The organism is Pseudonocardia alaniniphila, assembly GCF_022524485.1.
Lineage (GTDB): Bacteria > Actinomycetota > Actinomycetes > Mycobacteriales > Pseudonocardiaceae > Pseudonocardia > Pseudonocardia alaniniphila.
This window is the reverse complement of record NZ_JAKXMK010000020.1, coordinates 1-57510: the sequence shown is the minus strand read 5'-3', so window position 1 is coordinate 57510 and position 57510 is coordinate 1. Positions and strand designations below refer to the sequence as shown.

The 57510-nt window shown below is 71.5% G+C and carries 54 protein-coding genes (1 of these 54 only partly in view); 21 read left to right on the top strand and 33 right to left on the bottom strand.

What is annotated here, in order from left to right:
• The 5 genes from MMF94_RS22885 to MMF94_RS22865 all read left to right on the top strand — a co-directional run.
• Positions 1–759: the 3' portion of a CaiB/BaiF CoA transferase family protein gene (locus MMF94_RS22885; RefSeq protein WP_241039372.1), read on the top strand. 450 nt of this gene lie to the left of the window's left edge; only the last 759 of its 1209 coding nucleotides appear in the window; its start codon lies beyond the left edge, outside the window; it ends in the stop codon at positions 757–759.
• Positions 756–1637 (top strand): HpcH/HpaI aldolase/citrate lyase family protein, encoded by an 882-nt coding sequence (locus tag MMF94_RS22880; RefSeq protein WP_241039198.1) that lies wholly within the window; start codon positions 756–758, stop codon positions 1635–1637. The genes MMF94_RS22885 and MMF94_RS22880 overlap by 4 nt, the downstream gene beginning before the upstream one ends.
• The gene (locus tag MMF94_RS22875) at positions 1634–2482 is read left to right on the top strand and encodes a cyclase family protein (RefSeq protein WP_241039197.1); all 849 of its coding nucleotides are present in this window, start codon (positions 1634–1636) and stop codon (positions 2480–2482) included. Before MMF94_RS22880 ends, MMF94_RS22875 begins: the two co-directional genes overlap by 4 nt.
• Positions 2479–3891 (top strand): MmgE/PrpD family protein, encoded by a 1413-nt coding sequence (locus MMF94_RS22870; protein WP_241039196.1) that lies wholly within the window; start codon positions 2479–2481, stop codon positions 3889–3891. The genes MMF94_RS22875 and MMF94_RS22870 overlap by 4 nt, the downstream gene beginning before the upstream one ends.
• A gap of 183 nt (positions 3892–4074) precedes the next feature.
• The gene (locus MMF94_RS22865) at positions 4075–5352 is read left to right on the top strand and encodes an MFS transporter (protein WP_241039195.1); all 1278 of its coding nucleotides are present in this window, start codon (positions 4075–4077) and stop codon (positions 5350–5352) included.
• Positions 5353–5368: 16 nt separating this feature from the next.
• On the opposite strand, the gene MMF94_RS22860 is transcribed toward MMF94_RS22865, so the two are convergent.
• The 4 genes from MMF94_RS22860 to MMF94_RS22845 form a co-directional block, all read right to left on the bottom strand.
• Positions 5369–6163 (bottom strand): hypothetical protein, encoded by a 795-nt coding sequence (locus MMF94_RS22860; protein WP_241039194.1) that lies wholly within the window; start codon positions 6161–6163, stop codon positions 5369–5371.
• 128 nt (positions 6164–6291) lie between these two features.
• Positions 6292–7626, bottom strand: coding sequence for an MFS transporter (locus tag MMF94_RS22855; RefSeq protein WP_241039193.1), 1335 nt, complete (start codon positions 7624–7626; stop codon positions 6292–6294).
• A gap of 189 nt (positions 7627–7815) precedes the next feature.
• On the bottom strand, positions 7816–8733 hold the full coding sequence (locus MMF94_RS22850) for a DMT family transporter (RefSeq protein ID WP_241039192.1): 918 nt from the start codon (positions 8731–8733) through the stop codon (positions 7816–7818).
• 271 nt (positions 8734–9004) lie between these two features.
• Entirely contained in the window at positions 9005–9853 is an 849-nt protein-coding gene (locus MMF94_RS22845; protein WP_241039191.1) for an alpha/beta fold hydrolase, read from the bottom strand.
• A gap of 304 nt (positions 9854–10157) precedes the next feature.
• On the opposite strand from MMF94_RS22845, the gene MMF94_RS22840 reads away from it, so the two are divergent.
• Both MMF94_RS22840 and MMF94_RS22835 read left to right on the top strand, forming a co-directional pair.
• Entirely contained in the window at positions 10158–10565 is a 408-nt protein-coding gene (locus MMF94_RS22840) for a YciI family protein (protein ID WP_241039190.1), read from the top strand.
• Between the two features lie 38 nt (positions 10566–10603).
• Complete coding sequence (locus tag MMF94_RS22835) at positions 10604–11749, top strand: RNA polymerase sigma factor (protein ID WP_241039189.1); 1146 nt, start codon at positions 10604–10606, stop codon at positions 11747–11749.
• 18 nt (positions 11750–11767) lie between these two features.
• On the opposite strand, the gene MMF94_RS22830 is transcribed toward MMF94_RS22835, so the two are convergent.
• Together MMF94_RS22830 and ligD are read right to left on the bottom strand one after the other, a co-directional pair.
• Entirely contained in the window at positions 11768–12061 is a 294-nt protein-coding gene (locus tag MMF94_RS22830; RefSeq protein WP_241039188.1) for a hypothetical protein, read from the bottom strand.
• Between the two features lie 26 nt (positions 12062–12087).
• Positions 12088–13131 (bottom strand): non-homologous end-joining DNA ligase, encoded by a 1044-nt coding sequence (ligD, locus tag MMF94_RS22825; RefSeq protein ID WP_241039187.1) that lies wholly within the window; start codon positions 13129–13131, stop codon positions 12088–12090.
• A gap of 31 nt (positions 13132–13162) precedes the next feature.
• Here ligD and MMF94_RS22820 point away from each other — a divergent pair, with 31 nt between their 5' ends.
• The 3 genes from MMF94_RS22820 to MMF94_RS22810 all read left to right on the top strand — a co-directional run bounded on the left by MMF94_RS22820 (position 13163) and on the right by MMF94_RS22810 (position 15573).
• Complete coding sequence (locus MMF94_RS22820; RefSeq protein ID WP_241039186.1) at positions 13163–13468, top strand: hypothetical protein; 306 nt, start codon at positions 13163–13165, stop codon at positions 13466–13468.
• A 55-nt stretch (positions 13469–13523) separates the two neighbouring features.
• Positions 13524–13973 carry a peptide-methionine (R)-S-oxide reductase MsrB gene (gene msrB, locus MMF94_RS22815; RefSeq protein WP_241039185.1) on the top strand — a complete coding sequence of 150 codons (450 nt, stop codon included), beginning with the start codon at positions 13524–13526 and terminating at the stop codon, positions 13971–13973.
• Between the two features lie 223 nt (positions 13974–14196).
• Complete coding sequence (locus MMF94_RS22810) at positions 14197–15573, top strand: hypothetical protein (protein WP_241039184.1); 1377 nt, start codon at positions 14197–14199, stop codon at positions 15571–15573.
• 25 nt (positions 15574–15598) lie between these two features.
• Here MMF94_RS22810 and hemQ read toward each other — a convergent pair whose 3' ends face one another.
• The 3 genes from hemQ to hemE form a co-directional block, all read right to left on the bottom strand.
• Positions 15599–16294 carry a hydrogen peroxide-dependent heme synthase gene (hemQ, locus tag MMF94_RS22805; protein WP_241039183.1) on the bottom strand — a complete coding sequence of 232 codons (696 nt, stop codon included), beginning with the start codon at positions 16292–16294 and terminating at the stop codon, positions 15599–15601.
• A gap of 88 nt (positions 16295–16382) precedes the next feature.
• A complete protein-coding gene (gene hemG / locus MMF94_RS22800; protein ID WP_241039182.1) occupies positions 16383–17810 on the bottom strand; it encodes a protoporphyrinogen oxidase in 1428 nt (475 codons plus the stop codon).
• Positions 17807–18868, bottom strand: coding sequence for a uroporphyrinogen decarboxylase (hemE, locus tag MMF94_RS22795; RefSeq protein WP_241039371.1), 1062 nt, complete (start codon positions 18866–18868; stop codon positions 17807–17809). The genes hemG and hemE overlap by 4 nt, the downstream gene beginning before the upstream one ends.
• A 117-nt stretch (positions 18869–18985) precedes the next feature.
• On the opposite strand from hemE, the gene MMF94_RS22790 reads away from it, so the two are divergent.
• The 3 genes from MMF94_RS22790 to MMF94_RS22780 all read left to right on the top strand — a co-directional run bounded on the left by MMF94_RS22790 (position 18986) and on the right by MMF94_RS22780 (position 21770).
• A complete protein-coding gene (locus MMF94_RS22790) occupies positions 18986–19567 on the top strand; it encodes a DUF3000 domain-containing protein (protein ID WP_241039181.1) in 582 nt (193 codons plus the stop codon).
• Positions 19568–19872: 305 nt separating this feature from the next.
• Positions 19873–20526 (top strand): LuxR C-terminal-related transcriptional regulator, encoded by a 654-nt coding sequence (locus MMF94_RS22785; RefSeq protein WP_075949948.1) that lies wholly within the window; start codon positions 19873–19875, stop codon positions 20524–20526.
• Between the two features lie 65 nt (positions 20527–20591).
• Positions 20592–21770, top strand: coding sequence for an HRDC domain-containing protein (locus tag MMF94_RS22780; RefSeq protein WP_379660502.1), 1179 nt, complete (start codon positions 20592–20594; stop codon positions 21768–21770).
• Here MMF94_RS22780 and MMF94_RS22775 read toward each other — a convergent pair whose 3' ends face one another.
• The 9 genes from MMF94_RS22775 to MMF94_RS22735 form a co-directional block, all read right to left on the bottom strand.
• Positions 21771–23000: a sensor histidine kinase gene (locus MMF94_RS22775; RefSeq protein WP_241039180.1), complete on the bottom strand. Its 1230-nt coding sequence runs from the start codon at positions 22998–23000 to the stop codon at positions 21771–21773.
• Positions 23001–23011: 11 nt separating this feature from the next.
• Positions 23012–23677: a response regulator transcription factor gene (locus MMF94_RS22770; RefSeq protein WP_241039179.1), complete on the bottom strand. Its 666-nt coding sequence runs from the start codon at positions 23675–23677 to the stop codon at positions 23012–23014.
• Positions 23677–25716, bottom strand: coding sequence for a 1-deoxy-D-xylulose-5-phosphate synthase (locus tag MMF94_RS22765; RefSeq protein WP_241039178.1), 2040 nt, complete (start codon positions 25714–25716; stop codon positions 23677–23679). The genes MMF94_RS22770 and MMF94_RS22765 overlap by 1 nt, the downstream gene beginning before the upstream one ends.
• 46 nt (positions 25717–25762) lie before the next feature.
• The gene (locus MMF94_RS22760) at positions 25763–27058 is read right to left on the bottom strand and encodes a GGDEF domain-containing protein (protein WP_241039177.1); all 1296 of its coding nucleotides are present in this window, start codon (positions 27056–27058) and stop codon (positions 25763–25765) included.
• 158 nt (positions 27059–27216) lie between these two features.
• On the bottom strand, positions 27217–28584 hold the full coding sequence (locus tag MMF94_RS22755; RefSeq protein ID WP_241039176.1) for a sensor domain-containing diguanylate cyclase: 1368 nt from the start codon (positions 28582–28584) through the stop codon (positions 27217–27219).
• Positions 28585–29723: 1139 nt separating this feature from the next.
• Entirely contained in the window at positions 29724–30992 is a 1269-nt protein-coding gene (locus tag MMF94_RS22750) for an MFS transporter (RefSeq protein ID WP_241039175.1), read from the bottom strand.
• Positions 30993–31251: 259 nt separating this feature from the next.
• On the bottom strand, positions 31252–32376 hold the full coding sequence (ald, locus tag MMF94_RS22745; protein ID WP_241039174.1) for an alanine dehydrogenase: 1125 nt from the start codon (positions 32374–32376) through the stop codon (positions 31252–31254).
• A gap of 15 nt (positions 32377–32391) precedes the next feature.
• Positions 32392–33021 (bottom strand): histidine phosphatase family protein, encoded by a 630-nt coding sequence (locus MMF94_RS22740; protein WP_241039173.1) that lies wholly within the window; start codon positions 33019–33021, stop codon positions 32392–32394.
• A 14-nt stretch (positions 33022–33035) separates the two neighbouring features.
• Entirely contained in the window at positions 33036–33461 is a 426-nt protein-coding gene (locus MMF94_RS22735) for an HIT family protein (RefSeq protein WP_241039172.1), read from the bottom strand.
• 46 nt (positions 33462–33507) lie between these two features.
• On the opposite strand from MMF94_RS22735, the gene MMF94_RS22730 reads away from it, so the two are divergent.
• The 4 genes from MMF94_RS22730 to treZ all read left to right on the top strand — a co-directional run bounded on the left by MMF94_RS22730 (position 33508) and on the right by treZ (position 40477).
• Positions 33508–33969 (top strand): PPOX class F420-dependent oxidoreductase, encoded by a 462-nt coding sequence (locus tag MMF94_RS22730; RefSeq protein WP_241039171.1) that lies wholly within the window; start codon positions 33508–33510, stop codon positions 33967–33969.
• Between the two features lie 155 nt (positions 33970–34124).
• Positions 34125–36293, top strand: a complete 2169-nt coding sequence (glgX, locus tag MMF94_RS22725; protein WP_241039170.1) for a glycogen debranching protein GlgX — start codon at positions 34125–34127, stop codon at positions 36291–36293.
• The gene (treY, locus tag MMF94_RS22720; RefSeq protein ID WP_241039169.1) at positions 36290–38659 is read left to right on the top strand and encodes a malto-oligosyltrehalose synthase; all 2370 of its coding nucleotides are present in this window, start codon (positions 36290–36292) and stop codon (positions 38657–38659) included. Before glgX ends, treY begins: the two co-directional genes overlap by 4 nt.
• Before the next feature lie 78 nt (positions 38660–38737).
• The gene (gene treZ / locus MMF94_RS22715; protein WP_241039168.1) at positions 38738–40477 is read left to right on the top strand and encodes a malto-oligosyltrehalose trehalohydrolase; all 1740 of its coding nucleotides are present in this window, start codon (positions 38738–38740) and stop codon (positions 40475–40477) included.
• A 41-nt stretch (positions 40478–40518) separates the two neighbouring features.
• On the opposite strand, the gene MMF94_RS22710 is transcribed toward treZ, so the two are convergent.
• Positions 40519–41115, bottom strand: coding sequence for a TetR/AcrR family transcriptional regulator (locus MMF94_RS22710; RefSeq protein ID WP_241039167.1), 597 nt, complete (start codon positions 41113–41115; stop codon positions 40519–40521).
• 97 nt (positions 41116–41212) lie between these two features.
• On the opposite strand from MMF94_RS22710, the gene MMF94_RS22705 reads away from it, so the two are divergent.
• On the top strand, positions 41213–41671 hold the full coding sequence (locus tag MMF94_RS22705) for a nuclear transport factor 2 family protein (protein ID WP_241039166.1): 459 nt from the start codon (positions 41213–41215) through the stop codon (positions 41669–41671).
• A gap of 55 nt (positions 41672–41726) precedes the next feature.
• Here the strand turns inward: MMF94_RS22705 and MMF94_RS22700 are convergent, their stop codons facing one another.
• Positions 41727–42722, bottom strand: a complete 996-nt coding sequence (locus tag MMF94_RS22700) for a malate dehydrogenase (protein ID WP_241039165.1) — start codon at positions 42720–42722, stop codon at positions 41727–41729.
• A gap of 163 nt (positions 42723–42885) precedes the next feature.
• Here MMF94_RS22700 and MMF94_RS22695 point away from each other — a divergent pair, with 163 nt between their 5' ends.
• The gene (locus MMF94_RS22695) at positions 42886–44100 is read left to right on the top strand and encodes a DUF418 domain-containing protein (protein WP_241039164.1); all 1215 of its coding nucleotides are present in this window, start codon (positions 42886–42888) and stop codon (positions 44098–44100) included.
• Positions 44101–44141: 41 nt separating this feature from the next.
• Positions 44142–44594, top strand: a complete 453-nt coding sequence (locus tag MMF94_RS22690) for a hypothetical protein (RefSeq protein ID WP_241039163.1) — start codon at positions 44142–44144, stop codon at positions 44592–44594.
• Between the two features lie 7 nt (positions 44595–44601).
• On the opposite strand, the gene MMF94_RS22685 is transcribed toward MMF94_RS22690, so the two are convergent.
• On the bottom strand, positions 44602–45249 hold the full coding sequence (locus tag MMF94_RS22685; RefSeq protein WP_241039162.1) for a TetR/AcrR family transcriptional regulator: 648 nt from the start codon (positions 45247–45249) through the stop codon (positions 44602–44604).
• A 54-nt stretch (positions 45250–45303) separates the two neighbouring features.
• Here MMF94_RS22685 and MMF94_RS22680 point away from each other — a divergent pair, with 54 nt between their 5' ends.
• A complete protein-coding gene (locus MMF94_RS22680) occupies positions 45304–46887 on the top strand; it encodes an FAD-dependent oxidoreductase (protein ID WP_241039161.1) in 1584 nt (527 codons plus the stop codon).
• On the opposite strand, the gene MMF94_RS22675 is transcribed toward MMF94_RS22680, so the two are convergent.
• The 12 genes from MMF94_RS22675 to trpA form a co-directional block, all read right to left on the bottom strand.
• Complete coding sequence (locus MMF94_RS22675; RefSeq protein ID WP_241039160.1) at positions 46862–47341, bottom strand: CoA-binding protein; 480 nt, start codon at positions 47339–47341, stop codon at positions 46862–46864. The two genes, MMF94_RS22680 and MMF94_RS22675, sit on opposite strands and share 26 nt — an antisense overlap.
• The gene (locus MMF94_RS22670; RefSeq protein WP_241039159.1) at positions 47338–48672 is read right to left on the bottom strand and encodes an O-acetylhomoserine aminocarboxypropyltransferase/cysteine synthase family protein; all 1335 of its coding nucleotides are present in this window, start codon (positions 48670–48672) and stop codon (positions 47338–47340) included. Before MMF94_RS22670 ends, MMF94_RS22675 begins: the two co-directional genes overlap by 4 nt.
• 29 nt (positions 48673–48701) lie before the next feature.
• Positions 48702–49406 carry a dienelactone hydrolase family protein gene (locus tag MMF94_RS22665; protein ID WP_241039158.1) on the bottom strand — a complete coding sequence of 235 codons (705 nt, stop codon included), beginning with the start codon at positions 49404–49406 and terminating at the stop codon, positions 48702–48704.
• 17 nt (positions 49407–49423) lie between these two features.
• Entirely contained in the window at positions 49424–50761 is a 1338-nt protein-coding gene (locus tag MMF94_RS22660) for a PPE domain-containing protein (protein ID WP_241039157.1), read from the bottom strand.
• Entirely contained in the window at positions 50758–51093 is a 336-nt protein-coding gene (locus MMF94_RS22655) for a transcriptional regulator (RefSeq protein ID WP_241039156.1), read from the bottom strand. Before MMF94_RS22655 ends, MMF94_RS22660 begins: the two co-directional genes overlap by 4 nt.
• 132 nt (positions 51094–51225) lie before the next feature.
• Complete coding sequence (locus MMF94_RS22650; protein WP_277398805.1) at positions 51226–51759, bottom strand: DUF3558 domain-containing protein; 534 nt, start codon at positions 51757–51759, stop codon at positions 51226–51228.
• Positions 51760–51934: 175 nt separating this feature from the next.
• On the bottom strand, positions 51935–52840 hold the full coding sequence (locus MMF94_RS22645; protein ID WP_241039155.1) for an acyl-CoA thioesterase: 906 nt from the start codon (positions 52838–52840) through the stop codon (positions 51935–51937).
• 12 nt (positions 52841–52852) lie between these two features.
• The gene (locus MMF94_RS22640; protein WP_241039154.1) at positions 52853–53341 is read right to left on the bottom strand and encodes a GNAT family N-acetyltransferase; all 489 of its coding nucleotides are present in this window, start codon (positions 53339–53341) and stop codon (positions 52853–52855) included.
• Positions 53342–53379: 38 nt separating this feature from the next.
• The gene (gene pyk, locus MMF94_RS22635; RefSeq protein ID WP_241039153.1) at positions 53380–54801 is read right to left on the bottom strand and encodes a pyruvate kinase; all 1422 of its coding nucleotides are present in this window, start codon (positions 54799–54801) and stop codon (positions 53380–53382) included.
• Positions 54802–54863: 62 nt separating this feature from the next.
• Complete coding sequence (locus MMF94_RS22630) at positions 54864–55502, bottom strand: DUF2461 domain-containing protein (RefSeq protein WP_241039152.1); 639 nt, start codon at positions 55500–55502, stop codon at positions 54864–54866.
• Positions 55499–56440, bottom strand: coding sequence for a prolipoprotein diacylglyceryl transferase (gene lgt / locus MMF94_RS22625; protein ID WP_379660503.1), 942 nt, complete (start codon positions 56438–56440; stop codon positions 55499–55501). Before lgt ends, MMF94_RS22630 begins: the two co-directional genes overlap by 4 nt.
• A gap of 404 nt (positions 56441–56844) precedes the next feature.
• Positions 56845–57510 (bottom strand): tryptophan synthase subunit alpha (gene trpA / locus MMF94_RS22620; RefSeq protein WP_241039150.1); only part of this gene is annotated, 666 nt, incomplete at its 5' end.

The window sequence follows — 57510 nt, the reverse complement described above, 5'->3', positions numbered from 1 at the left end:
GCGATGAGCGGCTTCGCCGCGATCACCGGTCAGCCGGACGGGCCGCCGACACTCCCGCCGTTCGGTCTCGCCGACGGTGTCGCCGCGCTGACCACCGCGTTCGGCATCATGACCGCGCTGCGCGCCCGCGACTCCACCGGCCGCGGCCAGGTGCTCGACATGGCGATCATCGAGCCGCTGCTCACGCTGCTCGGCCCGCAGATCATCGGGTACGACCAGCTCGGCGTGCTGCAGCAGCGCACCGGCAACCGCTCGGGGAACAACGCGCCACGCAACACCTACCGCTGCGCCGACGGCCAGTGGGTCGCGGTCTCCACCAGCGCGCAGTCGATCGCCGAGCGGGTGCTGCACCTGGTCGGGCGTCCCGACCTGGCCGCGCAGCCGTGGTTCGCCTCCGGCCGCCAGCGCGCCGAGCACGCCGACGAGCTCGACGACGCGGTGGGCGAGTGGATCGGCCGCCGCAACCGCGACGAGGTGATCGAGGAGTTCGAGAAGGCCCAGGCCGCCGTCGCCCCGATCTACACCGCGGCCGACGTGCTGGAGGACCCGCAGTTCCGGGCGCTCGGCAGCATCGTCCGGATCGAGGACGACGAGCTGGGCCCGATCCGGTTCCAGAACGTGCCGTTCCGCCTGTCGGAGACCCCCGGCCGGGTCCGGACGCCGGGCCCGCCGCTGGGCCGGCACACCGCGGAGGTGCTCGCCCGCTACGGCGTCGACGAGGCACGGCTGGATCAGTTGCGCGCGGCGGGTGCGGTGTGACCGCCCCGGCCACCGCACTCGGCCGGGCCCGCAGCTGGCTCTACGTCCCCGCCCACCGCACCGACCTCGTGGGCAAGGCCCTGGCCGGCGCCGCCGACGCGGTGGTGCTCGACCTCGAGGACGCGGTACCGCCGCAGGCCAAGGACGCCGCGCGTGCCGCGGCCGTCGCGACCCTGGAGGCGCCCCGGACCGGGCCGGTGTGGGTGCGGATGAACACCCTCGACAGCCCGTGGGCACGTGCCGACATCGATGCGCTGGCGAGCGCCCGCCCCGACGGGGTGCGCGTGCCCAAGGCGACCGACGCCGTCGCGGTCGCGGAGCTCGCCGAGCGGCTCGCCGTGCCGGTGCACCTGCTGCTGGAGTCTGCTCTGGGTGTCGAGAGCGCGTTCCTGCTGGCCCGCTCCCATCCGCTGGTCGCCGGAGTGTCACTCGGCGAGGCCGACCTGGCTGCCGACCTGCATGTCCGCACCCCCTCGGCGCTGCGGTGGGCCCGCCAGCGCGTGGTCGTGGCCAACCGGGCGGCCGGACTCCCGAGTCCCGTGGCCGCGGTCTGGACCGACCTCGCCGACCTCGACGGCCTCGCCACCGACAGCATCGCCGCGCGCGACGACGGCTTCTTCGGCCGCTCGGTGATCCACCCGACCCAGCTCGAACCCGTGCACCGGGCCTTCACCCCGGCGCCGGCCGAGATCGACTCGGCACGCGCGCTGCTCGACTCGCTGCAGGCCGCCACGGAGAACGGGCAGAGCGCATTCGTGGACGACCGCGGCCGGTTCGTCGACCCCGCGGTGGTCGCGGGCGCGCGCTGGCTGCTCGACCTCGCCCCCGCACTCGACGATCCGGCCGCCCCGACGGCGGCCGGGAGGGAACGCCCATGACGACCGCCCGAACCACAGGCGCCACCGACCCCACCACGGCCGCCCTGCTCGCCGCGATCGCCCGCGGCGTGCGGACCGTCGAGCTCAGCCATCCGCTCGTCACCGGAATGTCGACGTCGCCGAACCATCCCGGGTTCCGGATGACGTTGATCCGCCGCCACGGCGACACCGTGCGTCCCGACGGCGGGTCCGCCTCCAACGAGCTCATCATCACCGGAGGTCACGTCGGCACCCACGTCGACGCGCTCTCGCACGTCAGCCAGGACGGGTGCCTGCACGGCGGCGTGGACGCCGAGGCGGGGCAGCGCGGCGGCAGGCACGCCGAGCACGGCGCCGAGCGCATCCCGGCGATGATCACGCGTGGTGTGCTGCTCGACGTCGCGGCCACGCGTGGTGCCGAGGTGCTCGAGGGCGGCCACGGCATCACGGCCGAGGACCTCGCCGCGGCCGCGGAGCGGGCCGGCGCCGAACCCGGCCGGGGTGACGTCGCTCTGGTACGCACCGGCTGGTCCCGGCACTTCGCCGACCCCGTGGCCTACATCGGTCACGACAGCGGCGTCCCGGGAGTCACCGAGGACGGTGCGCGCTGGCTGGTCGAGCGCGGCGTGATCGCGACCGGCGCCGACACCACGGCCTACGAGCGCATCCCGCCGGGAACGGGCCACCGTGTCCTACCCGTGCACCGGATCCTGCTGGTGGAGAACGGCATCCACATCATCGAGCACCTGGACATGGAGGAGGCCTCCCGGCAGGGGCTCACCGAGTTCCTGTTCGTGCTGGCCCCGCTGCGGATCGTCGGGGGCACCGGATCGCCGGTGCGTCCGGTTGCGGTGGTCGGCGCATGACTACCCCGACCCCCGCACAGCAGGTGGGGATTCTCGCCGAGCGGGTTGTCCGTGACGGCCTGCCCGCCTCCCTGCGTGACGATCTCGCCGCCCGCACGGTCGACGTGCTCGGCAACTGCCTCGCCGCACGGGGCGAGGAGCCCGCCCGGATCGTCGACGCCGTCGTGCGTGAGTGGGGCGGCACGGGTGTCGCGACCGCCGTCGGGTCGCGCGACCGGCTGCCCGCTCCGTCGGCCGCTCTCGTCAACGGCACGCTCGCGCACAGCCTGGACTTCGACGACACCCACCTGCCCTCGGTGCTGCACCCGTCCTCCGCGGTGCTGCCCGCCGCGCTGGCCGTGGCCGAGCAGGTGGGGGCGTCCGGCACGGCGATGCTCGACGCCGCGGCCGTCGGCATCGAAGTGACCTGCCGGCTCGGGATGGCGGGCTACGACGAGGAACTGGGCAACTCGGTGTTCTTCGAGCACGGCCAGCACGCCACCGCGATCTGTGGGGCGATCGGGGCCGCCGTGGCAGCCGGGATGCTGCGCCGGCTCGACGCCGACACGATCACCTCGGTGATCGGCATCGCGGCGAGCATGGGCGCGGGCATCATCGAGGCCAACCGCACCGGCGGCACGATCAAGCGCGTGCACTGCGGGTGGGCGGCCCACGCCGGTGTGGCCGCTGCCGACCTCGCACGCCACGGGCTCACCGGACCACCGACCGTGCTGGAGGGCCGTTTCGGGTTCCTGCAGGCGTTCTGCGGCGACCGGGCGCACGTCGAGCGGGTCACCGACGGACTCGGCGAGCAGTGGGAGACCCCCGGCATCTTCTTCAAGCCCTATCCGTGCAACCACTTCACCCATGCCGGGATCGACGCGGCGCTGGCGCTGCGGGCGTCGGGGGTGACGCCGGAGTCCGTGCGGGGCCTGACGCTCGGCGTCCCCGCTCCCGTGCTGCGGACGATCGCCGAGCCGCCGGAGGAGAAGGCGCGGCCCCGCTCGGGCTACCACGCCGCCTTCAGCGGTCCGTACACCGTCGCGGCGGCCCTGCTGGGCGGCGGCGGCCTCGGGCTCTTCCACGAGGACTTCACCGACGCAGCCGCTGCCGACCCCGCCCGGCTGGCGCTCGCGGCGCTGGTGCGGTGCGAGGCCGACGCGGAGTCCACCGCGATCTTCCCGCGCCAGTTCCCCGCGGTGCTCACCGCCGAGCTGGCCGACGGCCGCACCGTCACCGAGCGGGTGCGGGCCAACCGAGGAGGCCCGCAGCGACCGCTGTCGGACGCCGAGCTGTCGGTGAAGTTCACCGGCAACGCCGAGCGGTCGGTGAGCCCTGAGACTGCCCGGCAGCTCGCACAGGCCGTGTGGGACCTCCGGGACGGACGCGACGTCGCAGGTGTCACGGAGCTTCTTCGCCAGGCGTCCTGATTTCGTTCCTCTTAGCGGAACGGTTGTAACGACCTGGTAGACACGTGCAATTGCGGGCTCAGTGCATTGACCCGGAATAGCACCGGATGCCAGGCTCGACCGAACAAACGAATAGCGTTCCGACCAGCGGAACGAATTCGATGTGAGTCCGCTCCAGCCGCAGCACAGCGAGGTACGCCGCCAATGAGGACCCGTTTTCGCTGGGCGACGATCGTTCTGGTCGTCGCGCTGATCATCATCAACTACATCGACCGCAGCGCGATCTCCTTCGCCGTCGCTCCGCTGGAGCGGGAGTTCGGAATCACCACGGCCCAGTACGGCGTCATCAGCAGCGCCTTCTCCGTCGGCTACATGGTGTTCGCCTTCCTGTCCGGCCCGCTGGTCGACCGTTTCGGCCCACGCCGCGTGCTCATGGTGGCGATCACCATCTTCTCGATCTCCGTGGCACTCATCCCGGTTGCGGGAGGGTTCGCCGGACTGTTGCTCCTGCGGATCCTCCTGGGCGCAGGCGAGGCACCCGCCTTTCCCGCCGCGACCCGGATCGTCAGTCGCTGGCTGCCGTCGGTGGAGCGCGGGTTCGCCCTGGCACTCATCGGTGGGGTCGCGGTCTCCGGAAGCCTGCTGATCGCCGGGCCCCTGCTCACCCAGCTGATCGCACTGATCGACTGGCGGGGCACGTTCTGGCTGATGGCCGTGCTCGGGATCGCCTGGGCGATCGCCGCGATCGGCCTGCTCACCAACACCCCCGAGGAGTCCCGCCGCGTCAACGGGCGCGAGTTGGCCCACATCGCGGCAGGGCGGGTGGCGGAGGAGTCGGCGAGCCGTGGCCGCGTCGACTGGAGGGCGCTGCTCACCAACCGCAACCTGTGGATCGTCGCCGCCGGCTACTTCGCCTGGGGCTTCATGTTCTGGGGCTTCCTCTACTGGCTGCCGCAGTACCTCTCGTCCTACGGGCTCAGCATCAAGGAGGTCGGCGCCTTCTCGGTGGCCCCGTGGGCCGCCGGCGTGGTCGGCGCGCTGGTCGGCGGGTTCGTCGTCGACCGGTTCTACGCCCGCACGCAGAGCATCCGCAGCCGCTTCACGATCATGGGCGTCGCGCTGCTGCTGTCCGCCTGCTCGCTCATCCCCGTCTTCCTCCACCCCACCCTCACCGTCGCGCTGGTGTTCATCTCGCTCGGCGTCGGGTTCGGGTTCATCACCGGCGGGATCTGGTGGGTCGCCTCGATCGACGCCGAGCCTGCCCAGCCGGCCAGCGCGGCCGGGTTCACCGACGCCTCGTTCGCCCTGTCCGGGATCGTGGCACCGATCATCATGGGGTTGATCGTCTCCGGCACCGGGACGTTCACCAGCGGCTTCGTTCTCATGAGCGTGCTGGCTGCCGTCGGCGCGCTGCTCATGCTGTTCGGCCCCCGGGAACGCCGCGCCGCGCCGTCCGACATCGTGCGGGCCACCTCGGCGTGACCCGGCGGCCGGCCGGTCAGAAGGGCGCGATCGACCAGTCGCCGGACGACGTCACGATCGCGACGGCCGGGGCGCGCAACGGCACCGTGCCCTCGTAGGAGCCGATCTCGTTCACGGCGAGCTCGGCCGTGTCCCCGCCCACGATCCACACGGCGAAGTTCGACTCTCCGCGGTTCTTGATCAGCGCCCGGGTCGTGGTGCCGTTGATGGCCACCACGTCATCGCCCGTCCCGGTGATCCTGGCCCCGTCGGTGATCCGCACAGCCGACAGGCCGGGCGTCACCGTCACCTTCCACGATCCGTTCGCGGTGACCGTCAGCACGGACGTCCGCGCGGTGTCGGAGACGTCGATGAGGTGGCGCCCCGAATAACCGCCGATCTCGTTGACCAGAAGCGCTTCTCTGCCGTCCGTCTTCAGCACCGTGCTGCCGGTGCACTGGAGGCATTCGAAATCGAGCACGGCCACGCCGACCGGCTTCTCGAGGTTCAGCACCTCGTCGCCCTGTCCGTGATAGGAGATCGGCGCGGCCGGCGGGCCCGGGGCCAGATCGACCGTGTCGGCAGGCGCAGCTTTCACCGATGCCGGGACGTGTTCGCCGATGACCGTGGCCGGCGCGCCGGGGCCCGCACTCGTGTTGATCACGATGACGAGCAGTACGGCGACGGCAGCGACGCTCCACGGCCACTTCTTGCGCTTCACCTTCGGCGGAACCCGCATCGGCCGGACCGGATAGGGCGGCGCCCAGTGCACGGGCTGCGTCGCCTCGGACGGCTGCGGGGTATGGCTGGGCGGCGCGGGGCGGTGAGACATCCGAGCTCCAACTCTCGATGGTCCCCCGACCCATGGAGCTATCGGCGGCAGCGGTCGGCGCCGTTACAACTGTGCGTGTCCGGCGTGTCACGCACGGTCAGAACGGCGCCGATCGCTCGCCCGTCGGACTACGTCGTGGTGGAGTCGCCTGCAGTGGCCGGGACCGACGCCGGTGCCACCGCATCCGGCGCGGTGCGCCGCCACGGCCCCCCGAAGAAGCAGATGGCCACCCCGAAAACGACCATGCAGCCGGCCGTCACCCCCATCCACACCTGCCAGTTCGTGGCCGCGACCACCTGAGGCGCGACGAGGAGCACCACCACTGCCATGCCCTTCACGAGGAAGGAGAACAGGCCCCATGCCGTGCCCTGCAAGCGCGGATCGATGTTCTCGGCGTCCTCGGAGAAGTTCGCCATCCACGGCGAGTAGGCGGCGCCGAGCAGCCCGCCGAGGAAGAGCCCGGTGACCATGAGTGCGGGAATGGAAACGGTGTCGCGCCCGATCAGCCACACCAGCACCAGCAGGACAGCCAGCCCGGCGATGGTGCCACCGAGCTCGAAGGGGCGGCGCAGTTGCCACCGGTCCGACAGGCGCCCGGCGGCGACGACGATCACCAGGTCCAGGATCCAGAACACCGTCATCACCGAGGACGCCTGAGCGGTGCTCATGTCGAAGGTCTGCACGAGCATCGTCTGCCCGTAGAGCGTGAGCGTCAGGTACAGCACCAGCCAGAACGCGATGCCGATGACGTGGGCCCAGATCGTGCGGTGCACGAGCAGATCTCGAATCTGCGGGGGCCGCGTCTCGTCCACGGCGGTGCGGACCGACCGCTCGGTCTGCACGATCTTGGCCCGCAACGCCGGAGAGAGCTCGGCGATGTTCAACGCGATCACCACCGAGACCACCAGCGAGATCGCACCCATGATCACGAACTGGGACTCCCACGCGCCGTTGAACAGTGTCAGAGTGGCCCCGGCGATCGCCGCTGCGAGGAAGTTCGCCCCCACCGGCCCCCACGTCCAGAACCCGAAGGCCTGCGCACGGCCCATCCGAGGGGAGAAGTCGCGAACGAGCGGAGCGGTGCTGGCCACCGCCACACCGTCGATGAACGCCAGCACCACCCGGGCGACGAGCAGTTCGGTCGGCGTCTGGACCAGCACCATTCCGAAACAGCACAGGGAGGTGAGCATCATGAGCGGGACCAGCAGCCGTACGCGTCCGACCTTGTCGGTGAGTCTGCCGCCGATCATCCCGGCCACCGCACCCGCCACGGCCGCAGCTGCCGAGATCGCCCCGTACGTCCCCAAGCTCATGTGCAGGTCCTCGAGCAGGAGCGGCACGACCGGGGCGATCACCCCTTCGTAGGAGCAGATGAGGCTGGCCAGCACGGCCATCGCCAGGATGCGCAGCCTGCGACTGCCTGTGGGGTACTCGTCGAGTTGGCGTACGTACGAAGGGCTCACGGCGACCTCCTTGTCGCAAAGACCCGAATGTCACGCCAAGCCACACTTGGAATGCGGCTCTAGAAGACGCTTCTCAGATTCGTCCCCTGCGGGAGGAGATGTCAAGGTCGAGAACGGAGGTGCCGCGGCGCCGCGCCCTGCCCTCCGCCGGGTGCCGGTCGCCGCCGGCGAGCGCGGGCAGGCCCTCCGTCACTCGGCGGGTGCCGGTGCCGATCTGGTGACCAGGGCGACACCGATCGCGGCCAGCACCGTTCCGATCATCGCCCCCACCTCGAGCGGTTGGCCCAGCAACGGGATGGCGGCCAACGCCGTCACGGGAGGAACCAGGAAGAGGTAGCTCGTGGCCGCCCCGCCACCCCGGCGCCGCAGCAGGACGAAGAGCAGGACGAGCCCGCCGATGGAGCTCACGAGGCTCGCCCACACGATGGGCCAGATCGCGGAGAACGTGACCGGTATCGACAGGCCGCCACGGCCGAGCGCGAGCGGTGTGATCGCGACCGTGGCCACGACCAGTTGCACCGTCAGACCGCTGCGGAGATCCATCACCGCGCCGAATCGCTTCTGGTACAACGTGCCGCCGGCGAATGCCACCAGCGATACCAGCAACGCGAACAGTCCGGCCACGGAAACACCGCCGCCGAGTTCGGAACCGACCGCGGCCGCAACTCCGAGCAGCCCGAGCAGCAATCCCACCCATTGCCGCTTTCGCAGCAACTCACCGAACGCGGGGACGGCGATCGCCGCGATCACCAGCGGGCCCGCACTGGCGATCAGCGACGCGAGACCCGCGGACACCCCCAGGCCCAAGCCGATGTAGATGCCGCCGAACTGAACGGCATGCAACACGAATCCCGTGACGATCAGATGGATCCACGCCATCGGCCTGCGCGGCCACGGGGCCCGGGTCACGATGGCGACGACGCCCATCACCACCGCGGCCACCAGGAATCGCCACCACAGCAGCGTGAGAGCCGACATCTCACGCATGCCGATCTTCCCGACCAGATAGCCGCTCGACCAGATCACAATGAACAGAGCGCCGGGAAACGCGGCGAGCAGAAGAGCCGTCACCTTCGCGCTCAGCCGGGCCGCTGCACTGTCACGCACATCGGAGGAACACCCTCGATGCCCGGTGGAGACGTCGGCAGAGCCTGCGCGAGCACCGGTGAGAGCAGGCAGTATTCGCATGTCCTGAATCCGATCGTGAACGAATGGCGGGGAGTTGCGCCGAATGCTCTGCAACGAAGCAGGCGTCACCCACGGACGCGGGCAGGAACCAGCCGCGGCAGGGCCGGTTTCCCGGTGCCGCACCGAGAATTCGTAGGACTCGTACTTGCGGAGTCGGGACGTCGATACGCCGGGATCGTGGGACGGGAGGTCAGCCCTCGTTCTGCTTACTCGCGGCGCGCCTCGCGAAGAAGTCGGCCAGCGGGGCGCCCACCGCCCTGGGATCGTTCTCCGTCGGGATGTGGCCGGCGTCGGCCACACGCACCAGCGTCGAGTTCGGCACCTCGGCGGCGAACCGCTCGGCGTGGTGGACCTGCTGGAAGGGATCGTCCTCACCCCAGACCAGCAGCTTCGGAATGGTGGATGCGCGCAGCGACGGCATCAGATCGAGGGTGTAGCGATTGTCCGCCGCAGCGGCGAAGGCCATCCAGGACCGCGCAACACGCTCCACGGCGAGCGGTTCGAGGTACTCCTCCACCAGAGCGTCGGTCGCCGCGCCGGCCAGCGCGTCGACGACCGCCCCACGCCGGATCTCCACCAGATCGCGTGCCGACGTTGCGGCGACCAGGGCCGGATCGGCGAACCGGGCGATCCTCGGCTGCGGCCACGAGTCGTAGGTCACGCCGTTGAGCAGCGCGAAGGCGTCCACGGCTCCCGCGGCGAGCAGGTGCTGCGCGATCGCGCCACCGATGTCGTGCCCGACGATCGACACAGGTCCGTCGACACCGAGCGCGCGGGCGAAGCGCACCACCCAGGCCGAGAGGTCGGGAATGGTCGCGGTCCTCACCGTGAGCTCTCCCCCGGAGCGACCGAATCCGGGCAGGTCCACGGCCACAGGGCGCAGACCCGCAGCGGCGAGATCGTCCAGGATCGGGAGGAAGACCCGGCTCCAGTACGTGCCGTGCACCATCAGGACGACCGGGCCGTCGCCGGCGGTCAAGTAGCTTGCCGGCGCGCCGTCGACGTCCACGGTCGCGCGCCTCTCATCGTTCGGTGACATCCGATCTCCTCCACTTCTCGGTTCGCCGTCGACGAACTTACTCGTATAAGCGCCTGAGGGCCGGTGCTTATGCCGGTCCCCGGGGACCGGGACGTGTGTGCCGAGTCACGGGCCTTCGAGGACGTCCGCGATGCTCTCGTCGTGCCAGCCCCGGCCCGTGTATGCGGACCGGTGTGTGGCCCGGACCGGGCCGCGTCAGAAAATTCTCGAAGAAGATGTGACGGGGATGTCGAGGCCGGCCTCCCGGCTCCGTCCCAGGGCCGGATGCAGCCACCGTGGCCGCAGCGCACCAAGGAGACCCACCATGGCGAAGTACCTGCTTCTCAAGCACTACCGCGGCGCCCCCGAGGCCGTGAACCCCGTCCCGATGGACCGGTGGACCCCGCAGGAGGTCCAGGACCACCTGCAGTACATGGCCGACTTCGCCGCCCGGCTCGAGAGCTCCGGCGAGTTCGTCGACAGCCAGGCACTCTCGTCCGAGGGCACGTTCGTCCGGTACGACGGGGAGGGCAGGCCGCCGGTCACCGACGGACCCTTCGCGGAGACCAAGGACGTCATCGCCGGCTGGATGGTGATCGACGTCGACACCTACGAGCGCGCGCTCGAGCTCGCCGGTGAGCTGTCGGCAGCCCCCGGAGCAGGCGGCAAGCCGATCCACGAATGGCTCGAGTTGCGCCCGTTCATGGGCACCGCGCACACGGTCACCGAGTGACCGGGCCGGCTCGGCCAGGTCAGGGGCCACATCAGGTGATGGACGAGCTGCTGCTGAGGGAGCTGACTCCCGCGGTGATCGGCGTCCTCGTACGTCGCGGGGTCGATTTCGCGACGGCCGAGGACGCCGTGCAGGAAGCACTCATCCAGGCCGCGCTGACCTGGCCGGACCGGCAACCTGCCGACCCGAAGGGCTGGCTGGTCACGGTTGCCTGGCGCAAGTTCGTCGACGCCCACCGCTCCGAGGTCTCACGTCGCGACAGGGAGCAGCGGGTCGACGCCGAGCCGCCACCCGGACCGGCCGAGACCGCAGACGACACGTTGCAGCTCTTCTTCCTCTGCGCGCATCCGTCGCTGACCCCGGCGTCCGCGGTGGCCCTCACGCTGCGGGCCGTCGGTGGCTTGACCACCCGCCAGATCGCCCAGGCCTATCTCGTGCCGGAGGCGACGATGGCGCAGCGGATCAGCCGGGCCAAACGCACGGTCGGCGGCGTGCGGTTCGAGGAGCCAGGCGACCTGGCGACGGTGCTACGGGTGCTCTACCTCGTCTTCAACGAGGGCTACACCGGCGACGTCGACCTGGCGGCCGAGGCGATCCGGCTCACCCGGCAGCTGGCGTCGATGACCGACGACGAGGAGACCGCGGGACTGCTGGCGTTGATGCTGCTGCACCATGCTCGGAGACCGGCGCGAACCAGGCCCGACGGCAGCCTGGTCCCGCTGGCCGAGCAGGACCGCTGCCGCTGGAACACCTCGCTCATCGCCGAGGGCGTTGCCATCCTGCAGAAAGCGCTGGGTCGCGACCGACTCGGTGAGTTCCAGGCCCAGGCCGCCATCGCCGCCCTGCATGCCGACGCTCCGCGCGTCGAGGAGACCGACTGGGTGCAGATCGTCGGCTGGTACGACGAGCTGCTCCGGCTCACCGGGAGCCCGGTGGTGGAGCTCAACCGGGCGGTCGCGGTCGGCGAGGCCGACGGCCCCGCGGCCGGCCTCGCGGCCTTGGCCAGGGTGGACCCCGGCCTGCCTCGCCACACCGCCGCCTCGGCATACCTTCATGAGAAGGCGGGCGACCTCGAGACCGCGGCACGGCTGTATGCCGACGCCGCACGGTCGGCCCCCAACCTGGCCGAACGTCACCACCTCACCCTGCAGGCGGCGCGGATCAGCCAAGCGCTGCGTGGGTGAGTCCGGCGCGCGAGCGCGCTACCCGGAGCCGGGACGGAAGTGGGTGATGATCCGGTCCGCGTAGAACACGTCCCACGGCACGTTCGGATGCTGCGCGGTGTGCTCCTTGTCGGAGCCGACGAGCACGTAGACCAGTTCACTGGCGACCGGCGTGACGCCGAGGACCTCCGGCAGCCTCGACAGTCTGATCAACCAGTCGGCGTACCAGGAGGCCCAGTCGGCGTCCTCGCCGTCGACGAGGCGGTACACCTGGTGGTGAGTCTCGCCGGCCCCGCGCAGAATCGCGGCCAACGCGGTGACCTGGTCGTCCATCGTGGTCCTCCCGTCGATCGGGCCGTTCAGCCACTGTCCTCGCTGGTCACGCGGCGGGCGCGGCTCGGCTGCACCCGCATCGGCTCGCCGGGCATCTTGGGGTACTCGGGCGGGTAGGGCAGATCGCCGAGCCCGCGGTCGCGCTCGTCGGCGGCGTACCAGCCGAGCACGGTCTCGAGGCCGCCGATCGCATCGTCCATACCCTTGTGCGGGTCGCCGCGCTCCACGAACAGACCCGGCACCGTCCTGACGTCGAAGTCCTCCGGCTCGACATCGGGAAGTGTGTCCCAGGTGACCGGCATCGACACAGTGGCCCGCGGACGCCCGCGAACCGACCATGCGGAGGCGACCGTGCGGTCGCGCGCGGCCTGGTTGTAGTCGAGGAACACGCGCTCGCCGCGCTCCTCCTTCCACCAGTCGACGGTGGCCTTCGCCGGCAGCCGCTCGGCAACCCGGCGCGCGATCGCGATCACCGCGTGCCGGACCGCGATGAAGTCCCACTCGGCCCGGATCCGGGAGAAGACGTGGATGCCCCGGCCGCCGGAGGTCTTGGGCCAGCCCACCAGACCGGCCTCGTCGAGCACCTCGCGCAACACGCCCGCCACCTCCTTCGCGTCGGCGAAGTCGGTGCCCGGCTGGGGGTCGAGGTCAATGCGCAGCTCGTCCGGACGGTCGGTGTCGGCGCGGCGCACGGGCCACGGGTGGAAGTCGAACGTGCCCATGTTCGCCGCCCACACCAGCACGGCCTGCTCCGTGGGGCAGAGCGACTCGGCGGTGCGCCCGCTCGGGAACGTCACCCGCGCGGTCTCGACGTAGTCGGGGGCTCCCTTCGGCAGCCGTTTCGAGTAGAACGGCTCGCCGTCGACGCCGTCGGGGTAGCGCTTGAGGTTGGTCGGCCGATCACGCAGCACCCCGAGCAGCGGCTCCGCCACGGCGCGGTAGTACTCGACCACCTCGCCCTTGGTGATCCCGCGCTCCGGGAAGTACACCCGGTCGGCGCTGGTCAGCCGCACTTCACGGGGGCCGTGCGGCCCGGGGACGGTGAGCACCACCGCGCTCTTGCTCGCCACGGTGGCGCACGCTACCGGCTACCCTCGACCGATGCGCGAACTCCACGACCCGAAACGCACAACCAGGTCACGGCAGTTCGACGACGAGCTGATCGGCCTGGACCCCGACGACCCGGAAGCCCAGGCCTTCGCCGCGCACCTGGACCGCATGCAACAGCACGGCCCGGCGTACACGGTGGAGGGCTACATCGCCGGCGTGAGCAACTTCGCCGACTCCGCCAACCGGGCGGAGGGCGGCCGACGCTGGGCGGCCGTGCTGGTGGTCATGCTGCTTCTCGCCGTGGCGGCCTACATCGTCTGGGAAGCCCTGGTGTTCGTCCTGGTCACCTGGCTCTAGCGGCACGACCCCGCTCGGCGGCACGAAGGGCGCATCCGGACATAGTCTGGAGACCATGGATCCCCAGACCGATCAGCCGCCGAAGGTCGCCAAGACCGACGCCGAGTGGCGCGAGCAGCTCACCCCCGCCGAGTACCAGGTCCTGCGCAAGGCGGGCACGGAGCGGGCGTTCACCGGTGAGTACACCGACACCAAGACCTCCGGCGTCTACTCCTGCCGGGCGTGCGGTGCCGAGCTGTTCCGCTCCGACACCAAGTTCGAGTCACACTGCGGCTGGCCGTCGTTCTTCACCCCGCTCGCGGGCGACGCCGTGATCGAACGCGTCGACACGAGCCTGGGGATGAAGCGCGTCGAGGTGCTGTGCGCCACCTGCCACAGCCACCTCGGGCACGTCTTCGAGGGCGAGGGCTACGGCACACCCACCGACCTGCGCTACTGCATCAACTCCATCTCGCTGCGTCTGGAGCCTGACGCCCAGGAGGGTGCTGAACAACTCCGCCCGTAGCGAGCGGTGATCCAGGTGGTGGCATCGCAAGGCGGAGGAGGGGCCGATACCGCTGTTGTATCGGGCCCGACGACAACGCCGCGAGGGCGCCGCCTGGGCGCCGCGCAGTAGGGCCGAGTTGTTCAGCACCCTCCTAGCGATCTCGTCCGCTCGGCCCTTTAATCCGGCTCGCCGGACCGGTAGGAGTGTGATCCACACCCAGTCGCCGCGCCGGAGGTTCTCCATGCCGCGTTCCCGTCCGCTGCACATCCTGCTGGCCGGCGTGATCGGACTGACGGCGTGGACACCGGGAGTCGCGGCCGCGGACCCGCCGGGCGACGGCCTGGACGGGAGCAGGCCGTGGCCGGGCTACATGATCGTGTTGCCCGAGCTCGACCCGCTTCCCGTCGGCGGCGGGGAGACCACGCTCTTCGTCGGGATCAACGAGCACGCGGGCTACGCGGCCGAGGTCCCGCCACAGTGGAACGGCGACCTCGTCCTGTGGGCCCACGGCTTCCGTGGCAACGGCGCGGACCTCACGGTCGACGCCCCGCCGTACGGGCTACGGGAGCGGTTCATCGCGCAGGGATACGCGTGGGCGGCGTCGTCCTACGACCGCAACGGCTACGACGTCGCCGCCGGCGTGCAGTCCACCGCGGCGCTGGCGACGGAGTTCACCGAGCTCGTCAGGGCGCCGGAACGGACGTACCTCGCGGGCGTCTCGATGGGCGGGCACGTGGTGGCCCGGGCGCTGGAGGAGCACCCGGACACCTACGCGGGCGCGCTGCCGATGTGCGGCGTGCTCGGCGACCACGAGCTCTTCGACTACTTCCTCGACTACCAGCTGACCGCCGGCGCTCTGGCCGGCGTGCCCGCCTACCCGGCGGGTCCCGACTTCGCCACGGCGGTGCTCCCGCGGATCTACGACGGCCTCGGGCTCGCCGAGGGCAACCCGGCCGTCGACACCCCGGCTGCGCAGCAGCTACGGGCGGCCACCGTGCTCGACTCCGGCGGCCCGCGACCCGGCACCGACGCCTCGTTCGCCTACTGGAAGGACTACCTGTTCGGCCTCGGCGTGCCGGACGCGTCGCCGACACCCGTCGAGGGTGTGGCCGCCGATCCCGGGGTCGTGGCAGGCAACGTCGGCACCGACTACGCCCCGGACGAGCCGGTCGACCTCGACGCGGGCGTGCAGCGCGTGGAAGTGGCCGACGAGCGCACGCGAGAGTCGCGCGGGCTCACCCCCGTCGCGCAGGTGTTCGGCAAGCCGGACGCGCCCGTGCTGTCGCTGCACGACCTCGGCGACATGTTCGTGCCGTTCTCCATGGAGCAGATCTACGCGCAGGAGGTGCAGGCGGCCGGCCGCGACGAGCTCCTCGTGCAGCGGGCGATCCGCGCCGCCGGCCACTGCGAGTTCTCCCCCGCCGAGGCCGGCCAGGCGTGGGACGACCTCGTGGCATGGGTGGAGGACGGCACCCGGCCTGAGGGCGACGACGTGACGGACCCCGAGACCGTGGCCCACCCGGACTTCGGCTGCCGCTTCACCGATGCGGCCGCCTACTCCGCGAGCGGCAGCCCCGGCGAGGACAACACGCGCCCGTTGTTCGCACCCTGCCCCTGAGCCGCGGTCAGCCGAACCGCGACGATCAGGGGAAGGAGACGACGAGCTCGCTCGGCTGCACCCGCGGCCCCGTGAAGAACGGCACCTCCTGCCGGACGTGCCTGCGGGCCTCCGTGGCCCGCAGGTGCCGCATGAGGTCGACGATCCGGTCGAGCTGGTCGGCCTCGAAGGCGAGGATCCACTCGTAGTCGCCCAGCGCGAAGGCCGGCACGGTGTTGGCGCGAACGTCGGGGTAGCCGCGCGCCTGCATGCCGTGGTCGGCGAGCATCTGGCGGCGCTCGTCGTCGGGCAGGAGGTACCAGTCCAGCGACCGCACGAAGGGGTAGACGCAGACGTAGTGCTTGGGGTCCTCCCCCGCGATGAACGCGGGCAGGTGGCTCTTGTTGAACTCAGCGGGGCGGTGCAGCGCCACCTGGCTCCAGACCGGTGCGAGGACGCGGCCGAGCGCGGTGGTGCGGCGGAGGTCGGCGTACGCGGCCTGCAACGCCTCGACGTTCTCGGCGTGCCACCAGATCATGAAGTCCGCGTCGGCGCGCATCCCCGCGAGGTCGTACACGCCGCGGACGGCCACACCCTTGTCGGCCAGCGCGTCGAGGAACTCCGTGAACTGCGTGGCCGTCGCGGAGCGGTCCTCGCCGAGCCTCCCCGGCTCCACTCGGAACACCGACCACATGGTGTAGCGGATGGTGGCGTTCAGGTCGGCATAGTCGAGACGAGCCATGCCTCCATCCTGCCACTGCGCAGGCACCGCACGAACGACACTCTCGATCACCGGAACCGGGCGAACGGGCCGTTCACGTGGAATGCGGTCACACTGGCGCGGGATGCGCCGTCAGGTGCTCGACGAGCCGGTCGGCGGCCGCTCGGCCCGTGCCGATGCACGCCGGGACCCCCACGCCGTGCAGCGCCGACCCCGCCACGGCGAGCCCGGCGGGGAGCCCGTGCTCGATCGCCTGCACGCGGTCGAGGTGGCCTACCCCGTACTGCGGCAGGCCCCCGCCCCAGCGCTGGACGTGGACGGCGACGGGTTCGGCCGTGATCCCGGTGAGCGTCGCGAGATCGGCCCGGACCCGGCGGACGAGCTCGGCGTCGTCGACCTGCAGGGTGGCGGCCTCGCCGAACCGGCCGAGGGACGCGCGCAGCCGGACCAGGCCGTCGGGCGACAGGTGGGACCACTTGTTCGTCGAGTGCGTGAAGGCCTTCGCCGACAGCGGCTCCCCGGTGGCGATCAGCGCGCCCGAGGTGGGCGGCAGGCCTGCCGCGTCCTCACCGCGGTAGGCCAGCGCGACGACGACCGAGGAGGCCAGTTCGATCTCCCCCGCAGCACGGGCGGCGGACGGCGCCGCCTCGGACAGCAACCGGGCTGCCGCGGGCGCCGGGATCGCCAGCACCACGGCGTCCACGTCGAGCACCTCCGCGGCCGTGGTGGGCCCCAGGGTGAGACGCCAGCCGGTCTCGTGGGGACGCAGTTCCCGGACCGTGGTGCCGAGCCGCAGCCGGGCGTCCGCCTCGGCGGCGAGGGCGTCGAGGAGCACCCGGTAGCCACCGGAGAGGGCACCGAAGACGGGGGCAGGGGCCGCATCGGGCGGCGGAGCCGGGGTGGCCGCGTCCGCCGCCGCCGTGAGCGACGGGGCGCCGTCGTCGAGGGCAGCGGCGAGAGCGGGGATGGTGGCGCGCAGGCCGAGCGAGTCGACCCGGCCCGAGTAGACCCCACCCAGCAACGGGTCGGCGAGGCGGTCGGCGAGCTCGTCGCCGAACCGCTCGCGCAGCAACCCGCCCAGCGCGACGTCGCCCCCACGCTCCCAGCCCAGCGGCAGGGTGGGCTCCGCGGCGACGGTGACCAGCCCGGCCGCCGAGAGCAGGCCGTCGAGCCGGGCGGCGCTCGTGGGCACCCCGAGCAGGGTGGCGGCGGGCAGCGCCGCGCTGTGCCCGCCGGCCCGCAACGACGCCTTCGCCGAGGTGGGGTGCACCTGCTCGCCGCTGAGCCCCAGCTCGGCGAGCAGAACCGCCATCTCCGGGCGCCTGGCCAGGAACGCCTCCGCGCCGACGTCGTAGGGCACGCCGGCGAGGTCGACGGTGCGCAGCACACCTCCGGTGCGGTCGCGCTGCTCGAGCACCGTGATCGTCGCGCCGGGGCCGAGCCGCGTGCGCAGCCGGTGCGCCGCGGCGAGCCCGGAGACGCCCGCCCCCACCACGGCGATCCGCGGGGCGCCGGACGAGGTCGTGCCGTTCGTCACGGCTGCAGGCCGTGCACCAGGTCGACGAGCCGGGTGAGGACGTCCGGATCCGTGCTGGGCAGGACCCCGTGGCCGAGGTTGAAGATGTGGCCCGGCGCCCGGTGTCCCTCCTCGACGATCCGACGGGTCTCGGCCTCGATGGACGCCCAGTCGGCGAAGAGCACGGCGGGGTCGAGGTTGCCCTGCACCGCATGGGCGTTGCCGAGTCGGCGCGCGGCCTCGTCGAGCGGGATGCGCCAGTCGACGCCCACGACGTCGGCGCCTGCCTCCGCCATGGCGCCGAGCATCTCGCCCGTGCCCACACCGAAGTGGATCCGCGGCACACCGGCGTCGGCGAGCCCGGTGAGCACCTTGGCCGAGTGCGGCTGGGCGTAGGCCCGGTAGTCGCGCTCCGAGAGCGCCCCGGCCCACGAGTCGAACAGCTGGACAGCGTCGACGCCTGCGTCGATCTGGGCCCGCAGGAACACCTCGGTGATCTCGGCGAGCCGGCCCAACAGCGCGTGCCAGACCTCGGGGGCGGACCGCATGAGCGCCTTCGTCCGTTCGTGGTTGCGGCTGGGGCCGCCCTCCACGAGGTACGACGCGAGGGTGAACGGGGCGCCGGCGAAACCGACGAGCGGGGTGTTCCCCAACTCACGCAGCAGCAGGCCGATCGCGTCGGCCACCGGGGCGACCTGCTCGGCGTGCAGCCGCGGGATGCGATCGACGTCGGCCATCGTGCGTACCGGCTCGGCGACCACCGGCCCCGTGCCCGGCACGATGTCGACGCCGACGCCCGCGATGTAGAGCGGCACGACGATGTCGCTGTAGAGGACCGCCGCGTCGACGCCATGGCGGCGCACCGGCTGGAGCGTGATCTCGCACGCCAGATCCGGCGTGAGGCAGGCCTGCAGCATGCCGATGCCTGCGCCGGCGCGTAGCGCGCGGTACTCGGGCAGCGAACGCCCCGCCTGCCGCATGAACCAGACCGGGAGGTGCGAGGGGACCTCGCCACGCGCCGCGGCGAGCAGCGGCGCAGAACGCAGGTCACGCCGGGCCACACGCGCGGAGTCGAGCATCATGACCTCATGGTCGCACGGACGCGAAGTTGATCACCCGTCCGTGCACCTTCGAGCGTGCGATCGCGCGGCGCGCCTCGGCACCCGAACACGGAGAGCGACCTAGAGTGATCGCTCGTGCCCGACGCGACCGCGCAACCACCGGAGTTCCTGCAGGCGGTCGCCTCCCTGCGCGCCGTCCGGCCGAGGCCCGAACTGCTCGTCTCGGCCCTGGAGGCGCCACCCCGGCTCGCCCCGTACACGTGGGCGTTCAGCGTGGAGGCGGACGCCGGCCGCAGCCCAGGCGAGGACCTCGACGAGCCCGACACCTCCGGCCGCCTGATCCTTCTGCACGATCCCGCCGGTCAGGAGGCGTGGGAGGGAACGTTCAGGCTCGTGTGTTTCGTACAGGCCCGCCTCGATCCGGAACAGCTCGGCGACGAAATGCTGCCCGTCGTCGGTTGGTCATGGCTCACAGAGGCCCTGGACCATTGCGGTGCGGAGTACGTTGCCCTCGGCGGCACAGTCACCCAGACGTCCTCGGTACGCTTCGGCGACATCGCAGGTCCGCGCCGCGACGACGACGTGGAGCTGCGCGCCTCGTGGACACCTACCGCACCGGATCTGTCCCGTCACGCAGAGGCATTCTGCGGTCTCGTGGCCTCGGCGGCCGGTCTGCCCCCGGTCGGGGTGCTTCCGCTCGGTCACCGAACACCCTGAATGCGCTGCGACCTGCGCATTCCACCCCGGACGTGATCAGTCCCATCACCCGTGTGGGTGGATGGATATCGACAACGCTGTAACTTTCACCCGGAGAACTTCGAACCACCACACGACGTTAGACCGCTTGGGGGGCTACGCTTCCTCCACGACACCTCCTCGGGCGGTCGGGCGACAGCTCCATCCGACCGGGGTTCTGGTGCCGGTCGGGGGGCAACGACCGACTCCAGGGAGGTAGTGACGTGGCCGTTGTGGGCCAGGGCGCACCAGCTCGCGGCACTCCGGGTGCTGTGCTGTCGCCCGCGATGGTCCCGCATCCGCGGGAAGAGCTGTTCTCGGTGCTGGTGGTCGATGACCACCCGCTCCTACGCGAGGCGATCGCCGCGCGGCTGCGTTCCATGGGAGCAGGCACGGTGTACGAGGCCGCATCGGTGGCCGAGGCGCGGGCGAGAGCCCACGCCAACGGGCCGTGCGACCTCGCGATACTCGATCTCGGCCTGCCCGACGGCAGCGGGCTCGACCTCGTCACCGAACTGCGCTCGCTGGGCTGGAACAGGCTCGTCGTGCTGGCGTCCTCGGACGACCCGTACGCGGTCCGCTCGGCGTTCCAGGCCGGGGCGCAGGCCTACCTGCTGAAATCGGCGTCGGCGGCGATCGTCACCGACGGCGTCAAGCGGGTGCTCGACGGCGGTGTCTACGCCGACCCGACGGTGGCTCCTCTGCTCGCCACAGGCACGCGGGTGCCGGGCACCGACAACACGCCGCGCGAGCTCTCCGCCCGCGAGGTCGAGGTGCTCCAGCTCGTGGCCGACGGGCAGTCCAACAAGGAGATCGGGGAGGCGCTGAGCCTCTCGGCTCTCACGGTCAAGAGCCACCTCTCCCGGATCGGGCGCAAGCTCGGCACGGGTGACCGCGCCCAGATGGTTGCTCTTGCGATGCGTGCCGGGGTCATCCGCTGACCGCAGAACCTCAGCACCAAGCACACGAGCCGGACGCTCCGTCACCCGTTCCTCCACCCGTTCCGCTGCTGGCGCCCCGCGATGGGCTCACCGGGGTCGTCAGCCACCGCGATGCGCTGCTGCGCACCGCGGAGGCTTTCGCTGCGGGCAGCGGACCCATCGCGGTGGACGCCGAGCGGGCGTCGGGCTTCCGGTATTCGCAGCGCGCTTATCTCGTACAACTGCGCAGAGCCGGTGCGGGTACGGCCCTCATCGATCCGATTCCGTTGCGGAGCGATCTTTCTGAGCTCTCAACGGCTCTCGACGGCGCGGAGTGGGTGCTGCACGCCGCGAACCAGGATCTGGCGTGCCTCGCCGAGACGGGCCTCACCCCGTCCGAGCTGTTCGACACCGAGCTGGCCGGACGGCTGGCCGGGCTCCCGCGCGTCGGTCTCGGGCCATTGGTGGAGCAGATGCTCGGCCTCAGCCTGGAGAAGGGTCACGGCGCTGCCGACTGGTCGCGCCGCCCCCTTCCCGAGGACTGGCTCGTCTACGCGGCCCTCGACGTCGAGGTGCTGGTCGAGCTGCGCGACGTGCTGGCAGGCCTGCTCGCCGAACAGGGCAAGCTGGAGTGGGCGAAGCAGGAGTTCGAGGCCGTGCGCACGGCCGGCCCACCGCCGCCCCGTGCCGAACCGTGGCGGCGCACCTCGGGCCTGCACAAGCTGCGCAAGCCGCGTGCCCTCGCCATCGTCCGGGCCCTGTGGGAGGCGCGCGACCGGCTGGCGGCGGAACGCGACATCGCACCCGGTCGTGTCCTTCCCGACTCGGCGATCATCGAGGCTGCTGCGTCCGCACCCGCGTCGCCGAACGAGCTCTCCGAGCTACCGGTCTTCCGCGGGCGCTCCCAGCGGCGCCTCACGGGCTACTGGTTCGGCGCGCTCCGGCAGGCCGCGGCGCTCGACCCCGCCGAGCTACCCAAGGTCGCTCCGCCCGCGGACGGGCCGCCTCCGGTAGGTCGCTGGCCAGATCGCGATCCGGATGCGGCAGCCCGCCTCGCCGCCGCCCGTGCAGCGGTCGCGGGCGTCAGCCAGGAGCGGTCCGTGCCGGTGGAGAACCTGCTGCAGCCCGATCTCCTCCGCCGTCTGTGCTGGTCGCCACCGGCCGACGGTGACGTGGCCGCGACCCTGCGGGCGGGCGGCGCCCGGCCGTGGCAGGTCGACCTGCTCACGCCGCTGCTGGAGCCCGCGCTCCAGGCCCGTAGCTGATCACCCCGCCGGCAGTCGCACCGTCACCGTGAGGCCGCCACCGGACACCGGTTCGCCGCGCACGATCCCACCGTGTGCCTGCACCACCGCCCGCACGATCGAGAGCCCCAGCCCCGAGCCCGGTGTGTCGGCGGTGCGCTCCACCGGTCCACGCCGGAAGGGCTCGAACAACTCGGGCACCCGCTCGGCCGGGATCATCGGTCCGCTCGATGTCACCCGCAGCTCGGCGAAGCCGTCGCGCACCCCGGTGCAGACATCCACCCAGCCGCCGGTCACGTTGTGCCGCACCGCGTTCTCCAGCAGGTTCCCGGCCACGCGCTCGAGCAGCACGGGATCACCCCTGGTCGGGGCGGGCGCGGTGCGGACCTGCACCCGCAGCCCCCGCGCGGCCACGTCGGCGCGCACAGCGGTCAGTGCGGGCCCCGCGAGCGCGGCGAGGTCGACGGGCCGCACGTCGGCCAGCTCGGCACCCTCGGTACGGGCCAGGAGCAGCAACCCTGCGATGAGCTCGTCGGCGCGGCGGGTGGCCTGCCGGACCACCTCGGCCATCCGGCGCAGCTCCGTGACGTCGGCCGCAGGGTCGGCGAGCGTGACGTCCACCTCCGTGCGCAACACCGACAGCGGCGTCCGCAGCTCGTGGCTGGCGTTGGCGACGAAGCGTCGCTGAGCGTCGAACGCCGCCTGCAGCCGGTCCAGCATCGCGTCGAAGCCCGCCGCCAGCTCCGCGACCTCACCGCGTGCGTCGCGCACCCCCGTGCGGGTGTCCAACGACTCGACGGTGAGCCTGCGCGCCGTGGCCGTGACGGCGTGCAGCGGGCCGAGCACCCGGCCGACCAGCACCCACGACACCACCGCGGCCGCAACGACGAGGAGCGGGAAGGCGATCAGCCCCGCCCGGAGCACGTCGGCCCGCGCGGCGGCGCCGACGGCGTCCTGGAGTTGCTCGGCGGGCACGGCCACGTCGCCGACGCGAACGGTGGTGCCGGGTGGCAGCGACGGAACAGCCCGGGCCACTCCCCCGACCAACAACCAGCCCAACCACAGCAGCAGCGCGCTCACCAGCGCAACGACGACCGTGCTGACCAGCGTCAGTCGCGGACGCAGTCCGACACTCCGGCCACCGAACCGCCACCAGGCGCTCCGGGGAGGCGCCTGCTCGCCCACGTCGGGCCGCACGACGCCCTGCGCGGGCTCCTGCACCCTCGCCACCGGCCTCGCTGGTTCGGCCATGGCAGCCCTCGTCAGCCTGCGGCCGGCACCCGGTAGCCCGCGCCGACCACGGTCTCGATCACACCGGGCTCACCGAGCTTCTTGCGCAGGGTCATCACCGTGACCCGGACGGTGGTGGTAAACGGGTCGGCGTTCTCGTCCCAGACGCGCTCCAGCAGCTCCTCGCTGCTCACCACCGCGCCGCCCGCACCGAGCAGCACCTCCAGCACGCCGAACTCCTTGCGCGTCAGCTCAACGGGCCGGTTGGCCCGGAGCACGGTGCGCCGGGCCGGGTCCAGCGCGAGGTCGCCTGCGGTGAGCAACGGCGGCACGGCCGGGGTGGCCCGGCGGCCGAGCGCACGGCAGCGGGCCACGAGTTCGGGGAAGTCGAACGGCTTGGCGAGGTAGTCGTCGGCGCCGCGGGACAGGCCGTCGATCTTGTCGGCGAGTGTGCCGCTGGCGGTGAGCATCAGCACCCGCGTGGTGGCGCCGGAGGCGACGATCTCGGCGCACAGCCGGTCGCCCGACATCCCGGGCAGGTCCCGATCGAGCACCACCACGTCGTAGCGCGTGACGACCGACTTCTCGTGGCCCGTGTCGCCGTCGTAGGCCACGTCGACGGCCATGCCCTCCCGGCGTAGTCCACGTGCCACGGCGTCGGCCAGCGCCCGTTCGTCCTCGACGATGAGAACGCGCATCAGCGCGCCTGCTCTCCCCGGGCCGACGGCGCGGGCTCGTCGACGACCTGGAAGCCGGGGAGGGCAGCAGCCCACTCGGTGACCCGCCGCGACACGTCCTGCGCGGTCAGTCCGGCGGCGGCGAGCACGTCGGCCCGGCTGCCGTGGTCGAGGAAGCGCTGCGGGATCGCGAGGTCGCGCAGCGGGACGTCGCACTCTGCGGCGCGCAGCGCGTCGGCGATGGCGGAACCGAACCCGCCGTGGCGTCCGCAGTCGGAGACCGTGACGACGAGCCGGTGGTCGCGCGCCAGGCGCACGAGCACCTCCGGCACCGGCAGCACCCAGCGCGGGTCGACGACGGTGACCGCGATGCCCTGCTGCTCCAGCCGCTGCGCGGCCGCCACGCCCAGCTCACCGAACGCCCCGGCGCACACCATGAGCACGGTGGAGCTCCGATCGGCTGCCGGGCCGGGCTCACGCAGGACATCGACGCCGTCGATACGGCGCACCGCGGGCACCGACTCGATCACGGCGCCCTTCGGGAACCGGATGGCCGTCGGCCCGTCGTCGACGGCCACCGCTTCCGCCAGTTCCTCCCGCAGCGTATGTGCGTCGCGTGGCGCCGCCACCCGCATGCCGGGCACGATCCCGAGTACCGACAGGTCCCACATCCCGTTGTGCGACGGCCCGTCGTTGCCGGTGACGCCGGCACGGTCCAGCACGAGGGTGACCGCCTTGCCGTGCAGCGCCACGTCCATCAGCAGCTGGTCGAAGGCCCGGTTGAGGAACGTCGAGTACAGGGCGACGACGGGATGCAGGCCGCCCGCCGCGAGCCCGGCGGCGGAGGTGAGCGCGTGCTGCTCGGCGATGCCCACGTCGATGCAGCGCTCGGGGAACGCCGCGGCGAACGGGGCAAGGCCGGTTGGGCCGAGCATCGCCGCCGTGATCGCGACCACATCGGGCCGCCGCGTGCCGAGCGCCACCATCTCCTCGGAGAAGACGCTCGTCCAGCCGACGGACGGAGGCCCGGTGGGGAGCCCCGTCTCCGGGTCGAACGCGGACGGGCTGTGCATCTGCTCGGCGGTGTCGTTCTCCGCGGGCGGGTAGCCCGCGCCCTTGCGCGTGACGGCGTGGACGATCACCGGGCCGCCGAAGTGGCGGGCGCGGCGCAGTGCCGACTCCATCGCGGCGATGTCGTGCCCGTCGACGGGGCCGAAGTACTTGAGGCCGAGATCGGAGAAGAGCTCCTGCGGGCTCAGCGCGTCCTTCATGCCGGCCTTGAGCGCGTGCAGCCCGGAGTAGAGGGCGTTGCCGACCACCGGGGTGCGCGCGAGCGCCTGCTTGCCGGCGTCGAGCACACGCTCGTACCCCGGCTGCAGGCGCAGCGTGGCCAGCCGGTCGGCCAGCCCGCCGATCGTCGGGGAGTACGAGCGGCCGTTGTCGTTGACCACGATGACGATGTTGCGGTCCCCGGCACCGGGCGTACGGGCCGCGGGATCGTCCACACCGGACGCGCCCCCGATGGCGCCCGGGCCGCGCCCGACGGCGGCGTCGGCGCTGGGCCTGCGTCCACCGGTGGCGATGTTGTTCAACGCCTCCCAGGCCATCCCGCCGGTGAGTGCACCGTCGCCGATCACGGCGACGACGTGGCGCTGCTGACCGGTGAGCGCGTAGGCGCGCGCGATCCCGTCGGCCCACGACAGCGAGGTGGACGCGTGGCTGTTCTCGACGTGGTCGTGCTCGCTCTCCGCCCGGGACGGATAGCCGGAGAGACCGCCGGTCTTCTTGAGCTGCTCCCAGCCGTTCTGACGGCCGGTGAGCATCTTGTGCACGTACGCCTGGTGTCCGGTGTCCCAGATCAGCGTGTCGCGCGGGGAGTCGAACACGCGGTGCAACGCAATGGTCAGTTCGACGACGCCGAGGTTGGGGCCCAGGTGCCCGCCGGTGCGGGAGACCGAGGCCACGAGCTCTCTGCGGATCTCCGCGGCGAGAGGGGCGAGCTGGTCGGCCCCCAGTCGCTTGAGATCGGCCGGTCCGCGGATCGATCGCAACACGGTCACCGACCCAGCTTACGAGAGGCAGCCCGCACCGGCTTCATGGTGGCGTTCAGTTGCCGCTGCGCGGGCCGGGGATCTCCACCGGTCCCGCGAAGCGCACCAGGTTGCGCCCGTCACGCTTCGCTGCATACAGCGATGCGTCGGCGGCGTTCAGCACCTGTTCGAGGGTGGTGCCGTCGTTCGGCACCGCGGCGCCCCCCACGGAGATGGACAGGCCCGAGATGCTGAGGTCCCCGTCCGGGGTGCCGACCGGGACCACGAGCTCCGCGACGCGCTTGCGGAGGCGCTCGGCGATGGTGCGCATCTCGGTGTTCCCGTCCGGTCCGGGAGCGAGGTCGGGCAGCAGCACCACGAACTCCTCGCCGCCGAACCGGCCCACGATGTCCTGCTCGCGTACCGAGTTGCGCAGCTCCGTCGCCACGGCGGCCAGCACCTCGTCGCCTGCGAGGTGTCCGTAGGAGTCGTTCACCAGCTTGAAGTGGTCGAGATCGAGGATCAGCACGGCCGCCGTGCCGCGTGAGCGGTGCACGCGGCGCACGATCCGCGTGCCCTGCACCTGCCAGGCCGCGGCGTTCAGGAGACCCGTCTTCGCGTCGGTGCTCGCCACCTCCTCGAGCTGCCGGACGAGCACGGCTCGGTGCAGCACGAGGATCGGTGGCAGGACGAGCGCCACGAGGCCCGGCGTGGAGCCGAGCGCGACGGCAGCCAGGGCACCCATACAGATGGTGGCGATCTCGACGGCGTTGTCGTCCCACCCGCCGAAGATGTCCCGCAGCCCGGGGCGCTCGCTGGTGAGGACGATCACCACGGCGACGAGCACCGCGTTGACCAGGACGTAGAGCAGCACGGCAAGCGCGATCCCGGCGACGCCGCCCAGATCAGCGGCGGCGGTGGGCAGACCGCCCGCCCCCTGCACCACGGCATGTGCGGCGTTGGCCGCGAGCACCACGGTGGCCGTGGTGTAGACGTGCCGGTGCAGCGGCACCTTCGCCGGCCGCCACACCCGCTGCCACAGGTGCACGTACACCGCCGCGATGACGGCCGCGGCGAGCATCGGCGGGAGCAGCAGCGCGGCGGCGAACGTCCACACGGAGCTCAGGTCGAAGTACGCGGTCTGGGCCGCGCGCCGCCGGATCCGCTCGATACCGGTGGCGAGTTCGGTGTGCACCACGCTGAGCACCGTCAGGAAGACGGCAAGCCCGATCGCTCCCGGCGGCGGCGTGGCGCTACCGGCGACGACGAGCGCGACAGCGGAGGCCTCCACGGCCAGGACGACGACGACCGCCCGGCGGGGCAGGGCCCATAGCTCGCTCCTGCCCGAAGTCGGCGACAACGGCTCGTCCACGACCGCGATCCCCCTTTCGCCGACACCGAGAACGGGTGCGGCGCCGAGGTTAGTGAGCCGCAGTTGACGTGTCAGGAGGTTCGTGATCGCTCTTCGGGGTGGACTAGTCGACCTTGTCGTCACCCTCTGTATCGAAGTGGTGTCACTCCGGGGTGTTGTCAGCCGGTGGCTGCCGGCGGCTCGCCCGCCGCCGCAGACAGGTGGGGCGAGTGCTGAACGGCGTGGTGGCTGGGCAGCGTGAACCCCATCCGCACCACGTTGCGACCCGCGCGCTTGGCCGTGTAGAGGGCGGTGTCGGCGATCTGGAGCAGGGTGCGGAGGTCGCCACCCTCGGCAGGCGAGATGGCCGCTCCGATCGACACGGTCAGACCGGCGACCGTCAGCGGACCGTCGGGGGTGGGGATCTCCACCCGCAGATCGGCGACCCGACGGCGGATCCGCTCCCCCACCGCCTCGAGCTCCGCCGTGCCGCTGCCCTCCAGGCCGCCGAGCAGGATCACGAACTCCTCGCCGCCGAACCGGCCGACGAGGTCGCGATCACGTACCTCGGTGCGCAGGGTGTCGGCGACGGCGGCGAGCACCTGGTCGCCCGCAAGGTGACCGTGGGTGTCGTTGACCAGCTTGAAGTGGTCGAGGTCGAGGACGAGCACGCCGCGGGCACCGTCGTGGCGGCTCACCCGGCGCAGTGCCCGCTCGGCCTGGGCGTGCCAGGCGGCCGCGTTGAGCAGCCCCGTCTTGCCGTCGGTGCTGGCGGCCTGTTCGAGCTGGCGGACGAGAACGGCGCGGTGCAGCACCAGCAGGGGTGGTAGGACGAGCAGCACGAGCCACGGGTTGATGCCGAGCGCGACGGCGGTGAGCGCACCGAGGCAGAGGGTGGCGATCTCCAGCATGTTCTCGTCCCATGGCGCGAACACCTTGGAGAGGTTGGCCTCCGGGGTGCTCACCGCGATGGCGCCGGCCACCAGGCAGCTGTTGACCGTGGTGTAGACGAGCAGCGCGAGCGCCAAGGCCCAGAGCTGGTGGTCGCTGCCGGGATCGGTGCCACCGCCGGCTCGCTCGAGCACGGTGGCGGCCGCGAGACACGCGAGCACCACGGTGGCGGTGGTGAACACCTGTTTGTAGAGCGGGACACGTAGCCGCCACGCACGCCACCACAGGTGGCAGTGCACGATCACGGCCACGAGCGCCGCGTACGACGCGGGCAGGGCCACCGCGGCCGCGAACGTCCACACCGAGCTGAGGTCGACGTGGTTGCCGTCGGTGACCCGGCGACGGACACGCTCGACGCCGAGGGCGACCTCGGTGTGGGCGATGCCGAGCAGGCACAGCACCACCGCCACCTGGAGCTGGCCGGGCGTCAGCGGAGGGTGGCCGAACAGCCCGAGGACGACGAGCGCCAGCGACGTGGCCTCGACGAGCAGCACGGGGCCCACCAGCCGCGTGGGGAGCGACCAGACCGCCCACTGTCGAACGGCGAACGCGCGCGTCCGTGAACTGCCCTTCTCAGTGGCTTCGTCAGTTCCCATCCGCGCTCTCTGTGTCCGCTGGGCGTGGACCGAAGCCTAGTGGAGCCCGAGGACAAGGACCACCCACTCGGGGAGCGAGGACACCCACTCGTGTCACAGTGACGCGGCTCGGAGCGACAGGCCGTAACGATCCCACTTCCGGGTCAGTGAGGTAGGCCGAATGCACGGCGCTCCGAGGTTCGCGCGGCGAAAAGCAACACAAGTATGCAACAAAGTCCGCTTCGCGCCCCGAAGCGCTTGTGCGGGACCGCCGGCACATCTCTCCTGCAATTCGACTACCCACGCCTGCGTCGGCGTCCCACGACGTCCGCCCAGTGGCGACACGAGCGATGCGAGGAGGCAGTGGCATGCGCAACCACAACTGGTGATTCGGGCGAGCGTCAAGCGTCAACACCTAAGGAGGAGGAGAGAGCCGTGCGCAACCACAACTGGTGAAAGCGCCATACCGCCCCGACCGCGCCGACCGAGGAGAGCTTCGTGCGCAACCACAACTGGTGAACCGCTCCGCTACCCGCCGACCGCCGAGGAGTGCCCGTGCGCAACCACAACTGGTGAACCGCGTCCCATCCGTCACCCGGCCCACAGAGGAGGCCTTCGTGCGCAACCACAACTGGTGAGACCACCCGCCCCCGACCGGCCCGAGAGAGGAGCACCCGTGCGCAACCACAACTGGTGAGCCCTCGCCCGACCACCCGCACGGCACGCAAGGAGGCGGCAATGCGCAACCACAACTGGTGAGCACACCCCGGCATCCGACCGCAAAAGGAAGAGAGGACGTCATGCGTAACCACAACTGGTGAGCACTCCCCCGCACTCATATCCCGAAGGAGAGACGCGACATGCGCAACCACAACTGGTGAACCCGGGCTTCACCCGTACCCACCCGTCCGTGAAGGAGGCCCTGTGCGCAACCACAACTGGTGACCGACTCCCCCCGCCCCCGCCCGACCCGAAGGAGAGCACGCCGTGCGCAACCACAACTGGTGACCAACCCCCGCCACCCCCACCCGACCCGAAGGAGAGCACGCCGTGCGCAACCACAACTGGTGAACCGGACCCGTCGCACCGATGAAGGGAGGAGGGCGCGCGATGCGCAACCACAACTGGTGACCGACAACCACCTGCGGGCAAGGCCGGGATCAGCCGCTCGCCAGCACTGTCGTAGCGACAGGTTCACTGTTCCGGTTGGCGCGGTGCCACGCCACCGCGACGCCGGACGACAGGAGCACTCCCACCGCTCCGGCGACCGCGATAGCAGTCGCCGGATCCCAGTGGTCGGCCAGCACCCCACCGATGAGGACGGCCACCCCCTGGGCCGCGATGATCCCGGACGCGGCGACCCCGATCGCCCGGCCGCGGCCCACCGCAGGCGTTGCCCGTACGAAGCTCGCTTGGGTCTGCAGGAGGTAGGCGGTGGACAACATCCCCGACACCGCCCACAGCAGCAGCGTGAGCGGGACCGGCGGGCGGAACAAGCAGAACACCAGCGGGACGCCTGCACCGGCGGCGAGCACCCCGACGAGCCGAGCCCGGGTCACTGCTGGAACGAACCGCACGAAGAGCCAGGCGCCGACCACGCTCCCCAGCGGGTCGGCCGCCATCAGGAGCCCGACGACCGTGGGGCCCGCACCGACCTGGTCGGCGTAGGGCGCCGCGAGTGCCTCGGGCACGACGTACCAGCCGACAAGCCACGCAAGGAGCACGAGCGCGCGCCGCCGTGGGTCCGTGGCGATCTCGGTGAGTGCGGCGACCACGCCGCTCAGTCCCGCGGCGGGGGCGTGGGCGGCGACGGTCGCGTCGCCGCGGGCGTCCCCGTCCCTGGCGGGCACCGACCGGTCGCGCAGTCCTGCGCGGACCAGCACAGCCGACACTGCGAACGACACGGCGTTGCCCAGGAGCGCCATGGACGGGCTGATGGCGGCCACGAGCAGGCCACCGCTCGCGAACCCTGCCAGCTGTGCGGTCTGGCTCGTGATCTGTCGGACGGCGAGCCCGCGCTCGTAGAGCTCGCCGCGCAGGATCTCGGGCAGGAGCGCGCCCTGGGCAGCGGTGTGCGGGGCGCCGAGCAGCACCACCACGACGAGGAGCATGCAGAGCGCCCACAGCGGTAGTTCCGGGATCGCCATGGCGGCGACGAACACGGCGCGCACCACATCCGCGGCGATCATGACCTCGCGGCGGCGGTACCGGTCGGCGAGGCCCGACAGCAGCACCCCGCCGAGCAGTGCCGGCAGGAATGTGAGGGCATAGGTCGCGGCCGCCCACGCCGCAGAGCCGGTGCGGCCGTAGACCAGGACCGCCAGCGCGACACGCGCCAACTGGTCGCCCGCGATCGAGAGCAGCTCCGCTGCCCAGACGACCCGGAACTCCCGTACGCGGAACACCGCACGCAGCTCTGCACCCGCCATCCGGCCGTTCTCCCCTCGGGATGCGCCGAACCACGTGTATCGGCCGGCTCAACGGAGGGTAGGCGAACCAACGCATCCGGTCAGGACTGCACATCAACCGTGCGGGACGGTCGTCCCCCCGCAGCCCATCCGGAACGCGCGCGAGTCGTCCTTCTTCTGTGCCCGAGTTGCCAGGTTCATGCCCACGAGTCGCCGGGTTCGCATGCACGAATCGCCGGGGTCGAAGGCGCGAGTCGCTCGTTTCGCGCCGGCGAATCGGTCAGGGCAGGTCGGGCACCGCGTCACTCAGTGGCACGGCCGCCATCCCGTGGGCGGCGGCCACCTCGGGCTGGACGATCTGCCCGGCAGCGACGTTGACACCGGCCGCGAGGGCGGGGTCGGCAGCCACGGCGCCCTCGGGGCCGCGGTCGGCAAGGGCGAGCACGTAGGGCAGCGTGGCGTTGGTGAGCGCGCGGGTGGACGTGTTCGGCACCGCACCGGGCATGTTCGCCACGCAGTAGAAGATCGAGTCGTGCACGGCGAACACGGGGTCGTCGTGGGTGGTCGGCTGAGAGCCCTCGAAGCAGCCGCCCTGGTCGATCGCGATGTCCACGAGCACCGACCCCGGCCGCATCCTCGCCACGAGGTCGTCCGACACCAGCTTCGGCGCCTTCGCCCCGGGCACCAGCACGGCCCCGATGACGAGGTCGGCCCAGAGGCACGCGCGCTCGATCTCGTAGGCGTTGCTGGTGATCGTCTGCAGGTGGCCCCGGTAGCTGAAGTCGATCTCGCGCAGCCGGTTGATGTTCGTGTCGAGCACCCTCACCTCGGCCTGCATCCCCACCGCGATGCCGGCGGCGTTCATGCCCGAGACGCCGGACCCGATGACGGCCACCTTCCCGGCGGGCACACCGGACACCCCGCCGAGCAGCACGCCCCGCCCACCGGCGGTGCGCTGCAGATAGTGGGCACCGACCTGGGGGGCCATTCGGCCTGCCACCTCGCTCATCGGCGCGAGCAGCGGCAGCGAGCCGTCGGCGAGCCGGACGGTTTCGTAGGCGATGGCCGTGGCGCCCGCGGTGACCAGGGCGTCGGTGCACTCCTTCGACGCGGCCAGGTGCAGGTAGGTGAAGAGGACCTGGCCCGGGCGCAGCCGGTGGTACTCCTGCGGGATCGGCTCCTTGACCTTCAGGACGAGCTCGGCGGCGCCCCAGACCTCGTCGGGGTCGGCGCTGGTGCGCGCCCCGGCCGCGACGAAGTCGGCGTCGGGCAGGCCCGCGCCCGCTCCGGCGTCACGCTCGAGAAGCACCTCGTGGCCCCGGCCCGTGAGCTCACGCACGCCGGCCGGGGTGATCGCCACCCGGTACTCGTGGTTCTTGAGCTCGCGCGGGACTCCAACCAGCACCCGGCCGATCCTGCCCTAGTCGACGCCCGCCGTCATGGTGAGAAGGTCGCTCACGTGGGCGATCTCGTTCACCGTCCGGACCACCCGGCGCCCGTCGCGACCGGCGATCACGCGGGTGATCCCGGTGTAGTCCAGCGGGAACGTCAGCGGGCGGGCGAGGCCGAGCAGGTGGGCGAGCCAGGTGTTCACCACCCCGGCGTGGGCGATCACCACTGCGCTCGACCGGCCGGGATGAGCCGCGATGATCCGTTCGAGAGCGCCGTCGACCCGCGCGGTGAACGCCGGGACGTCGACGTGCTCGGGCAGGAGCCCGGCGAGCATCCGCTGCCACGCGGCGGGGTCGAGCCGGGCCATCTCGTGGACGGGCACGTAGTGCTCGGAGTCGGCGTCGTACTCGCGCAGGTCCGCCACCACCTGTGGGTCGAGCCCGAGCGCGGCCGCGAGGGGCGCCGCGGTGTCGCGGGCCCTGGCCAGCGAGCTGACGTAGAGCCCGGCCACGTCCTCGGCTCCGAGCGCGTCGACGAGGCGCGTGGCCTGCCGCTCGCCGAGCTCCGTCAGCCCGGGGTCGGCGGGACCGCCTGCCCGGTCGGCGTGCGCCGCATCGGAGGCGTGGATGCGTTCCGGCAGCGCATGCCGGACGAGCACGAGCTGCACCGTGGTCAGTCCGGGACGTGCGCGGCGTGACCTGCAGCGCGCAGGGCGACGCGCAGCTTCTCCGCGTGGGCGTCCTGCTCCGCGGCGTCGACCGACTTCGCCGCGTTGGCGAAGTCGAAGGCCGCCATGTCCCAGGCCGGGAACACGTGCAGGTGCAGGTGGGGCACCTCGAAGCCGGCGACGAGCAGCCCGACGCGGGGCGGCTCCCACAGCTCCTGCACGGCGGCGCCGATGGTGTGGGACACGCTCGTCAGGTGGGCGAGCAGGTCGGGACCGGCGTCGATCCAGTGGTCGACCTCCTCGCGCGGCACGACGAGCGTGTGCCCGGGACCGAGAGGATTGATCGACAGGAAGCCGACGGCACGCTCGTCCGACCAGACGAAACGCGCGGGCAGCTCGCCGTTGATGATCTTCGTGAAGAGAGTGGCCATCGGAGGTGACCCTAGCGGCTCGACGGGCATCTCCTAGGCTCGGAGCATGGCCAGGACCATCGCTACGAACACCGAGGTCGACCGGGACGAGCTCGTCGCGTTCCTCCGGCCACGCCACCACGTGATCCTCCTGACACCACGCAACGACGGCAGCTGGCAGGGCTCGCCGGTCACCTCCGGCGTCGACTCCGAGGGCCGGATCGTCATCTCCACCTACCCCGAACGGGCGAAGGCGATCAACGTCGCCCGGCACGGAAAGGCCGCCGTCGTGGTGCTCTCCGAGGACTTCAACGGCCCGTGGGTTCAGGTCGACGGGGATGCCGAGCTGCTCACCCTCCCCGATGCGCTCGAACCGCTCGTCGACTACTTCCGTTCGATCTCCGGCGAGCACCCGGACTGGGACGAGTACCGCGCCGCGATGACCACCCAGGGCAAGGCCCTGATCCGGATCACGCCCACCAGGTGGAGCCCGGTGGCCACGGGCGGATTCCCCGCTCACCTGGCCTGACGCCCCGGACCAGCGCCCGAGGCACCGCTGCATCGGGCGGAACCTCCACTTGCCCCGGTAGCCTCACACGGACGGAGCGGCGCCGCTCCGGCGCGCCTGAAGATCGAGTACGACGGCCGTGGCCGATCGCTGATTGACAACACCGGAGGAACTTGATGCGGCCGTGGCCAGGTCACGCCTACCCGCTGGGCGCCAGCTACGACGGCGCGGGCACGAATTTCGCGATCTTCTCCGAGGTCGCTGAGCGGGTGGAGCTCTGCCTCTTCAGCGACGACGGTGAGGAGGAGCGCATCCCGCTCGCCGAGGTCGACGGCTTCGTCCACCACGGTTACCTGCCGAACATCGAGCCCGGGCAGCGCTACGGCTACCGGGTGCACGGCCCGTACGACCCTGCTCAGGGCCTGCGGTGCAACCCCAACAAGCTGCTCATCGATCCCTACGCCAAGGCGCTCGACGGCCCGGTCCAGTGGGACGAAGCCGTGTTCGGCTACCCGTTCGGCGACCCCGACGCCCGCAGCGACACCGACTCCGCGCCGTTCGTGCCCAAGTCGGTGGTGGTCAACCCGTTCTTCGACTGGGGAACCGACCGCTCTCCGCGCATCCCCTACCACGAGACGGTGATCTACGAGGCCCACGTCAAGGGCCTCACCATCGCGCACCCGGAGATCCCGGAGGTCCTGCGCGGCACCTACACCGGGCTCGCCCACCCGGTGATGATCGAGCACCTCAAGAACCTCGGGGTCACGGCCGTGGAGCTCATGCCCGTGCACGAGTTCCTCAACGACCACCATCTGCAGGAGAAGGGGCTCACCAACTACTGGGGCTACAACACCATCGCCTACCTCGCCCCGCACCACGCCTACGCGATGCCGGGCCCGCGCCCGGGCAACCAGGTGCAGGAGTTCAAGGCGATGGTGCGCGACCTGCACGACGCCGGCATCGAGGTGATCCTCGACGTGGTCTACAACCACACGGCCGAGGGCAACCACATGGGCCCCACGCTCTCGCTGCGCGGAATCGACAACACCGCCTACTACCGGCTGGTCGACGACGACCCGCGGTACTACATGGACTACACCGGCACCGGCAACTCGCTCAATGTCCGCAGCCCGCACACCCTCCAGCTGATCATGGACTCGCTGCGGTACTGGGTCACCGAGATGCACGTCGACGGCTTCCGCTTCGACCTCGCCTCCACTCTCGCCCGCGAGTTCTACGACGTCGACCGGCTGTCGGTGTTCTTCGACCTCGTGCAGCAGGACCCGGTGATCAGCCAGGCCAAGCTCATCGCGGAGCCGTGGGACGTCGGCCCCGGCGGTTACCAGGTGGGCAATTTCCCGCCGCTGTGGACGGAGTGGAACGGCAAGTACCGCGACACCGTGCGCGACTTCTGGCGCGGCGAGCCGGGCACCATCGGCGAGTTCGCCTCCCGGCTCACCGGCAGCTCCGACCTGTACAAGGACGACGGCCGGCGCCCGTACGCCTCGATCAACTTCGTCACGGCGCACGACGGATTCACGCTCGCCGACCTGGTCTCCTACAACGGGAAGCACAACGAGGCCAACCTCGAGGGCGGCAACGACGGCGAGAGCCACAACCGTTCCTGGAACTGCGGTGTGGAAGGCCCCACCGACGACGCCGCGGTGCTCGACCTGCGCGGCCGCCAGCAGCGCAACTTCCTCACCACGCTGATGTTGAGCCAGGGCGTCCCGATGCTGCTGCACGGCGACGAGCTCGGCCGTAGCCAGGCAGGCAACAACAACGTCTACTGCCAGGACGGGCCCATCTCGTGGGTCGACTGGTCGCTGGCCACGAAGAACGCGCCCCTGCTCCACTTCACCGCGGGCGTCGTCGCCCTGCGCACCGCCCACCCGGTGTTCCGGCGGCGTCGCTTCTTCGACGGCAGGCCGATCCGGCCCCGGCGCCGTGGTGGCGACGCGCTGGAGGACATCGCCTGGTTCACCCCGGCCGGTGAGGAGATGACCGACCAGGACTGGGACTCCGGCTTCGGCAAGTGCGTCACCGCGTTCCTCAACGGCGACGGCATCACCGAGGTGGACACGCGCGGCAACCGGGTCACCGACGACTCGTTCCTGCTCTGCCTCAACGCCCACCACGAGGACATCGACGCCACCCTGCCGGGCCCTGAGTACGGCTCGCGGTGGGCGGTCGTGGTCGACACGGCCGAGGGCGAGGTCACCACCCTGTCCACCGCTCCCGGCATCGTGGCGGCCGATCCGCGCACGGTCGATGGCGGGGCGGTGCTCACGGTGCCCGCCCGGTCGGTCCTGGTCCTGCAGCGGACGGAGCACGCGCGCGCATGACGGGCCCGGCTGTGCCTTCACCGACCGTTCCCTCGGCCACCTACCGGCTGCAGTTCTCCAAGGACACCACCTTCACCGACGCCGTGGAGCTGCTGCCCTATCTCGAGGCGCTCGGCGTCGGCGGGCTCTACGCCTCGCCGCTGCTCGAGTCCGGGGCGGGCTCCAACCACGGGTACGACGTGGTCGACCCCACACGGGTCTCGCAGGAGCGGGGCGGCGAGGAGGGACGCCGCGCCCTCGTGGCGGCGGTTCGGGAACGGGGCCTGCAGTTCGTCCTGGACATCGTGCCCAACCACCTCGGCGTCGATGCGGCGAAGGCCAACCCGTGGTGGTGGGACGTCCTCACGCACGGCCGCGCGTCCCGCTACGCCGGCCACTTCGACATCGACTGGGATGCCGGGCAGCTGCTCCTGCCGATCCTCGACGCCGACGAGGAGAAGGCGCTCTCGGAGCTGTCGTTGTCCGATGACCGCTCGGAGCTGCGCTACTACGAGCACGCGTTCCCGGTGGCACCCGGCACGGGCGACACCGGCGCACCACAGGAGGTCCACGAGCGCCAGCACTACCGGCTCGTGTCCTGGAAGCGCGGCGCGGCAGAGCTCACCTACCGCCGGTTCTTCGACGTCTCCACCCTCGCCGCCGTGCGCGTCGAGATCCCGGAGATCTTCGAGGACACGCACCGGGAGATCCTGCGCTGGGTGCACGCCGGAGAGGTCGACGGCATCCGAGTCGACCACCCGGACGGGCTGTCCGACCCCGGCGGCTACGTCCGGCGGCTGCGGGCGGCGATCGGGCCGCGCCGGTGGCTTCTCGTGGAGAAGATCCTCGGTGTCGGTGAGGAGCTGCCTCCGTCGTGGCCCGTGAACGGCACCTCGGGCTACGAGGCGCTGCGCGAGATCCAGGGCGTGCTCGTCGACGCGTCCGGGGCCGGGCTGCTCACCCAGTTCGCTGCCGAGCACGTGGGCCGCAAGGAGTCGCTGCACGCAGCGGAGCACACGGCGCGCCGCCAGGTGGCCGACACGATCCTCGCGGCGGAGGTGCGCCGTATCGCCTCGTTGGTGCCCGTGCCCGAGACGGCGCCGTCCACCGAGGAGGAGCCGGGTGAGGCGGCCGAGCGCGTGCGCGCCGCCGTGGCCGAACTGCTCTGCGGCTTCCCGGTCTATCGCAGCTACCTGCCCGAGGGTCGCTCCGCGCTCGAGATCGCGGTCTCGGTGGCCCGCACCCACCGGCCCGATCTCGCCGACGTGCTGAGCACCATCCGCTCGGCGATGCTCGCCGAGCCGCACGGCCTGCTCGCCACCCGGGTGCAGCAGACGTCGGGCATGGTGATGGCCAAGGGCGTGGAGGACACCACGTTCTACCGCTGGAACCGGTTCGTCGCGCTCAACGAGGTGGGCGGCGACCCGTCCCGCTTCGGCGTGTCCGCCGACGAGTTCCACACGGCCATGGCGGCCAGGGAGGCCTCCTGGCCCGCCACGATGACCACCCTGTCCACCCACGACACCAAACGCTCCGAGGACGTCCGGGCCCGGCTCGCGGTGATCGCGGAGATCCCCGGTGAGTGGATCGAGCGGGTGCGCCGCTGGGCCGCCGAGCACCCGCTCCCCGACCGGTCGTTCGAGCTGCTCGCCTGGCAGAACCTCGTCGGCGCCTGGCCGATCTCTCCGGAGCGGTTCGCGAGCTATCTCACCAAGGCCTCGAAGGAGGCCAAGCTCGTCACCAGCCACGTCGACGCTGTCGCGGAGGTGGACGAGGCGATCGCGGCCTGGCCCGCACAGGTGCTGGCGGACGCCGACGTGGTGGCCGAGATCGAGGAGTTCGTCGGCCGGATCTCCACGCCCGGCTGGTCGAACTCGCTGGGTCAGAAGCTGCTGCAGATCGCGGGGCCGGGCGTGCCCGACGTCTACCAGGGCACCGAGCTGTTCGAGTACTCGCTGGTCGACCCCGACAACCGCCGCCCGGTCGACTGGGCGCAGCGCCGGGAGATCCTCGCCCGTCTGGACGAGGGCTGGCTGCCGGACGTCGACGCGTCGGGGGCGGCGAAGTTACTGGTCACAGCCAGCGCGCTGCGGCTGCGCCGGTTCCGGCCGGAGGTGTTCACGGGGTACCGCCCGCTGCACGCCGAGGGTCCGGCCGCGCACCACGCGATCGCGTTCGCCCGCTCCGCGTCGCTGGTGGCTGTGGCCACGCGGCTCCCGGTGGGGCTCGCGGAGCGCGGCGGCTGGGAGGACACCGTCCTCCCGCTCCCGGAGGGCGCCACCGACTGGCACGACGTGATCACGGGAGCCGCTGTCGACGGCTCGGCGCCGTCGCTGGCCCGGGTGCTGGGGCGGTACCCGGTCGCGTTGCTCGTGCGGCCGGCGTAGCGACCCGTTGATCACGATGCGATACGTCACACCCCTGGACCGGGCGAGGCGCGACGGCGCCGGGAAGGATCATGCGGCGTGACCGAATTCGCCGTGTGGGCACCGCAGTGTGCCCAGGTCAGAGTGCTGGTCGACGAGACCGTGTACCCGATGACCGTCGACGGGGCCTGGTGGTGGCGTGCCACCGTCGAGGACGCGGCCCCGGGCAGCGCCTACGCCTTCCTGCTCGACGAGGACGAGACGCCGCTGCCCGACCCGCGTTCGCGCTGGCAGCCCAACGGCGTCCACGGCCCGTCCCGCGTGTACGACGACTCGGCGTTCTACTGGACCGACCACGACTGGACCGGCCGCCAGCTGGCCGGCAGCGTGATCTACGAGCTGCACATCGGCACGTTCACCCCGCACGGCTCGTTCGACGCTGCGGTCGAGCGGCTCGACCACCTCGTCGAGCTGGGCGTCGACCTCGTGGAGGTGCTGCCGGTCAACGCGGTCGACGGCCCGCGCAACTGGGGCTACGACGGCGTCGGCTGGTACGCCGTCACCGAGAACTACGGCGGCCCGGACGCCTTCAAGCGGTTCGTCGACGCCTGCCACGCCCGGGGGCTGGGCGTGGTGCTCGACGCCGTCTACAACCACCTCGGCCCGTCCGGGGCGTATCTCGACCGGTTCGGACCGTACTTCGCCGGGAGCAACCTCTGGGGCCCGGCGCTGAACCTCGACGGCCCGCATTCGGAGCCGGTACGCCGGTACGTGATCGACAACGCCCTGATGTGGCTGCGTGACTTCCACGTCGACGGGCTGCGTCTCGACGCAGTTCATGCGCTGCGTGACACGCGCGCGACACACGTGCTCGAACAGCTCGCGGCCGAAGTGGAGGCGCTCTCCACCCACGTGGGCAGGCCGCTGTCGCTGATCGCCGAATCGGACCTCAACGACCCGCGGCTGATCACCGCGCGGGAGGCAGGCGGCTACGGCCTGCACGGGCAGTGGACCGACGACATCCACCACACCCTCCACACCGCGCTCACCGGCGAGTCGCAGGGCTACTACGCCGATTTCGCCGCCGCCGGGCTCACCGGCCTGGCACACGTGTTCACCCGAGCCTTCCTCCACGAGGGCACGTGGTCGAGCTTCCGGCAGCGCCGCCACGGCGCGGGCGTCGACACCCGGCGCATCCCGGGCCACCGCTTCGTCGCGTACCTGCAGAACCACGACCAGATCGGCAACCGCGCCACGGGCGACCGGCTCACCCAGACGCTCTCCCCCGGTCTGCTCGCCTGCGGTGCAGCGCTGGTGTTCGCCTCACCGTTCACCCCGATGCTGTTCATGGGCGAGGAGTGGGGAGCGCGGACGCCCTGGCAGTTCTTCTCCTACTTCCCCGACCCGGCACTGCGGGAGGCGGTGCGCAACGGGCGCACCGCCGAGTTCGCCGAGCACGGGTGGGGCGACGTCGAGGTGCCCGACCCCAACGCGGAGAGCACCTTCCTCGACTCCAAGCTGGAGTGGGACGAGGCCACGCTCGAACCGCACGCCACGCTGCTGCGGGTCTACAAGGAACTGATCGCGCTGCGCAAGGCGTGGCCGGAGCTGTCCGACCCGTGGCTGGACGACGTGGAGGTGGACGTCGACGAGGAGGTGCGCACCGTCGTGCTGCACCGCGGGCGGCTGCGGGTGGCGTGCAACCTCGGCAGCGACGTGGTCACGATCGCACTCGGTGCCCCGCTCGCGCGGATCCTGCTGGCCTCGGAGCCGGTGGAGGGTGAGGCCGACACGGTCAGCCTGCCGCCCGAGTCGTTCGCGATCGTGCAGCTCACCTGATCGGTGCGCTGATCGCGCCCGGACGCGTCAGGCACCACTCGTCAGACAGCGGCCTCGACGCTGCGCGGCGGCTCTGCCGCGGTGGCGGCGTCGAGCAGCGCCACCGCTGCCCGCTGGGCCTGCTGCGCTGCTCGTGGCTCCGGTAGCACCGCCGCAGCCGTCATGGCTCCCTCTGCAAGGAGCAGCAGCTGCTCGCCGATGCCCGCGGGGTCAGCGACGTCGAGATCGCGGGCGAGGTCGAGCAGGTACTCCCGGAAGAGGTCCTTGTGCCGGCGCACGGCCGCGAGGACCAGTGGCGCGCTTCCGCCCAGCTCTCCGAAGGCGTTGATGAAGGCACAGCCCCGGAAGTCCGGCTCGGCGAACCAGAGACCCAGCCAGTCGAAGACGGCGAGCATCCGTTCGCGGGGGCTCTCGCCGTGGCGGGCGACGTAGTCGGCGAGCCGGCCGCGCCACCGTTCGTCGCGCGCGTCGAGATAGGCCGCGACCAGGTGTTCCTTGGAGGGATAGAGCTGGTAGAGCCGCTTGAGCGAGACACCTGCGGCGGTACGGACCTCGTCGATGCCGACGGCCCGGATGCCTCGGGCGTAGTACAGGGCCTCGGCCGCCCCTAGTAGTCGTTCGGCGTCAGTGCGACCCACGCCACTCCCCCACCTCTTCGAGAACGTGCGTTCTCTAAGCTACTCGCACCGAGCGAGAACGATCGTTCTCGCCCCCGGAAACGAGGAGTGATGATCCATGGCCGGTCGCCCGCCCTACCCCCCGTTCGACGCCGAGACAGCCGCACAGAAGGTGCAGGCCGCCGAGGACGCCTGGAACACCTGTGACGCGGAGAAGGTCGCGCTCGCCTACACCGTGGACTCGCAGTGGCGTAACCGCGACCGGCACGTGACGGGCCGGGACGAGATCGTCGCGTTCCTCACAGAGAAGTGGAAGCGCGAACTCGACTACTCCCTCCGTAAGGAGCTGTGGTCGTTCACCGACAACCGGATCGCCGTGCGGTTCCAGTACGAGAGCCACGACGCGTCCGGCCAGTGGTTCCGCAGCTACGGCAACGAGCTCTGGGAGTTCAGCGACGACGGTCTGATGCGCCGCCGCGAGGCGAGCATCAACGACCGCCCGATCGATGAGTCGGAGCGCCGCATCTTCGGACCGCGCCCGGAGGACGAGCGCGGGGTACCGTTCCCCTTGTGGTGACCCACCGTCGGTGGGCGGTGCCGTCGGGGGACCGCCCACCGACGTCACGCCACTCTCAGATGAGGCCCAGCTTCTGCACGGCGTCGCGTTCCTCCACCAGCTCGGCCACGGAGGCGTCGATCCGGCTGCGGGAGAACTCGTTGATCTCGAGCCCCTGCACGATCTCCCAGGCGCCGTTCTTCGCGGTCACCGGGAACGACGAGATGATCCCCTCGGCCACGCCGTAGGAGCCGTCCGACGGGATCGCAGCCGAGGTCCAGTCGCCCTCCACGGTGCCGTTGACCCAGTCGTAGACGTGGTCGATGGCCGCGTTGGCGGCCGATGCGGCCGAGGACGCACCGCGGGCCTCGATGATCGCCGCGCCACGCTTGGCGACGGTGGGGATGAAGTCGTCGCGCAGCCAGGCGTCGTCCACCTGCTCGGCGGCGATCTTGCCGTTGACCTCGGCGTGGTAGAGGTCCGGGTACTGGGTGGCCGAGTGGTTGCCCCAGATCGTCAGCTTGACGATGTCCTCGACCGACACCGACAGCTTCTTCGCGAGCTGCGCGACGGCACGGTTGTGGTCGAGGCGGGTCATGGCGCTGAAACGCTCGGCAGGCACGTCGGGGGCGGCGGCCTGGGCGATGAGGGCGTTGGTGTTGGCCGGGTTTCCGACCACGAGCACGCGGACGTCGTCGGCGGCGCCGGCGTTGATGGCCCGGCCCTGCGGCGCGAAGATCCCGCCGTTGGCCTCGAGAAGGTCGCCGCGCTCCATGCCCTTCGTGCGCGGGCGGGCACCCACCAGCAGCGCGATGTTCACACCGTCGAAGGCCGCGGTGGCGTCGTCGGTGATGTCGATGCCTGTGAGCAGCGGGAACGCACAGTCGTCGAGTTCCATCGCGGTGCCCTCGGCGGCCTTGACCGCCTGCGGGATCTCCAGCAGGCGCAGCCGAACGGGCTTGTCCGGCCCGAGAAGCTGCCCGGAGGCGATCCGGAAGAGCAGCGCGTAGCCGATCTGGCCTGCGGCTCCGGTGACGGTGACGGTGACGGGTGACGAGGTCGACGAAGACACGCAGGCAGGCTAGCCCTCCGCGCCGCCCGTCGCCGTCATGGGGAGCACGTTCCGGGCCCGGAGTGGGCAGCGGCACAACGGCTTCCGCAGGCGGCAGGGAAACGGATCCAGATCGGTCGTTCGACGGATCCGCGGACCGTTCCGTCCTCATTATCCTTTTCGCATGACCGCCGCCGCGTCCTCGCCCACCGACCCCGGCGCCACCCCCACCACCGCACGCTCTCTCGCCCCGGACCTGGCGCGCGGCGGCATGCTCCTGCTCATCGCGCTCGCCAACGTGCACGTCTTCGTCTACGGGCACCCGCTCGGTCCCCGCGGCTACCCGACGGGTCTCGACAGCGCCGACCAGGCGGTGGCCCTGCTTCAGATGACCCTCGTCGACGGGCGGGCCTATCCGCTCTTCGGACTGCTCTTCGGCTACGGGATCGTGCAACTCGCGTGGCGGCGCAGTGCGGTCGGCCTGCCGGCGCCCGCCGTCACGAAGCTCGTGCGTCGGCGCGGCGCCTGGATGATCGTCATCGGCCTGGCCCACGGGGTGCTGCTCTGGCCAGGCGACATCATCGGCTGCTACGGGCTGCTGGCCGTGCTGATGGCCGGCATGCTCGTGCGCGGCACCGACCGCGCACTGATCACCACCGCCATCGTCGGCGTCGTCGTGGTGACGCTGCTGAACGCGGGGAGCGGGGTCCCGTTGCCCGGCGAACAGAACTCCTTCCTGCCCTCGATGTCCATCGAGAACCCCCTTGCCGCCATGGCTGTCCGGTCCGTGGAGTGGCTCGGCATCGGCCTGCTGTTCCAGTCCATCGGCGTGTTCGCCGCGGTGGCGTTGGGCGCCTGGGCCGCCCGGCGGCGGCTGCTCGACGAGCCGGAGCGACACCGCCCACTGCTGGTGCGCCTGGCCGTGGCCGGGATCTCGGCAGCAGTGGTACTCGGACTGCCCATGGCCCTGATGGCCGCGGAACTGTGGACCGCACCGCCGATCGGTCTCATCGTGCTCGCCGGGGCGCTGCACACCGTCGGCGGTTACGCAGGCGGGATCGGGTACGCGGCGGCCTTCGGGCTACTCGCGATCCGGCTCGCGCAGCGTGGTGGCCCCGGACCGGTCACCCACGCCCTGCAGGCCTGCGGGCAGCGTTCGCTCTCGTGCTACCTCGCCCAGTCCGTCGTGTTCGTGGCGCTGCTGCCGGCCTGGACGCTCGGTCTCGGCAACGACGCCCACCTGTGGCAGACCGCGCTTCTCGCGATCGGGACGTGGCTGGTGATCCTGCTGGTGGCCGACGCGTCGGAGCGTGCCGGCTACCGCGGACCTGCGGAGATCCTGCTGCGCAGGCTGACCTACGGCCCGCGTAGCACCCCCCAGCCGGCGCGAACGTCGTGAGACGGACGTGAGCGCTGCCGAGGCGGGCTACCGTCTCTCCGGTGAGCCGCGCTCAGCCACCGTCCGACCCGTTCGGCGGGGACGGGACCGACCGTCCCCCGTCGTGGATGGGCGCCCCGGGCTACTCGCCCTACCGGGACGACCTGCCGCCGCACGCCCCCATGCCGGGCGCCCCGCCCTACCCCGCGGCGCCGGAGCCCGCGCCGCCCCCGGTCGGGCGGCCTGCGCCGGGCACGAAGTTCCTGACCGCGCTCGGTACGGCCGTGATCTGGGCCGCGGTTAACGTCGTGCTGGTCCTGATCGTCGCCGGCGCGCCTCCGGCGGGCTCGGCCGTTCCCCGACTCCTCGGCGTACTGGTCGTCCCCACCGTGCTGGCCGCGCTGGCGGTGTGGCTGATCGCCCGCCACCGGGGCTGGGCGTTCTGGATGCTGGTGGTGACCGCCGCGCCCTTCTTCTGGGTGCTGCGCTCGCTGACCACGCTGGTGGGAGGCTGAACCCTCCTCACCTCCGGTAGGGCGCGAGCCCGCCGCTCAGCAGCCCGAAGGCGTGGTCGGCCTCGGCGAGCGCGTCCGGCTCGCGTTCGTCGGCGCTCATGCCGCGCGCGATACAGGCCTGGTTGGCCGCCGCCAGGGCCCGCTGCACAAGAAGGATCTGCCCGGCGGCGAGAGCCGCCGTGACCTCGGCGAACCGCCCGTCTCCCGGCGTGGTCTCCCGGAGGGCGGCCGCCAGTGCCTCCTCGCCACTCGCCACGTAACGCGCTGCGGCGGACTGCAACGCCGGCGTGCCGGTGACGAGCCGGTAGAACGCGACGACCTGGGGATGGTCACAGAGCCCGGTGATCGGGTCGCGCTCCGCGAGGCGGGCTCGCAGATGCCGGTGCAGCGCGTCGAGCGGCGCCTCGCCATCGCCTCTTCCGCGGACGACCCGCGCGGCCTCGATCTCGTGGTCGGCGATGCGGTGCAGGACCAGGTCGTCCTTCGTGGGGAAGTACGCGAACAACGTGCGCTTGGACACCTCCGCCGCGGCGGCGATGTCCGCGACGGACACCTGGTCGTAGCCGTGCTCCAGGAAGAGCGCGATCGCCGCCTCCGAGATGGCCTGCCGCGTGCGGAGCTTCTTGCGTTCCCGTAGCCCGCCCGTTGATTCCACGCGTCGATACTATACCGGGTTGATACTTGCACTCGGTCTACTTATGCTCCCGGTGTGAAAAACGACGCGACACGCGACACGGACGTCCTCGTGATCGGGGCCGGCCCCACCGGGCTGACTCTCGCCGGTGAGCTCGCCCTCGCCGGCGCAGCCGTCACCGTCATCGAGCGGCAGGAGACCCCGAGCGGACAGAGCCGGGGCGGCGGAATCTCGGCCAGGACGTGCGAGGTCCTGGCCATGCGGGGGCTGATCGACGCCGCTACCGACGTCGCCGTCGAGCGGGGGGCCGGGGGCGGCCACTTCGCCGGGTTGCCGGTGCCGCTCGACGCGAGGCCGTGGCGCACCCGCCACCCCGACGGCCTGATGATCCCGCAGGACCGCCTGGAGCAGGTCCTCGAATCGCACGTCCGTGAGCTCGGCGCCGTCGTCCACCGCGGCACCGAGCTCACCGCCCTGACCCAGGGCGACGACGAGGTGAGCGCGACCGTCACCGGACCCGATGGCCCGGCCGTGCTCCGCAGCCGCTACCTGGTCGCCTGCGACGGCGGGCACAGCACCGTCCGGAGGCTGACCGGCGTCCCGTTCCCCGGGCGAGCCGGCACGATGGCCGCGGTGACCGCCGACATCGAGCTGGCCGCAGCGTCGGAGACGGTGCCGCAGGCGGTCGGTCACATCAGCGAGCACACCCGCCGTGGCGGCGGCTACTGGATGCTGATGCACCCCCTCGGCGACACGACCGACCCGTCCACGCCGCACCGGGTGGTGTTCGGCGGCCCGGAGCAGGCCACGCTGCCGAGGGACGCGCCGGTGACGGCGGCCGAGGTGGCTGCGGCGCTGACGGCGGTGCACGGCCCGGAGACGCAGCTGGGACGGCTCCGCTGGGGCACCCGGTTCAGCGACGCCACCCGGCAGGTCACCACCTACCGGCACGGACCCGTCCTGTTCGCCGGCGATGCCGCCCACATCCACCCGCCGATGGGCGGTCAAGGGCTCAACCTGGGCGTGCAGGACGCGATGAACCTCGGCTGGAAGCTCGCCGCGCAGCTGCGGGGTGACGCACCAGCGGGACTGCTCGACAGCTACCACGCGGAACGGCACCCGGTGGCCGCCCGCGTCCTCGCGATAACGCGGGCACAGAGCGTGCTGATGAGCCCGCCACCCGACGCCGACGACGTCCGCGCGCTGCGCGACATCATGACCGACCTGGCCCGGCTGCCCGACGCCAACCGCTACCTGGCCGGGATGATGTCGGGCCTGGACCTGCGCTACGAGACGAGCGTCGAACCTCTCGACGATCACCCCCTGGTCGGCACCCGCATGGTCGACCTGTCGCTCGAGACCGCGGACGGGCCGACCACGGTCAGCACGCTGCTGCACTCCGGGCGCGGCCTGCTCCTCGAGCTCGGCGCGGGGGACGCGGGCGAGGCAGCCGATGCCGTGCATCCTCGCGTCGATCGGGTGCTCGCCCGCGTCGCCGACTCGCCGGTGGGCACCACGGTCGGAGCCGACCGGGTGCTGGTCCGCCCGGACGGCTACGTCTGCTGGGCCGGCAGCGATCCTGCCGGCTCGCCCGAGGCCGCGCTCCGCCGCTGGTTCGGCGCGGCCGTGCCCGTCAGCTCGTCCGCCGCCGTGCGCTGATCACGCCCGTGTCGAAGCCCGCGACGTGCAGGCCGCCGTGGAAACGCGCGTGCTCCACCTTCAGGCACCTGTCCATCACGACCTCGAGCCCGGCCGCCTCCGCACGCCGCGCGACGTCCTCGTCGAACAGCCCGAACTGGAGCCACAACGTGCGCACGCCCTCGAGCGCGAGCACATCGTCGAGGACGCCCTGGAGATCCTCCCGGCGCCGGAACACGTCGACGAGGTCGGGAACGACGGGGAGATCCGCGAGCTTCTTGTAGACGGGGCGGCCGAGGATCTCGCTGGCGTTCGGGTTGACGAAGTAGACGTCGAAGTCGGTGCTGGCCAGCAGGTAGGTGGCCACGAAGTTGCTGGCCCTCGCCGGGTTCGGCGATGCCCCCACCACGGCGACCGTGCGCGTGGCGCGCAGGATCTGCTGCCGCCGCGTGGCCGACGGATTCTCCCAGGTCATGAGTCCACCTTCGCGGCCGCGGCGAGAGCCTGGTCCAGATCCCAGAGGATGTCGTCGGGGTCCTCCAGCCCGACGCTGATGCGTACGAGATCCGGCGGCACCCCGGCGTCGCGGAGCTGCTCGTCGGTCAGCTGCTGGTGGGTAGTGGAGCCGGGGTGGATCACGAGCGTCCGGGCGTCACCGATGTTGGCCAGGTGGCTGCACAGCTGCACCGACTCGATGAACCGCTGCCCGGCCTCGCGCCCGCCCTGCACGCCGAACGAGAAGACCGCGCCGGGCCCGAGCGGCAGGTAGCGGGCGGCCCGGTCGTGGTGGGGGTGGCCGGGCAGCCCGGCCCAGCGGACATAGGACACGCGCGGGTCGGCGTCGAGCCACTCGGCCACGACGCGGGCATTGGCGACGTGCGCCTCCATGCGTTGCGGCAGCGTCTCCACGCCCTGGATCAGCAGGAACGCGCTGTGCGCCGACAACGAGGCGCCGACATCACGCAGCTGCTCCGCGCGCAGCTTGGTGAGGAACCCGTACTCCTGGAAGTTGCCCCACCAGGTGAGCCCGCCGTAGGACGGCACCGGCTCCGTCATCTGTGGGAAGTTGCCGTTGCCCCAGTCGAAGCGGCCCGACTCGATCACCACGCCGCCCAGCGTGGTGCCGTGGCCGCCGAGGAACTTCGTGGCCGAGTGGATCACGATGTCGGCGCCGTGCTCGATCGGGCGGCACAGGTACGGGGTGGCGATCGTGGCGTCGACGACCAGCGGGATCCCCGCGGCGTGGGCGACCTCGGCCAGCGCGGCGATGTCGGCGATCTCCCCGCCCGGGTTCGACACGACCTCGCAGAACAGCAGCTTGGTGCGCGGCGTGATCGCTGCTGCGAACGCCTCGGCCGCATCGCCGGCGTCGATGCGGGCTCCGCCTGCGCTCCGCCCGGCGACGAACGTCGTGTCCACCCCGAACCGGCGCAGCGTCACGTCGAGCTGCGTGATCGTGCCGCCGTAGAGCCCAGCGGCGGCCACGATGTGGTCTCCCGCCCCGGCGAGGCAGGCGAACGTCAGGAACTCGGCTGCCTGCCCGCTGGACGTGGCGACCGCGCCGATCCCCCCGTCCAGGCTGGCGAGCCGTTCCTCCAGGGTGGCCACCGTGGGGTTGGCGATCCGGCTGTAGATCAGCCCGTACTTCTGCAGCGCAAACAGGCTCGCAGCGTCGGTGGTGTCCTCGAAGACGAAGCTCGTGGACTGGTATATCGGCACCGCCCGGGCGCCGGTGGCCGAGTCGGGCACGTGCCCCGCATGCACCGCCCGGGTGCGGAAGCCCCAGTTGCGGTCCTGATCGCTCATGTCGTTCATCCTGCCTCGCGAGGCCGGGATCAGCCGAGGTGCTCCCGGAAGAACGCGACGATCCGCCGGTGCGCATCCTCGGCGCTGGGCGCGTGGTACTCGGCGTGCAGCGGCGAGCGCGCCACGAGGGAACCCATCACCCCGGATGTGCGGGTGAAGAACGAATGGCCCGCTTCGGAGTAGGTGACGACGTCGTGGGGCACGTCCATCGCCTCGAGACGGGCTTCGAGCAGTTCGGGGTAGCCACGGGTGGTGATGTCCCGCCCGCCGTAGCTGGCGACGACCGGGCACGAACGGGGAAGGTCGATGCGGCCGCTGTAGAACGGGGCGCTCACCTTGTAGTGGCCGGTGCGCGCGAGCAGCAGCGCGAAGCTGCCGCCGAGGCAGAACCCGATGGTGCCGATCCGGTCGCCGTCGACCTCGGGAAGCTCCGCCAGCCAGCGACGTGCGGCCTCCAGGTCGTCGAGCTCCCGGCCTTCACCCCGCTGCGCGGTGCGCATGGCGCGGGCGACGCAGATCGGCTTGAGCGGGCCGCGGGCGAACAGGTCGGGGATGAGCACCGTGTAGCCGTCGGCGGCGAGGTCGCCCGCAACCCGACGCATCTCGTCGGTCATGCCGAACGCTTCGTAGATCATCACGAGCGCGGGCCCGGGACCCGTGACGCCAGTGGGCACCGTGAGCACGCCCGGGAGCGTCGTCCCGTCGCTCGCGGTGAACGTGACCTCGGTCTGCATCCCGGTGACGGTATCGGTCACCGAGGAGGAAGGGGATCATCGGCACCGATCACGGCCGTGGTGAACCAGCGATCGTCGGCGAACGCGTCGGTGTCGTCGACGAGGTAGTCGGGCCTGCGACGTTCCTGACCACTTCCCGCGACGGGTCCGGCCGTCATCGGCGGATAGAGGCCGGGATGCCCCGTGGTGGTGCCGCGGCCGGCAGCGCCGGTGCGCGCTCCCGGTTCGGCAGCCGCCGCGGGTCGTTCGGCCACGGGCCCCCGCCCCGTTGTCTCGCTCAGCGTCCGACTGCCGGCCGGTGGGGGCACCCGGCGCTCCTCCTCGACGCGGGGCGACGGCCTCGCCGCGCCTGGTTCGGACCCTGGTCGCGCCGGCACCAGATCGCGCCAGCTCGGCTGTGTACCGGGGCGTGGGGTCGGGCCTGGAAGAACCGGTCGCACGCCTGGGGTGACCGGCACACGGCCCCCACCGCCGATTGAGCGATCCCCAGGTGGGCCCACGCCGATGCGCCCTGCTCCTCCCTGACCGGACGGAGGTCGCACCGGTATGCCGCCGGCCGGCGGCACGATCGGCGGTGGCACCACTCCCGAGCCGACGCTTCCGCTTGCCCCGGCCCCGGCCCCGGGCAGCGGTGCTCCGGCCCCGATGCCGCTCGGCGCGGCGGCACCGACCGTGGGCACCGCTGGCACTCCGCCCGCCACAGCCGGCGCGCCAGCCGGCGCGATCTCTGCCGCCGCCAGAGCCCCGGCTCCCCCACCGAACCCGCCGCCTCCGAAACCAGCCGCTCCGCCGGCCGGAGCCGGAGCAGGCCCGGCCGCCTCGACCGTGACCTGCGGCGGGAGGGTCCAGTAGTCCATGTGGCGGCGGTTCTCGTAGGAGTTGTTGGTGTAGCCGTTCATCAGGTCGACGGCCCGAGCCGCGCGGTTGGCGCTCTCCTGCTCGGCAGCCTGCAGATCGTCGAGCCCATGAAAGATGTAGGTGGGGTCGGTCAAGGCACGCTCGTACTCGGCATCGAGCTGCGCAGCGTTCGGCTCCGGCATGGCGTTGCGCAGCTCCCGGGCCTGCTCCCCCTGCGAGGTCACCGCCTGCGCCGTGATCTTCGCGTCGTTGGCGGCATCGAGGGCCCACTGCCCGAGCGGCGTCATGGCAGTACGACTGGCATCGGCAGCACTCCCCTCCCAACCCCCGGCGGACCGGGCCATCGCGGTGGCGATCCGCTCATCGATACTCAGGATGAGAGCCTCGGTCGCAGCCCACGCAGCCTCGGCTGCTGTCGAGACCGAGCGCCCTGGGCCCTGCTGCACCGCGGCGTAGATCTCCTCGTGGCTGAAGCCTTCCCACCGGATGTCGCTCACAACCGCCCCCACAAGGCCGCGTTCTCGCCCTCGGTGCGGCGGTAGTGGTCCTCGAGAATTTGCAGGTTGTCGCGCACTTTTGTCAGCTCGACCTCGTACGCCCGCAGTGCCGCATACGGGCCGTCCGGGGCGTCCATGACACGTGCGTGGTAGTAGTCGACGACGTCAGCGCTGATCGGATCGCCGAGCCATGGTCCCGGAATGACGCCAGCCAGTCGCAGGCGGATGAGCTGATGACCTAGCTCAACGAGTGCTTCCTCGAACGCCACTCGCACCGCCGGGATCGCGTGTGGTTCCAGCTGAAGCGTGACGGGCGGGTGGATTCCAGGCATCCAAGCTCCTCAGGTCCCGGGAGAGCTCCTCGGAGGACCATAAGAGCCGACGGCCCGGAGCGGGAGCGAGTACGGCTGGATCGTGTGCGATCGCGAACGGGGCCGGGTCGGATGCTCAGAGCACAACCCGGCTTAGCGCGACGCCAGCAATGTCGTCACGACAGCGTCAGCCACCGCCTGGGCATCCTTACAAAGCTGAAGTTGCGGGATCGGTGGCTGACGACCGCCATCAGCGAAGTGAATGTCGAGCAGCTGGCCAGGCGCGACATCAACAATCACACCGCACCATTCGGTGAATCCCGTTGGCACCGCCACCAGGCCCGGAAAACCGTGGACCACAACCGGCTCCAGCTTCAACGCCAACTCACGCGACGTGAACAGTTCAACGCCCGCAGTCGTCACGACGCTCACACCCGCCAGAACCGCACGGGGATCGAATCCTCGTATCGCGCATGCTGGCACGTCCCCTGGATATAGCTCTGAGAGCGCCGAGTCGAACACCGGTCGCCCGTCGAGTCCCAGGTCAGCCCGCTGCTCTTCCGTCAGCAGCGAGCACGGGTCCACGCCGTCGATCCGCACGTCCCGCGGACGCGGCGGGAGCTGTATCCCGCTCGGCTCCACCGGCGCGACTGGCCCGCCCCCATCCGAACAACCCCCGACAAGCACCGCCGCTGCAACCAGCAGCGCCCCCCACACCCGTCGCACGGGAGGACCGTAGCGGCTCGATGCCCATGAAAGATCACTTTGCGCTCATCCCGACCCGACATGGACACCTGACGCGGAATGCAAGCGCTGACGATCAGCGATATGTGTCCATGTCGCGGGCCGGCGGCCGCCCCGCCTACTTCCGCGGCAGCCGCAGCAGGCCCTCCTGCACCGTGGTGGCGACCAGCTGGCCGTCCCGGCTGGTGAAGCGGCCGGTGGCGAGGCCGCGGGAGCCGGAGGCGGTGGGTGAGTAGCAGGTGTAGAGCAGCCAGTCGTCGGCGCGGAACGGGCGGTGGAACCACATGGCGTGGTCCAGGCTCGCCATCTGCACCCTGACCGAGGCGAGGTCATGGCGGGCCACCACCGAGCCGAGGAGGGTCATGTCGCTGGCGTAGGTCAGCAGGCAGACGTGCAGCAGGGGGTCGTCGGGGAGTTCGCCGTCGGCGCGCATCCACACCCGCACCGGCTCGTCCGACGGGCGACGGCGGGACGACCAGGCCGGCTCGTCGACGAACCGCATGTCGATCGGCCGGGGGACGCGGCCCACCCAGCCCGCGTTCTCGCCGCGGGCGGTGCGGTCCGCGATGTCGGGCAGGGACTCCGGGTCCGGGACACCGGACGGGGCGGGGTCACTGTGCTCCAGGCCCTCCTGCGGCAACTGGAACGACGCCGAGAGCGAGAAGATCGGTTCGCCGTGCTGGATCGCGAGCACCCGGCGGGTGGTGAACGAGCGGCCGTCGCGGACGCGTTCGGCCTCGTAGATGATCGGAACGCGGGGGTCGCCAGGCCGGATGAAGTAGGCCTGCAGCGAGTGGACGCCGCGGTCCGGGGGCACCGTGCGCCCCGCCGCGACCAGGGCCTGCCCGGCCACCTGGCCGCCGAAGACGCGGGTGGGGCTCTGCGGCGGGCTCACCCCGCGGAAGAGGTTGACCTCGAGCTGTTCGAGATCGAGCAGCTTCACCAGCTCGTCCAGCACGACCTGGCCGCGCATCGCGCTGTCGTCGGCCGTCTCGGGCGCGGGGGTCGTGGAGGAACTGGTCATCCCGGCATCCTCTCAGCCGGGAAACTCAGCCGCTTCGTGTGGTTGCGCACGGTGGGCTGTGGTGATGTCCAGCACCCACATCTCCTCACCGACGGCGGGGTTGCTCGGCAGCGGCTGACGTCGACCGGTGGCGACGAAGCCCGCGCTCGCGTACGTCCTGACCGCTGCCTGGTTGCCGTCGGCGACCCACAGCTCCAGCTCGTGGGCCCCGGCGTCGGCCGCCCAGTCACGGACGGCGGCGATCAGCTGCGCCGCAATACCGAGGCCCCGGTGGGACGGCCGCACCCACATCGAGATCAGGTGCCGCCGGTTCGGATCCTCATCGGGCCAGGTGGTGCCGGCCACGAGACCGGCCGGCTGGTCGTCCACGCAAGCGACGAACCACGCGTTGCGCTGAAGCCGCTCGCGCCACTGCTCCGGCGAGTTGTCGCGCTCCCGCTCGACGGTGGATGCGAACGCGTAGGGAGCCTCGCCCAGTGCCGCCAACCGAAGGTCGCGCAAGCACTCCCAGTGGTCGGGGGCGAGACGGTGGACGGTGATCAGGCGTGGTCCTCCTCGCCCAGGCGGTGGACCCGGATGAGGTTGGTGGAGCCGACGGTGCCGGGAGGCGAGCCGGCGACGATGACGACGAGGTCGCCGGGCTGGAAGCGCTCGATCGACAGCATGGCCTGGTCGACCTGGCGGACCATCGCGTCGGTGGACTCGACGTAGTCGACGAGGAAGGTCTCGACGCCCCAGCTCATCGCCAGCTGGCTGCGCACCTCCGGGGCGGGGGTGAACGCGAGCAGCGGCAGCCGCGTGTGCAGGCGGGCCAGCCGCCGCACGGTGTCGCCGGACTGCGTGAAGGCCACCAGCGCCCGCGCCGACAGCCGCTCCCCGATGTCGCGGGCGGCGTAGGAGAGAACGCCCCGCTTGGTGCGCGGCACGTGGTTGAGCGGCGGGACGTTGACCGGCCCGTCCTCCACGGCCTCGACGATCTGGGCCATCGTGCGCACCGACTTGATCGGGTAGCGCCCGACGCTCGTCTCACCGGAGAGCATCACGCAGTCGGCGCCGTCGAGCACGGCATTGGCGACGTCGGACGCCTCCGCGCGGGTGGGGCGCGAGTTGGTGATCATCGACTCGAGCATCTGCGTGGCGACGATGACCGGCTTGGCGTTCTCGCGAGCGATCTGGATGGCGCGCTTCTGGACGAGCGGCACGTGCTCCAGGGGCAGCTCGACGCCGAGGTCGCCGCGCGCAACCATCACGGCGTCGAAGGCGAGCACGATGGCCTCGAGGTTGTCGACGGCCTCCGGCTTCTCGAGCTTGGCGATCACCGGGAGGCGCGCCCCGCGGCTGTCCATGATCTTGTGGGCGAGGTCGATGTCGGCCGGGCTCCGCACGAAGGAGAGCGCGATCGAGTCGACGCGCAGGTCGAGCGCGAACTCCAGATCGGAACAGTCCTTGTCGGTGAGCGCCGGCACCGACACGTTCATGCCGGGCAGCGAGATGCCCTTGTTGTCGCTGACGGGACCGCCCTCGGTGACGCGGCAGACGACGTCGAGGCCGTCCACGCCCACGACCCGCAGACCGACCTTGCCGTCGTCGACGAGCAGGCGGTCGTCCGGCCGAGCGTCGTTGGCCAGGCCCTTGTATGTGGTGGAGACGCGGTCGTGGGTGCCTGCGACCTCGTCGACGGTGATCCGCACCTCCTCGCCGGTGCGCCACTCGACCGGACCGGTGGCGAAGCGACCGAGGCGGATCTTGGGGCCCTGTAGGTCACCCATGATGCCGACGGCATGGCCCTCGGCATCCGCGGCCTCCCGCACCATCTCGTAGACCCGCTTGTGGTCGTCCCGGTTGCCGTGACTGAAGTTCAACCGGGCGACGTCCATACCGGCCTGCACGAGCTCCCGTATGCGATCGGGAGTTGCGGTCGCGGGCCCGATGGTGCAGACGATCTTGGTGCGACGGCTCACGTCGGGAGTCTAGCGCGCGTTCTGGAACGATCAGGAAGCGCGGGGAAGAACAGGAGGGTGTGTCAGCGCCGAGGTTGGTCGCTGGGCCCGACGTGATCGGCCAGCCACTCGCTGAGCGGCCGGAGCGCCCGCCACGCGGAGGTCACTCGTTCCAGGGTGCCGGACTCGTGCAGCACGTCGTCCGGGGGCCAGCTGCGCCAGCCGTAGAGCGACTTGTGGCGCAGCAGCTCGATCCTCGGGTGATCCGGATCGAAGCCCCGCGGCCTGGTTTTGAGCGTCTGCCCCGCGATCGTGATCCCGTCGGCGCGCAGCGCCGCGAGTCGCTTCTCCAGGTCCGTACCGCGCCGCTCGTCGTCGACGGCGGCGCGCAAGCGCGCCACCTGGTCCGACGCCATCTGGTACTGCCCACCCGCGACCATCAGCCCGTCGGCGCCGATCTGCACGTAGAACGGGCCTGCTGTGGCGCCGCAGTGGGTCTTGTACGGGGTCTTGTCGTTGGAGAACCGGATGTCGCGGTACGGCCGGAAGATCTTGCCCGGACCGAACTCGGGTTCCAGGTCGGCGAGCAGCGCCAGCATGGGCGTCCGGATGTCGGCCTCGTAGAGCGCGCGCTGGTCGCTCCAGTAGGCCTTGCTGTTGTCGACGATGAGCCCGTCGTAGAACTCGACGGCGCCCTCCCCGAACCCGGTGAACGCCGTCATGTCGAGCGATCGCCTGGTTCGGCCACCACCCTGTCGCGGTCGCCGGGCCCGTCCTCGTCGGCCTTCGAGGGAGCGGGAGCGGTGTCCTTGGGCTCGTCCTCGCTGTCCGGACCGTCCGGTGTGTCGCCGGCGGGCACGGCAAGCACCTCACGCGGCTTGCGGACGAGCGCGATGTAGAGCACCGCCCCGATGAACACCACCCCGGCGACGACGACGTTGATGCGGATGTCGCCGAACACGCGGGTGGCCGGGTCGGTGCGCGCCATCTCGATGAAGAACCGGCCCAGCGTGTAGCCGGCGACGTACGTTGCGAACGCGCGGCCGTGTCCGAGGCGGAAGCGGCGGTCGGCCCACACCACGAAGGCGGCGACGAGCAGGTTCCACAGGAGCTCGTAGAGGAACGTCGGGTGCACGATCTCGATCGGAGTGTGGTCCAGGGCCACACCGCCGAGGCTGTCGGGGGCACCGGTGGCCGGGTCGACCCGGTTGTAGATCTCCAGGCCCCAGGGCAACGTGGTCGGCCCGCCGTAGAGCTCCTGGTTGAAGTAGTTGCCCAGCCGGCCGATCGCCTGCGCGACGACGATCCCGGGCGCCACCGCGTCGGCGAAGAACGGCAGGGGCACCCCGCGCCGTCGGCAGCCGATCCAGGCGCCCACCGCTCCGAGCGCGACGGCACCCCAGATCCCGAGCCCGCCCTGCCAGATCTTCAGGGCGCCGATCGGGTCGCCGCCGGGACCGAAGTAGGTCTCCCAGTCGGTGGCCACGTGGTAGAGCCGGCCGCCCACCAGCCCGAACGGAACGGCGTACACCGCCACGTCCGTGACCGTGCCGGGCTGGCCACCACGGGCGACGAGGCGTCGTTCGCCCCACATCACCGCGACGATGATTCCGGCGATGATGCAGATCGCGTAGGCGCGGATCGGGATCGGTCCGAGCATCCACACCCCGCGGTCCGGACTCGGGATGTAGGCCAGCAGGGCGGTCGCCACGGCAGAGCTCACCCCGCCACGGTATCGCCAGGTGCGGGGGGCTGGTCGGCGCGGGCCGGACGGGCCCCGCACGAGTGACACTCGTCAAGTGGGCGACGCCCGCCCCGAAAGCGTCCGAGACCCCGCTGGGAACGGGCGACTCGTGCAATCGGCACCCGCAACTCACCAGCCCGAAACCGGCGACTCGCGGGAGCCAGGTCGGCAAATCGCCGGCCGAAGCGCGCGACGCGCATGGAGCCGGACCCGCGATCGGCCGGTTCGGAACGGGCGGCTCGCAGGGTGCGACGAAGTGACTCGCCCCGCAGCACCCCGTGGCTCACCAGCGCAAACGGGCGACTCGCGGGGCGCGGGCGTCAGGCGGGAGTGGGCACTGCCGGGCGGTTGGTGCGGCGGACGCCGTCGGCCAGTTCCGCGGCCAGCGCGCGGACCTGCTCGGCCCCGCCCTGCTCGGCGGCCGTGACGAACGCCGACCCGACGATCACCCCGTCAGCGAACGCGGCAACCTCAGCCGCCTGATCACCTGAGCGGACCCCCAGACCCACCCCGATCGGCAACGTGGTGTGCGCACGACACCGCGCAACCAACTCCGGAGCAACCGAGGCAACACTGTCGCGTGCACCCGTGACACCCATCGTGGAGGTGGCGTAGAGGAACCCACTGCCCGCGGCGGCGGTGAGCGCGATGCGCTCCTCGGTGGACGAGGGCGCGACGAGGAAGATCCGGTCCAGGCCGTGCGCCTCGGAGGCGGCCAGCCAGTCGGCGGCCTCGTCCGGGATGAGGTCAGGAGTGATCATCCCGAGACCACCCGCCGAGGCCAGGTCACGGGCGAACGCCTCGACGCCGTAACGCAACACCGGATTGAAATAGGTCATCACCACTGCGCGACCACCCGCGGCGGCCACCCGCTCGACGACGGAGAGCACGTCGCGCAACTTCGTGCCAGCCCGCAACGCGGTCTCCGCGGCCGCCTGAATCGTCGGCCCATCCATCACGGGGTCGGAGTACGGGATGCCGATCTC

Coding starts and splice junctions, on each gene's coding strand:
- MMF94_RS22875 (WP_241039197.1), top strand. CDS start 1,634: ATGACGACCGCCCGAACCACAGGCGCCACCGACCCCACCACGGCCGCC.
- MMF94_RS22870 (WP_241039196.1), top strand. CDS start 2,479: ATGACTACCCCGACCCCCGCACAGCAGGTGGGGATTCTCGCCGAGCGG.
- MMF94_RS22865 (WP_241039195.1), top strand. CDS start 4,075: ATGAGGACCCGTTTTCGCTGGGCGACGATCGTTCTGGTCGTCGCGCTG.
- MMF94_RS22860 (WP_241039194.1), bottom strand. CDS start 6,163: ATGTCTCACCGCCCCGCGCCGCCCAGCCATACCCCGCAGCCGTCCGAG.
- MMF94_RS22845 (WP_241039191.1), bottom strand. CDS start 9,853: ATGTCACCGAACGATGAGAGGCGCGCGACCGTGGACGTCGACGGCGCG.
- MMF94_RS22840 (WP_241039190.1), top strand. CDS start 10,158: ATGGCGAAGTACCTGCTTCTCAAGCACTACCGCGGCGCCCCCGAGGCC.
- MMF94_RS22835 (WP_241039189.1), top strand. CDS start 10,604: ATGGACGAGCTGCTGCTGAGGGAGCTGACTCCCGCGGTGATCGGCGTC.
- MMF94_RS22830 (WP_241039188.1), bottom strand. CDS start 12,061: ATGGACGACCAGGTCACCGCGTTGGCCGCGATTCTGCGCGGGGCCGGC.
- MMF94_RS22820 (WP_241039186.1), top strand. CDS start 13,163: ATGCGCGAACTCCACGACCCGAAACGCACAACCAGGTCACGGCAGTTC.
- msrB (WP_241039185.1), top strand. CDS start 13,524: ATGGATCCCCAGACCGATCAGCCGCCGAAGGTCGCCAAGACCGACGCC.
- MMF94_RS22810 (WP_241039184.1), top strand. CDS start 14,197: ATGCCGCGTTCCCGTCCGCTGCACATCCTGCTGGCCGGCGTGATCGGA.
- hemQ (WP_241039183.1), bottom strand. CDS start 16,294: ATGGCTCGTCTCGACTATGCCGACCTGAACGCCACCATCCGCTACACC.
- hemE (WP_241039371.1), bottom strand. CDS start 18,868: ATGCTCGACTCCGCGCGTGTGGCCCGGCGTGACCTGCGTTCTGCGCCG.
- MMF94_RS22785 (WP_075949948.1), top strand. CDS start 19,873: ATGGTCCCGCATCCGCGGGAAGAGCTGTTCTCGGTGCTGGTGGTCGAT.
- MMF94_RS22775 (WP_241039180.1), bottom strand. CDS start 23,000: ATGGCCGAACCAGCGAGGCCGGTGGCGAGGGTGCAGGAGCCCGCGCAG.
- MMF94_RS22770 (WP_241039179.1), bottom strand. CDS start 23,677: ATGCGCGTTCTCATCGTCGAGGACGAACGGGCGCTGGCCGACGCCGTG.
- MMF94_RS22755 (WP_241039176.1), bottom strand. CDS start 28,584: ATGGGAACTGACGAAGCCACTGAGAAGGGCAGTTCACGGACGCGCGCG.
- MMF94_RS22750 (WP_241039175.1), bottom strand. CDS start 30,992: ATGGCGGGTGCAGAGCTGCGTGCGGTGTTCCGCGTACGGGAGTTCCGG.
- MMF94_RS22735 (WP_241039172.1), bottom strand. CDS start 33,461: ATGGCCACTCTCTTCACGAAGATCATCAACGGCGAGCTGCCCGCGCGT.
- MMF94_RS22730 (WP_241039171.1), top strand. CDS start 33,508: ATGGCCAGGACCATCGCTACGAACACCGAGGTCGACCGGGACGAGCTC.
- glgX (WP_241039170.1), top strand. CDS start 34,125: ATGCGGCCGTGGCCAGGTCACGCCTACCCGCTGGGCGCCAGCTACGAC.
- treY (WP_241039169.1), top strand. CDS start 36,290: ATGACGGGCCCGGCTGTGCCTTCACCGACCGTTCCCTCGGCCACCTAC.
- MMF94_RS22705 (WP_241039166.1), top strand. CDS start 41,213: ATGGCCGGTCGCCCGCCCTACCCCCCGTTCGACGCCGAGACAGCCGCA.
- MMF94_RS22695 (WP_241039164.1), top strand. CDS start 42,886: ATGACCGCCGCCGCGTCCTCGCCCACCGACCCCGGCGCCACCCCCACC.
- MMF94_RS22675 (WP_241039160.1), bottom strand. CDS start 47,341: ATGACCTGGGAGAATCCGTCGGCCACGCGGCGGCAGCAGATCCTGCGC.
- MMF94_RS22670 (WP_241039159.1), bottom strand. CDS start 48,672: ATGAGCGATCAGGACCGCAACTGGGGCTTCCGCACCCGGGCGGTGCAT.
- MMF94_RS22665 (WP_241039158.1), bottom strand. CDS start 49,406: ATGCAGACCGAGGTCACGTTCACCGCGAGCGACGGGACGACGCTCCCG.
- MMF94_RS22655 (WP_241039156.1), bottom strand. CDS start 51,093: ATGCCTGGAATCCACCCGCCCGTCACGCTTCAGCTGGAACCACACGCG.
- MMF94_RS22645 (WP_241039155.1), bottom strand. CDS start 52,840: ATGACCAGTTCCTCCACGACCCCCGCGCCCGAGACGGCCGACGACAGC.
- MMF94_RS22630 (WP_241039152.1), bottom strand. CDS start 55,502: ATGACGGCGTTCACCGGGTTCGGGGAGGGCGCCGTCGAGTTCTACGAC.
- lgt (WP_379660503.1), bottom strand. CDS start 56,440: ATGCTCGGACCGATCCCGATCCGCGCCTACGCGATCTGCATCATCGCC.